Source organism: Psychromonas sp. MB-3u-54 (genome assembly GCF_002836415.1).
GTDB lineage: Bacteria > Pseudomonadota > Gammaproteobacteria > Enterobacterales > Psychromonadaceae > Psychromonas.
On the sequence record NZ_PJBP01000104.1, the window covers coordinates 1 to 41,108 of the forward strand.

At 40.2% G+C, this 41,108-nt stretch carries 42 protein-coding genes, 3 tRNA genes, 1 other RNA gene and 1 pseudogene; 30 read left to right on the forward strand and 17 right to left on the reverse strand.

Going from position 1 to position 41,108, the window contains the following annotated elements; all coding sequences use genetic code 11:
• Nucleotides 1-126: 126 nt before the first annotated feature.
• Nucleotides 127-897, forward strand: a complete 771-nt coding sequence (locus CXF72_RS04235) for a DUF2971 domain-containing protein (RefSeq protein ID WP_101037035.1) — start codon at nucleotides 127-129, stop codon at nucleotides 895-897.
• A gap of 666 nt (nucleotides 898-1,563) precedes the next feature.
• Nucleotides 1,564-2,022, forward strand: a complete 459-nt coding sequence (locus tag CXF72_RS04240) for a hypothetical protein (protein ID WP_101037038.1) — start codon at nucleotides 1,564-1,566, stop codon at nucleotides 2,020-2,022.
• A gap of 120 nt (nucleotides 2,023-2,142) precedes the next feature.
• On the opposite strand, the gene CXF72_RS19260 is transcribed toward CXF72_RS04240, so the two are convergent.
• Entirely contained in the window at nucleotides 2,143-2,280 is a 138-nt protein-coding gene (locus CXF72_RS19260; RefSeq protein WP_157823184.1) for a hypothetical protein, read from the reverse strand.
• Nucleotides 2,281-2,453: 173 nt separating this feature from the next.
• Nucleotides 2,454-2,771: a hypothetical protein gene (locus tag CXF72_RS04245; protein ID WP_101037040.1), complete on the reverse strand. Its 318-nt coding sequence runs from the start codon at nucleotides 2,769-2,771 to the stop codon at nucleotides 2,454-2,456.
• 265 nt (nucleotides 2,772-3,036) lie between these two features.
• Here CXF72_RS04245 and CXF72_RS04250 point away from each other — a divergent pair, with 265 nt between their 5' ends.
• From CXF72_RS04250 to CXF72_RS04290, 9 genes and pseudogenes are all read left to right on the forward strand, one after another.
• Nucleotides 3,037-3,918, forward strand: coding sequence for an NAD(P)-dependent oxidoreductase (locus CXF72_RS04250; protein WP_101037042.1), 882 nt, complete (start codon nucleotides 3,037-3,039; stop codon nucleotides 3,916-3,918).
• 68 nt (nucleotides 3,919-3,986) lie between these two features.
• Entirely contained in the window at nucleotides 3,987-5,525 is a 1,539-nt protein-coding gene (locus CXF72_RS04255; protein WP_101037044.1) for an aldehyde dehydrogenase family protein, read from the forward strand.
• A 62-nt stretch (nucleotides 5,526-5,587) separates the two neighbouring features.
• Nucleotides 5,588-6,382: a serine O-acetyltransferase gene (locus CXF72_RS04260; RefSeq protein WP_101037046.1), complete on the forward strand. Its 795-nt coding sequence runs from the start codon at nucleotides 5,588-5,590 to the stop codon at nucleotides 6,380-6,382.
• Between the two features lie 26 nt (nucleotides 6,383-6,408).
• Nucleotides 6,409-7,296, forward strand: a complete 888-nt coding sequence (locus CXF72_RS04265; RefSeq protein ID WP_101037107.1) for a VOC family protein — start codon at nucleotides 6,409-6,411, stop codon at nucleotides 7,294-7,296.
• Nucleotides 7,297-7,312: 16 nt separating this feature from the next.
• Nucleotides 7,313-8,479 carry a M20 aminoacylase family protein gene (locus tag CXF72_RS04270; RefSeq protein WP_101037048.1) on the forward strand — a complete coding sequence of 389 codons (1,167 nt, stop codon included), beginning with the start codon at nucleotides 7,313-7,315 and terminating at the stop codon, nucleotides 8,477-8,479.
• 112 nt (nucleotides 8,480-8,591) lie between these two features.
• A complete protein-coding gene (locus CXF72_RS04275) occupies nucleotides 8,592-9,503 on the forward strand; it encodes a LysR family transcriptional regulator (protein ID WP_101037050.1) in 912 nt (303 codons plus the stop codon).
• Between the two features lie 338 nt (nucleotides 9,504-9,841).
• Nucleotides 9,842-10,039 (forward strand): annotated as a pseudogene (locus CXF72_RS04280) (transposase); the annotation flags it as partial.
• A gap of 566 nt (nucleotides 10,040-10,605) precedes the next feature.
• Nucleotides 10,606-11,427 carry a DUF6602 domain-containing protein gene (locus CXF72_RS04285; RefSeq protein WP_101037052.1) on the forward strand — a complete coding sequence of 274 codons (822 nt, stop codon included), beginning with the start codon at nucleotides 10,606-10,608 and terminating at the stop codon, nucleotides 11,425-11,427.
• A 149-nt stretch (nucleotides 11,428-11,576) separates the two neighbouring features.
• Nucleotides 11,577-12,464, forward strand: a complete 888-nt coding sequence (locus CXF72_RS04290; RefSeq protein WP_157823185.1) for a transposase — start codon at nucleotides 11,577-11,579, stop codon at nucleotides 12,462-12,464.
• A gap of 120 nt (nucleotides 12,465-12,584) precedes the next feature.
• On the opposite strand, the gene CXF72_RS04295 is transcribed toward CXF72_RS04290, so the two are convergent.
• The 4 genes from CXF72_RS04295 to smpB all read right to left on the reverse strand — a co-directional run bounded on the left by CXF72_RS04295 (nucleotide 12,585) and on the right by smpB (nucleotide 14,784).
• Nucleotides 12,585-12,866, reverse strand: coding sequence for a hypothetical protein (locus CXF72_RS04295; RefSeq protein WP_101037056.1), 282 nt, complete (start codon nucleotides 12,864-12,866; stop codon nucleotides 12,585-12,587).
• A 132-nt stretch (nucleotides 12,867-12,998) separates the two neighbouring features.
• Nucleotides 12,999-13,340, reverse strand: a complete 342-nt coding sequence (locus CXF72_RS04300) for a hypothetical protein (RefSeq protein WP_101037058.1) — start codon at nucleotides 13,338-13,340, stop codon at nucleotides 12,999-13,001.
• Nucleotides 13,341-13,824: 484 nt separating this feature from the next.
• Nucleotides 13,825-14,178: a transfer-messenger RNA gene (gene ssrA, locus CXF72_RS04305) on the reverse strand.
• A gap of 120 nt (nucleotides 14,179-14,298) precedes the next feature.
• Nucleotides 14,299-14,784 carry an SsrA-binding protein SmpB gene (gene smpB, locus CXF72_RS04310; RefSeq protein ID WP_101037061.1) on the reverse strand — a complete coding sequence of 162 codons (486 nt, stop codon included), beginning with the start codon at nucleotides 14,782-14,784 and terminating at the stop codon, nucleotides 14,299-14,301.
• A 162-nt stretch (nucleotides 14,785-14,946) separates the two neighbouring features.
• Here smpB and CXF72_RS04315 point away from each other — a divergent pair, with 162 nt between their 5' ends.
• Both CXF72_RS04315 and CXF72_RS04320 read left to right on the forward strand, forming a co-directional pair.
• Entirely contained in the window at nucleotides 14,947-15,384 is a 438-nt protein-coding gene (locus CXF72_RS04315; RefSeq protein ID WP_011769960.1) for an SRPBCC family protein, read from the forward strand.
• 8 nt (nucleotides 15,385-15,392) lie between these two features.
• Nucleotides 15,393-15,683 carry an RnfH family protein gene (locus CXF72_RS04320; protein WP_101037064.1) on the forward strand — a complete coding sequence of 97 codons (291 nt, stop codon included), beginning with the start codon at nucleotides 15,393-15,395 and terminating at the stop codon, nucleotides 15,681-15,683.
• Nucleotides 15,684-15,788: 105 nt separating this feature from the next.
• Here the strand turns inward: CXF72_RS04320 and CXF72_RS04325 are convergent, their stop codons facing one another.
• A complete protein-coding gene (locus CXF72_RS04325) occupies nucleotides 15,789-16,235 on the reverse strand; it encodes an outer membrane protein assembly factor BamE (RefSeq protein ID WP_101037066.1) in 447 nt (148 codons plus the stop codon).
• Between the two features lie 253 nt (nucleotides 16,236-16,488).
• Between CXF72_RS04325 and hemA the strand changes: the two genes are divergently transcribed.
• The 8 genes from hemA (at nucleotide 16,489) to rlmM (ending at nucleotide 23,484) form a co-directional block, all read left to right on the forward strand.
• Complete coding sequence (gene hemA, locus CXF72_RS04330; protein ID WP_101037068.1) at nucleotides 16,489-17,748, forward strand: glutamyl-tRNA reductase; 1,260 nt, start codon at nucleotides 16,489-16,491, stop codon at nucleotides 17,746-17,748.
• A gap of 48 nt (nucleotides 17,749-17,796) precedes the next feature.
• A complete protein-coding gene (prfA, locus tag CXF72_RS04335; protein ID WP_101037070.1) occupies nucleotides 17,797-18,888 on the forward strand; it encodes a peptide chain release factor 1 in 1,092 nt (363 codons plus the stop codon).
• Entirely contained in the window at nucleotides 18,889-19,728 is an 840-nt protein-coding gene (prmC, locus tag CXF72_RS04340) for a peptide chain release factor N(5)-glutamine methyltransferase (protein WP_101037072.1), read from the forward strand. It begins immediately after the preceding gene.
• 27 nt (nucleotides 19,729-19,755) lie between these two features.
• Nucleotides 19,756-20,142 (forward strand): SirB2 family protein, encoded by a 387-nt coding sequence (locus CXF72_RS04345; protein WP_101037075.1) that lies wholly within the window; start codon nucleotides 19,756-19,758, stop codon nucleotides 20,140-20,142.
• A gap of 3 nt (nucleotides 20,143-20,145) precedes the next feature.
• Nucleotides 20,146-20,991 carry a SirB1 family protein gene (locus CXF72_RS04350; protein WP_101037077.1) on the forward strand — a complete coding sequence of 282 codons (846 nt, stop codon included), beginning with the start codon at nucleotides 20,146-20,148 and terminating at the stop codon, nucleotides 20,989-20,991.
• Between the two features lie 17 nt (nucleotides 20,992-21,008).
• A complete protein-coding gene (kdsA, locus tag CXF72_RS04355) occupies nucleotides 21,009-21,854 on the forward strand; it encodes a 3-deoxy-8-phosphooctulonate synthase (RefSeq protein WP_101037079.1) in 846 nt (281 codons plus the stop codon).
• Nucleotides 21,854-22,258 carry a DUF423 domain-containing protein gene (locus CXF72_RS04360; RefSeq protein WP_101037081.1) on the forward strand — a complete coding sequence of 135 codons (405 nt, stop codon included), beginning with the start codon at nucleotides 21,854-21,856 and terminating at the stop codon, nucleotides 22,256-22,258. The genes kdsA and CXF72_RS04360 overlap by 1 nt, the downstream gene beginning before the upstream one ends.
• Nucleotides 22,259-22,386: 128 nt before the next feature.
• Complete coding sequence (rlmM, locus tag CXF72_RS04365) at nucleotides 22,387-23,484, forward strand: 23S rRNA (cytidine(2498)-2'-O)-methyltransferase RlmM (protein ID WP_101037083.1); 1,098 nt, start codon at nucleotides 22,387-22,389, stop codon at nucleotides 23,482-23,484.
• Between the two features lie 81 nt (nucleotides 23,485-23,565).
• Here the strand turns inward: rlmM and CXF72_RS04370 are convergent, their stop codons facing one another.
• The 4 genes from CXF72_RS04370 to pspB form a co-directional block, all read right to left on the reverse strand.
• Nucleotides 23,566-24,117: a YcbK family protein gene (locus CXF72_RS04370; RefSeq protein ID WP_101037085.1), complete on the reverse strand. Its 552-nt coding sequence runs from the start codon at nucleotides 24,115-24,117 to the stop codon at nucleotides 23,566-23,568.
• A 188-nt stretch (nucleotides 24,118-24,305) separates the two neighbouring features.
• Nucleotides 24,306-25,835, reverse strand: a complete 1,530-nt coding sequence (locus CXF72_RS04375; RefSeq protein ID WP_101037086.1) for a L,D-transpeptidase family protein — start codon at nucleotides 25,833-25,835, stop codon at nucleotides 24,306-24,308.
• Between the two features lie 616 nt (nucleotides 25,836-26,451).
• Nucleotides 26,452-26,847, reverse strand: coding sequence for an envelope stress response membrane protein PspC (gene pspC / locus CXF72_RS04380; protein WP_101037088.1), 396 nt, complete (start codon nucleotides 26,845-26,847; stop codon nucleotides 26,452-26,454).
• Nucleotides 26,844-27,065 carry an envelope stress response membrane protein PspB gene (pspB, locus tag CXF72_RS04385; protein ID WP_101037091.1) on the reverse strand — a complete coding sequence of 74 codons (222 nt, stop codon included), beginning with the start codon at nucleotides 27,063-27,065 and terminating at the stop codon, nucleotides 26,844-26,846. The genes pspC and pspB overlap by 4 nt, the downstream gene beginning before the upstream one ends.
• Before the next feature lie 966 nt (nucleotides 27,066-28,031).
• On the opposite strand from pspB, the gene ppiC reads away from it, so the two are divergent.
• Nucleotides 28,032-28,310 carry a peptidylprolyl isomerase PpiC gene (ppiC, locus tag CXF72_RS04390; protein WP_101037109.1) on the forward strand — a complete coding sequence of 93 codons (279 nt, stop codon included), beginning with the start codon at nucleotides 28,032-28,034 and terminating at the stop codon, nucleotides 28,308-28,310.
• A gap of 29 nt (nucleotides 28,311-28,339) precedes the next feature.
• Here ppiC and CXF72_RS04395 read toward each other — a convergent pair whose 3' ends face one another.
• The 3 genes from CXF72_RS04395 to zntR all read right to left on the reverse strand — a co-directional run bounded on the left by CXF72_RS04395 (nucleotide 28,340) and on the right by zntR (nucleotide 31,118).
• Entirely contained in the window at nucleotides 28,340-29,107 is a 768-nt protein-coding gene (locus CXF72_RS04395) for a TIGR01458 family HAD-type hydrolase (RefSeq protein ID WP_101037093.1), read from the reverse strand.
• 226 nt (nucleotides 29,108-29,333) lie between these two features.
• A complete protein-coding gene (locus CXF72_RS04400) occupies nucleotides 29,334-30,647 on the reverse strand; it encodes an SO_0444 family Cu/Zn efflux transporter (RefSeq protein WP_101037095.1) in 1,314 nt (437 codons plus the stop codon).
• 9 nt (nucleotides 30,648-30,656) lie between these two features.
• Nucleotides 30,657-31,118 (reverse strand): Zn(2+)-responsive transcriptional regulator, encoded by a 462-nt coding sequence (gene zntR / locus CXF72_RS04405; RefSeq protein WP_101037097.1) that lies wholly within the window; start codon nucleotides 31,116-31,118, stop codon nucleotides 30,657-30,659.
• Nucleotides 31,119-31,722: 604 nt separating this feature from the next.
• Between zntR and CXF72_RS04410 the strand changes: the two genes are divergently transcribed.
• Both CXF72_RS04410 and CXF72_RS04415 read left to right on the forward strand, forming a co-directional pair.
• The gene (locus CXF72_RS04410; protein ID WP_232784874.1) at nucleotides 31,723-33,015 is read left to right on the forward strand and encodes a serine hydrolase domain-containing protein; all 1,293 of its coding nucleotides are present in this window, start codon (nucleotides 31,723-31,725) and stop codon (nucleotides 33,013-33,015) included.
• A gap of 110 nt (nucleotides 33,016-33,125) precedes the next feature.
• Nucleotides 33,126-33,710, forward strand: a complete 585-nt coding sequence (locus CXF72_RS04415; RefSeq protein ID WP_101037099.1) for a DUF502 domain-containing protein — start codon at nucleotides 33,126-33,128, stop codon at nucleotides 33,708-33,710.
• Between the two features lie 170 nt (nucleotides 33,711-33,880).
• Here the strand turns inward: CXF72_RS04415 and metG are convergent, their stop codons facing one another.
• Nucleotides 33,881-35,941, reverse strand: a complete 2,061-nt coding sequence (gene metG / locus CXF72_RS04420) for a methionine--tRNA ligase (RefSeq protein WP_101037101.1) — start codon at nucleotides 35,939-35,941, stop codon at nucleotides 33,881-33,883.
• A gap of 186 nt (nucleotides 35,942-36,127) precedes the next feature.
• On the opposite strand from metG, the gene apbC reads away from it, so the two are divergent.
• The 4 genes from apbC to CXF72_RS20200 all read left to right on the forward strand — a co-directional run bounded on the left by apbC (nucleotide 36,128) and on the right by CXF72_RS20200 (nucleotide 38,490).
• Complete coding sequence (gene apbC, locus CXF72_RS04425; RefSeq protein WP_101037102.1) at nucleotides 36,128-37,213, forward strand: iron-sulfur cluster carrier protein ApbC; 1,086 nt, start codon at nucleotides 36,128-36,130, stop codon at nucleotides 37,211-37,213.
• Nucleotides 37,214-37,472: 259 nt separating this feature from the next.
• Nucleotides 37,473-37,892 carry an oxidoreductase gene (locus tag CXF72_RS19520; RefSeq protein ID WP_198552496.1) on the forward strand — a complete coding sequence of 140 codons (420 nt, stop codon included), beginning with the start codon at nucleotides 37,473-37,475 and terminating at the stop codon, nucleotides 37,890-37,892.
• Entirely contained in the window at nucleotides 37,889-38,356 is a 468-nt protein-coding gene (locus tag CXF72_RS19525) for an oxidoreductase (RefSeq protein ID WP_232784875.1), read from the forward strand. The genes CXF72_RS19520 and CXF72_RS19525 overlap by 4 nt, the downstream gene beginning before the upstream one ends.
• Nucleotides 38,357-38,358: 2 nt before the next feature.
• Entirely contained in the window at nucleotides 38,359-38,490 is a 132-nt protein-coding gene (locus tag CXF72_RS20200) for a hypothetical protein (RefSeq protein WP_442966026.1), read from the forward strand.
• A 324-nt stretch (nucleotides 38,491-38,814) separates the two neighbouring features.
• Here the strand turns inward: CXF72_RS20200 and CXF72_RS04435 are convergent.
• Both CXF72_RS04435 and gltX read right to left on the reverse strand, forming a co-directional pair.
• A tRNA-Ala gene (locus tag CXF72_RS04435) sits at nucleotides 38,815-38,890 on the reverse strand.
• Between the two features lie 118 nt (nucleotides 38,891-39,008).
• Complete coding sequence (gene gltX, locus CXF72_RS04440; RefSeq protein WP_101037104.1) at nucleotides 39,009-40,421, reverse strand: glutamate--tRNA ligase; 1,413 nt, start codon at nucleotides 40,419-40,421, stop codon at nucleotides 39,009-39,011.
• 381 nt (nucleotides 40,422-40,802) lie between these two features.
• Between gltX and CXF72_RS04445 the strand changes: the two genes are divergently transcribed.
• Both CXF72_RS04445 and CXF72_RS04450 read left to right on the forward strand, forming a co-directional pair.
• Nucleotides 40,803-40,878, forward strand: a tRNA-Val gene (locus tag CXF72_RS04445).
• Between the two features lie 105 nt (nucleotides 40,879-40,983).
• Nucleotides 40,984-41,059, forward strand: a tRNA-Val gene (locus CXF72_RS04450).
• The last annotated feature ends 49 nt before the right edge of the window (nucleotides 41,060-41,108 follow it).

Consider the following 41,108-nt stretch of genomic DNA (forward strand, 5'->3'; position numbering starts at 1 on the left):
CTCGCTCAAACGGAACTAAAATAGTCGGCTCAGTTTTGCTTCGCTCCACATATAGCCAATAATTTCAGCCCGCTTAAGCGGGCGTTGGATCGGTTTTTAAATCACACTTGAGTTAAGCTAATAGTCATGAAAGTATATAAATACACTCCGCATATAAATCAATTTATAGAATCTTCAGCGATGAAGTTAACACCAATTTTACAACTAAATGATCCATTTGAAGCAAAATTAACAGATGGATTTATTAATAATTTAGGCATTGAATGTAAAAAAATATTTAAAGAAAAATACGATAGTATCTTTCCTGGCTTTAAAGATAGTATTCAAGAAAGTAGTCGTTATAAAGGTATAGTCTCATTATCTAGAAAATCATCTGATATTATAATGTTATCGCATTACGCTTCGAATCATGAAGGTGGAATATTAGAATTTGAAGTTTCTAGTTTGTCTGACGGTTCTAATAATACAACAAGCCTTTTTGATAGACTAAATAAGGGGAGTTATAATTTTGGTGATGTTCAATATGAGAAAAAAAGACGCCTAGAGCTAAGTGATGATTTTGATAAGTACTTATCAAGAGATATTTTTTTTGAAAAATATATTGAATGGGAATATGAAGAAGAAGTGAGGTATGCGTCAGACTTTCGAAATGCTGACTCTATTATCATTTCCAAAAAAAGTTTAGTGAAAAATCACTTTGACGAGCTAAATGAAAATGGCGACTTAAATATAGTGTCATGGCATATTGAAGATGATTGTTTCTATCATATTTTTGAATCATCTGATTTTGATGAAAATGAGGATCGCTTGTATCGTAGCAAAAAGAAAAAGATAAGGAGTATTGTCGGTCGTATTTTTAGAGAGAACATTCTTATGACGAAACAAGTGAAAATGTAATCTTAAAGCTAAAATGTAATACTCATAGCTACTTTGGGTTTGACCAAGCGGTGTCATGGCGTAAATTCTTGAGTGGAAACCACGACTTTCATCCTATGGTCAAAGTAAATAGAGAGGCATTAACAGGGATTTACCTAGGTTGTAATTTTAATACATCTGAAATCAATGAGTCTTCAATAAATAAGTTCCCAAACTTGTCTGGAAATGTAACGAAAGCAAAACTTTGTGGTAATGACTTCAAACTTAATCCTGTTAAAATATTCGAAATATGCAACTAACAAGTTCGTGAACCTGAAGCCATACCTCCACTTCGGTACTGAGTGAATTTTTGGCGCTACACTACACTACGCTCACGGCATGGCTCAGGTTAACAAGGCAAAGCGTTATACCCAAATAGCCAAAGCACCGCTTCATCCCACAGAAACACTAATGGATAATGGGATGTTTGGAAGTTGTTTCTCAAAGTGGTGTTGACGGTAGTGTCAGGTAGGTTTATAATTTTAGCGTAATATTTTATTAAGGTAATTATCATGCTTAGCACTATGAGCGTATATCAAGAAGAAACTTCCAAACTTATTGCTGTAGCTAATAACTCAGCGCGTATAAGTTTACACGGGTCTTTAACAGAGAAAAAAGCACAATTACTGAAAGGACTTAGCTCCGTCGATGCAAGATATAAAAATAGAAAGAAAGAATGTTGAAGAAGTAACTATTAATACCCTTTTTGGTGTATTAAGCGATCACTATGGGTACGATTATGAAGAGTGGTTAGATGAGATTATCGAACTACAAACAAAATGGGAAAACCAAGGTTACATCGAAATATACCAAACCTATGAAGATAAAGAGTGGGGTAGAGTAAAAGACTCTTCTTTAGCTCAAGGAGCTTCTCCTTATTATATCGGACTATTCCACGCTAGACTTTTAAATGACAGAGCTAATGATCCTCTTGTCATTATAAAATTTCATGAAACAAAAACAGGTCAATTAGCTGATATGAAGTTAATGGTTGACCACGATGATATATTTGGTTTGAAAAACCAAAAGAAATCGCCAGAACAATTAAGATCGATAAGAGTGCAATTAGATAAATTCATACAAGATGCAGACTTAACCCTGACCTAAACTCCAACCATCCAAACCACGGGATAAAAAGCCATTCAACAGGGCGATACAGCTGTCGCGGTTTGCTAAAACCCAAAGCGGCAAAAACAGCGCTAACCTACGCACCAGTTTTACGCGGTGTTATTGAGCCGTTTCCAGCACCTCATACTCTTTCATTTTAAGCACTTCAAATCCTGCAAAATCATTTAACTCCAGTAAGATTTCTCCGATCGGTTTAATTTCGTTTTTATTAAGAGGGTCGAGGGTCAAGTCTTTCATTTTGCAGTTTGTTAAGGGTCGAGGGTCAAGTCTTTCATTTTGCAGTTTGTTAATAATTAGTGTCTATTCTAGGTCGCTATGAGGGCGTTTGCTACTTAAAAATAATAAATATTATTCGTTCATTATTGTTGTTTATTAGTAAATCGACCCTTTTTACTTTCCGAACATTGTTTTTAACTGCCCGTTTCCAGCACCTCATATTCCTTCATTTTAAGCACTTCAAATCCTGCAAAATCATTTAACTCCAGTAAGATTTCTCCGATCGGTTTAATTTCGTTTTTATGAAACATTTTATCCACTTTATTCAGATCACCGACCGGGCTAAAACCTTCTCGCACGATACTCATTAAATCCAGAGGAATGCGATGCGCTGAAAGAATATCGCCGGTGGTGACATTTTTCATTTTGCTGAATTCGTCCTTTGCATCGAGCTGGCCAACGGGGATTAATTCCGGTTTTTCTTTGTCTTTCCCTTTGCCGTTAACGAACATTTTTTTAAAATTACCCAGGCCTTTGGCGCTGTTGAGATTGATTTTAAGAATGACCCATATAGATGCGATTCACCAAAACTAAGATGTCGTAATCTAGCTATTCAGAGAACCTTACGACGCGACCAATATCAGTAGGTGTTGCGTTTTTTAGAACAATAAAAGAAAACTGCTTCATATATATTTGTTGTATTAAGTTTTATTCTTTATCTACTTGAACGTTTAAAAACTACTTTAAGCGCTATTTCCCAAATTAGAGAGAATAAATATGACTCAGAACGCAGCGGACAAAAAAATCGGCATTATTGGTCTTGGTAATATGGGCAACGGTATGGCGCAAACACTTATTCGCGAAGGCTTTAGCGTAGTAGGCACTGATTTAGGTGAATCACAACGCACAGCAGCGGCAGCGATGGGTGTTGAAGTAGTCGATAGCATTCAATCACTGTGCGCACAATGCGAAAATATTATCTTATCCCTGCCTATGGCAAAGCACGTGCAAGCAGTTATTAATGGCCCAGAAGGTTTGTTAAAACACGCTACAAAAAACACCCTAATTGTTGATACTACGACGTCAGAGCCGAATGTAACACGCGAACTTGCGACTACTTTAAGTAAGCAGGGGCATCACTTGTTAGATTGCCCTGTGAGCGGTGGGCCTGCAGGTGCTTCTGCTGGAACCATGGTAATAGTCGCTGGTGGTGAGAAAAAAGCACTTGAGCGAGCGATGCCATTTCTCAATGCATTGAGCAGTAAAGTGGTGCATTTAGGTGAATCCGGGAGTGGACATGCGGCAAAACTGATTAATAATTTACTTTGCGCAGCCCATCTAATAACCACCGCGGAAGCTGTTGCCTTAGGTAAAAAGGCGGGACTTGACCCGCAGGCGTTGATTGAAGGATTAAATGCAGGATCAGGCGGCAGTGCGATTAGTCAAGTTAACTTTCCGCGTTGGATTTTGAATGAAGGCTTTGATTCGGGGTTCTCTATGAAATTAATGCGTAAAGATGTGCGCTTAGCTCAGCAATTAATTTCAGATATGGGTATGAATCTCTCTCTCAGTGAAAAAGCTGCCGAGATATGGGCCGAAAGTGAAAACACCATTGCTGATGAAGATGACTTTAATTGCATTGTAAAAAACCATCTTTAAGCATAGCCCTTATAAATATGAATCAATAAATATTAGCGCCCCCTAAACTATTAACAGAGAATATAAATATGACATTTAGCGTCGAAAAAAACGGTGAAAACCAAGTATCTTCACTATTAACTACTATGTTAGGCACTGATCAATTTGGTAGTTGGATCAATGGTCAGTTAGTCAGCGGTACAGGAGATAACATTGATTTAGTCAATGCAGCCACTGGCAACGTTTTTATGCAATATCAAGATGCTGGCTCCGTCAATGTTGAGCATGCGGCACAAGCGGCTGTTCTCGCTCAGCGTGAGTGGTTTTCAATGACCGCGACAGCCCGCGGTCGCACTATGTACAATTGTGGTGCAAAAGTGCGTGAAGCTGCGGAAGATCTGGCTAAGCTTGAGTGTATTTCTGCCGGTAAACCTTTACGCGATTGTCGTGTCGAAGTGGCTAAAGTAGCAGAAATGTTCGAATACTACGCGGGTTGGTGCGATAAAATGACTGGCCAAGTTATCCCAGTCCCTACTAGCCATTTAAATTACACTCGTCATGAGCCTTTCGGTGTCGTTGTGCAAATCACACCTTGGAATGCGCCTGTATTTACAGGTGGCTGGCAAATTGCACCTGCCATTTGTGCAGGTAATGCGGTGCTTTTAAAGCCATCTGAATTAACACCATTAAGTACTACAGTACTTGCTAAGTTGCTGGAAGAAGCGGGTATTCCTAAAGGATTAGTGAATGTTATTAATGGGTTAGGCCATACCACAGGCGCAGCTGCTATCGCCAATAAGCTTTGTAAAAAAGTCATTTTTGTCGGTTCTCCTAAAACAGGCAGTTTAATCGCTGGAGCAGCGGCACAACGTGTTATCCCCTGCGTATTAGAACTAGGTGGAAAGTCAGCAAATATTATCTTTGACGATGCCAATTTAGATCGTGCAGTTGTTGGGGCGCAAGCTGCCATTTTCGCGGCCGCCGGGCAAAGTTGCGTATCAGGCTCTCGATTATTAGTGCACAAAAATGTTTACCAAGAAGTCGTAGAAAGACTGGCATCTGCAACTGATAAAATTGCAGTAAACTTACCTTGGTTAGAAGAGACTATGGTTGGTCCTGTTAATAACATTAATCAGTTTAACCATATCAAGGCGCTTGTTGCAGAGGCGGTAGCACAAGGCGCTAAAGTAGCAGCAGGTGGTGGTGAGTGTAATGTGCTTGGAGGTGAAGGTGGTTATTTTTATAAACCGACCGTATTAGCCGATGTTGCTAATAACATGAGTGTTGCACAAGAAGAAATTTTTGGTCCTGTCGTCTCTGTTATTCCTTTTGACGATGAAGATCACGCGATCGCCATCGCCAATGATAGCCGTTTTGGTTTAGCCGGTGCAGTGTGGACTGCTGATATTGGTCGAGCTCATCGCATGGCCGCTCAAGTTAATGCGGGTACTTTCTGGGTAAACAGTTACAAAGCTATCAATGTGATGTCACCTTTTGGTGGCTTTGGTGAAAGTGGTTATGGGCGTTCAAGCGGCTATGAAGGGCTGCTTGAATATACTCAAACTAAAAGTGTTTGGATTGAAACAGCAAAAGATGCAGCGATTCAATTTGGATATAGTGTCGAATAAATAATAAAAAGTGTGAGTAAAAAAGCGTTTTAAAATTTTTAGTAAACATAAGGTCATTAAGTATGTCAGATTATGTCAGAGAAATAGATGTTGCGAATTTGTGGCCAACGATACAACGAGAAATTCAGCAGGAGGCAAATAACACGCCTTTATTAAACACTTTTTTTCAGCGTAATATCTTAGACCATGCCAATTTTGAAGCGGCTTTATGCCATATTTTAGCCGAAAAACTAGCCGATCAGCAAAGCGCAGTTTTGTCGTGGAAAAACCACCTTTATTCTATCGTTTTATCGCAACAAAAGCCCTCTAGTGATATCGCTGGAATAAAGGGAAAGAGCATTAAAGAAGGCGCTTTAGCGGATTTGTTATGTCAATTAAGCGGCAATGCCAGCATCAAAGACCACTACTCACCATTGTTGTTTTTTGCTGGTTATCAAGCATTACAGTGTCATCGATTTGCTCATTATTGCTGGTTTAACCAACAGCGAGCATTAGCTGGCTATATACAGGCAAAGACAGTTTCATTATTTGGTATCGATATACACCCGGCTGCACAAATAGGTTCTGGTATATTTATGGATCACTCGGTGGCAGTTGTTATAGGCGAGACTGCTGTAGTGGAAGATGATGTTACTCTCTTTCAAAGTGTCACTTTGGGGGGCACCGGTAAAGGCAGTGGCGATCGTCATCCAAAAATTCGTCAAGGGGCTTTCATAGGTTCAGGGACAGTGATTTACGGAAATATCGAGATTGGTAAAAATGCCAAAGTGGCCGGTGGAACGGTGGTGGTTAAAGATGTTGCAGAAAATACCACTGTGTTTGGCCTGACAGCAAAGGAAAAACATAGTCAATGTTAAAATCAATTCATATAAATAGGTGTAAAATGGCGACTAAAAAAAATCATTTAGGTATTGATCATCCTCTAGTGGCGATTGCTGATATAGATAAGGCAGTGACTGACTTTGCTCGTTTAGGGTTTTTTATCAATCCGAGACATCATCACCCTTGGGGTACAGATAATCATTTATTAATGTTTCCAGAAAATTTTATCGAACTGATCAGCGTCTATGATCATAGTAAACTGGATATGGTTAATGAAAAAGGCTTTGCATTTGGTCGTTTTATTCAAAATTCAATAGAGCGTAAAGAGGGCATTTCTCTTGTTGCCTTGCATAGCGAAGATGCTAGAGCTGATCATCAATTGTTGGAAGACAATGGTGTTGAAAACCAAGGCATCGTCGATTTTAGGCGTATTGCTCATCGACCCGATGGCAGTGAAGAGGAAGCGGTTGTTTCACTGGTGATGTTAATTAACTCCCAGGAACCTGCTATTTCCAATTTCCTTTGTCATCAACACAAACCTGATTTAGTTTGGGTTGAGGATTGGATGACCCATGCCAATGGTGCTAATGCTATTACTATGGTCAGTTATATTGCTGCAAAACCCGCGGACTTTTATGAGCGTTTTGCAGGTCTTTACGGCGCAGAAGCCGTTACCGTTGAGGAGGGGGGCTTAATTGCAAAGACTGATAAGGGTGATTTTGAAATACTCAGCCCAGAACGAGCCAAATTACGTTTTGCGGGTGTAGCGATCCCCTGCAATGACGACCAGCTCCCTTGCGGTATTGCTATTCGCGTAAAGACACATTCAATAGAACAAGCTAAAGCCCATTTAAATGAAAATAATGTTGCCTATATCCTGACTGAAGAAAATGGCTTACGTATTGCGGCAAGCTATGCTGGCAATACCATCATTGAAATATATTCATAAAAAGAGAGAAATAATAATGGAAGCGATTGCACTAGGCAGTGAATTAGACTTGCTAATGCGGGAATGGCGTAGAGATATTCACGCCCATCCAGAAACCGCTTATGAAGAGCACCGCACCGCGGGTAAAATAGTACAACTGCTGGAAAGTTTTGGTTTAGATGTGTGCACCGGGTTAGGAGTCACAGGTGTCGTCGCCACTCTAAAAGGCGATAGACCTGGCTGTCGTTCTATTGGTTTACGCGCAGATATTGATGCACTTAATGTGCAAGAATTAAATGATTTTGAACACCGTTCTCATCATCAAGGAAAAATGCATGCCTGTGGCCACGATGGTCATACTGCAACGTTATTAGGTGCTGCTAAGTACTTATCTGAAAACAGAGATTTTGCCGGCACGGTGGTCTTTATTTTCCAACCTGCAGAAGAGGGAGAAGCCGGCGCGAAGGCAATGTGCGATGACGGTTTGTTCGATAAATTTAATGTCGATGCTGTCTATGGCATGCATAATTGGCCGGGTATTGAGCAAGGTAAATTTGCAGTACACAGCGGTGCTGTTATGGCCTCTTTGGATGTATTTGATATTACTATCAAGGGCCAAGGTTGTCATGCCGGGATGCCGCATCTGGGCACTGATCCTATTTTGGTAGCAAGTCAATTAATTGGTGCGCTACAAAGTGTTGTCAGCAGGAACCTAGATCCACTGTCCTCCGGGGTCATCAGCATCACAAAAATGCTCGGTGGTGAAGCTTATAATGTTATTCCGGATTCCGTTACCTTGTCAGGCACTTGTCGTGCTTTTTCCACTGAACAACAAGATCAAATAGAGTCGTTAATGCGTCAGCGAGTAAAAAGCATCTGTGAAGCTTTTTCTGCTGAAGGCGCACTTGACTATCGTCGGATAGCCCCTAGTACTGTAAATCACCTGCAACAGGCTAAAATATGCCGCGCAGTGACCACGGCCTTAGTCGGTGAAAGCAATGTATTATTAGATCCTGCGCCGAGTATGGGAGCGGAAGATTTTGCTTTCATGTTGTTAAAAAAACCCGGTGCTTATATTTGGATAGGTAACGGCGTAATAAAAGATGGTGAAGGATTGCATAACCCGCACTACGATTTTAACGATGATATACTCTCCTTAGGTGCTAACTATTGGATTGCGTTAACGCAACAACATTTAGCTTAGAAAGCCTTGATTAAGCCTGATATTCTTGACTGGCAAGCTGCGCAGTTGGAATGATTGGGACATTACATCTGTTTTAACGATAATTATTTTAACTTTTTAGAGAAAATTTGAAGTGATAGAAATCAAAGATAAAAGAGTGATCTATTTCTACGAGGCAGTAACAGTAGGCACTATCAGAGGTGCTGCAGATAAATTAAATATGTCACCATCTGGTATTAGTCGTCATATTGCACTGTTAGAAAAAGAGCTTTCTTGCGAGTTAATTGAACGGCATCGTACTGGCGTTGTCGTTACTCAAGCAGGTGAATTTTTACTGAACTATTACCGTGAAATTAAAAATAATGAAGAAAATTGCATTGCTCAATTATCAGCTTTACAAGGGTTTCAATTAGGGCATATAAAATTAGTCATCGGGGAGGGATTTGTCAACGATTTAATGATCGGTCCGCTTTCAGCGTTTTCTAGAAAATTCCCTAAATTAACCTTATCAATTACTTTAGCAAACTCTAATGAAGTGATGCGTCAAATTGAAGAAGATGAAGCACATATAGGTTTATTGTTTCACCCCACTCATCACCCTAAAGTACGCTCTCAGGTTATCAGCGAGCAACCAATATGTGCAGTGGTTAACCCAAATCATCCACTTGCTAACAGCACAGAACCTTTAACTTTAAATTTATTGTTAGACTACCCAGTCGCTTTGTCTGAGAGTAGTTTTGGCGTACGTCAATTGTTAGCGCTCGTCGAATTAAAACAACAATTACGATTTATCCCCTCCCTTACTACTAATTCCATTGAAGTGTTAAAACAATTTGTGTGTACCGGTATGGGGATTACTTTTTTACCCGAGTTTGTTATCACTAGAGAGATATTAGATAAAAAATTGGTCGCGCTTCCTTTAGAAGATGAAATATTTAATACCGGGGAAACGCATATGGTTACAAGATTAGGTCGGCAATTACCTAATGGAGCGCAGCAGCTATTAAATCATTTAATGCAGTGGATGAAAGCGTTTCAAAAATAGCATCAAGCTCAACTTAAATAAGATATCTAAGCAATTTGAATCAACAAAAGTCACTATTTACTGCGTTCAAACTAGTCTATTTTTTACAGAGAACATGCTAAGTCTCGATCAAAAACTGCATACCTTATATAGAAATACGCAGTATAAGGATGATTTTTTAGGTGATAGATGCGTTTGAAATTGATGTGCAGGCACGATTATTAATCGTGTTGCTGATTTTAAGTGGATAGACTTTCGCCAGTTTCCGATTATCTCTCTAGTCTATTCTTGCTCTGCGAGTATGGTTAATGATGGTTTCATCTACCTGTCCCGCAGCGGGGCACTGTAAGATAAGCGATGCCATTAGTTCAAGGAGCCAACACATTCTAAACCGACTTAATATTCCGGCAGAGAACTGGCTTAAAATCGTCACCGAATTTGGTTGTTTATTTAAAGGGGCGGTAGGTTCCTTACCCGCATTAACCGAATACTGTGAACATTTAGACCGAAAGCGACGCCACGGAGCAGCAAACTGCCAACGCTGGTTGTGTGCTTAAAGCTTAATTTTTAACTACCTGTAAGCCATTTCCCACTTATTGATATCAAGTTTCTGCTGTTGGTTCAAAACGGCCATATTCCTCAGATTTCACAATTTATGCGTTTGAATAACGATAAAAGACTATCGCAATGAATATTGAAAGAGGATATTTTATTGTTTATAAAAATGGGTGGCATAGTTCTTTGTTTTTAGAAAAATGGGTGGCATGGTTCTTGTTTTAGAAAAATGGGTGGCATGGTTCTTTTGGTTTTAGAAAAATGGGTGGCATGGTTCTTTTGTTATGATGTTCTTGTTCATCAGCTCGCAAATTTGCTAGCGGCTTCCTCCGGACCAATCCTCGCGGACAAGCCCTTGCCATTCGCTAGTAGTTGGCGTTTAATTACAGTGTGTTATTAAACGGTGATCTTCCTACAGAGGACTTTCACCTCATTAGTTCATGCCCATGCTGGGCGTACACAAGGCACTTAAACGGAACTAAAACAGTGGGTTACGTTTCGCTTCGCTCCACATTATAACCCACTATTTTAGTCCGCTTAGTGCGGCGTTATGGCTCAAGGGTAGAGTATGAGTAATCAGATATTTCAGTCACTAGTTAAAAGTAAAATAGATAACTTAAAAAGTGCTTATGAAACTTCCAAAGATATATTTTGGGACAAAGAAAAAAAGCAACTTATTCACCCTGGTGAATATGGAGAGTTCAGAGAAAAGGCAGTATCAGAGTTATTAAACTTTTTCATTCCTCAAAACTTGAAAATATCAGAAGGATTTATTATCAGTAGTGATGGAGGCGTAAGTACACAATGCGACATTATTATTTATGATCCTAATTCTTGCCCTAAGATTGCTGACTCTGCACATCAAAAGTTCTTTCCCATTGAGTGTGTAGTTGCGATTGGTGAAATAAAATCAGAAATAAAAACCAAATCAGACCTAACGAAAATATTAACGAAATTGGCTGAAATAAAAAAATTAAAAGAATTGGTTCCCGAAGCTACGCCGTATCGGAGTTATAAAGATGAACCTTTTATTCCTTTGCATAAACCATTCGATCAAATTTATTCATTCGTTTTAAGTAAATCATTGCCTAAATCATTAGAGAGTGACAGCTTTATAAATTTAGATATTGAACAGCGACATATGCACAATATATTAGTAGGTATTGATAGTGGACATCATTGTTATACATATGGAAAAATGACTAACTATTATTACCCTGAAACTTCTGGTGAGCAACATGAACAAGTATGGAGAACACTTAAAGAGAAAGAGTTACCGACTAATTTTGGCATCTTTCTGACTTCTTTATTTTACCATTGCCAAATAGCAACTTTATTAGAACTTGATATTGTTCGATATTGCACGAATGAATTTACAAATGAGCCATAACAAATAAGGATAGGTGTCGCGCAGCCGACACCTTATCTGGTTGTTGAACAAGCCCGTGCCTACTTATTTACGAGGGCCGAGGGTCAAGTCTGAATGGCACTGCATTAAGGAATATTTAGGTGATTATTGGGTAGGAATATTTTTAAAATTTGGAAAGAGCAGCCAGAAAAAATTGTATAATTGATTCACCACAAACCTATACAATAGATCCTGACTGCATGAGTTATTTTAACACCAAATGTTCTAAAACTGCATTAAAAGATATCCCCTGTATCCCCGACCAAGATTTTCTTAATATATTAAAATCTGAACATATTTTTTCAATCATTAATAAAGCGACTTCAAATTATAGGGACAGAATTTTTACTCCCACTCTTACCCTGGCAATGTTTATCAAGCAGGCACTTAGTTTTGATCGTTCATGCACGCGTGTTGTTAATGAATTTATCATTGATAATATTGATGATTTGCTTAAAAACATTAGTAAATCCACGGGCTCTTTTTGCCGTAGTCGGCAAAAATTACCTCTCGAACTCATTCAAGAATTAGTTCGTTATACAGGGCGTGCTGTCAACGAAAAAATCGATAATAAAAAGCGTATAAAAGGCAGTATCTATTTGATAGATGGAACAACATTTACACTGCCAGATTCAACTGATAATCAAGAAAAATATCCTCAACAATCAACACAAAAGAAAGGATTAGGTTTCCCAATTTGTCGAGCTTTAGGTATCTTTTGTCTAGAAAGTGGTGCTGCAATTAATGCTCAAATAGCCCCTTATAAAGGGAAAGGAGCAAATGAACACTCAATGCTCAGGGCAACCTTAGATACATTCAAAAAAGGTGACTTAATCATAGGTGATGCGCTCTACAGCAGTTACTGGTTGATTTCTCATCTGCAAAAAGAACGGGTAAATGGAGTCTTTCAGCAGAATGGCGGACGTGCTAAAAAGGCTGATTTTAGAATAGGTAAAAAAATCGGTAAGTACGATCACACATGGGTCGAGGGGCAAGTCTTTCATTTTGCAGTTTGTTAATAATTAGTGTCTATTCTAGGTCGCTATGAGGGCGTTTGCTACTTAAAAATAATAAATATTATTCGTTCATTATTGTTGTTTATTAGTAAATCGACCCTTTTTACTTTCCGAACATTGTTTTTAACTGCCCGTTTCCAGCACCTCATACTCCTTCATTTTAAGCACTTCAAATCCTGCAAAATCATTTAACTCCAGTAAGATTTCTCCGATCGGTTTTATCTCGTTTTTATGAAACATTTTATCCACTTTATTCAGATCACCGACCGGGCTAAACCCTTCACGCACTATGCTCATTAAATCCAGCGGAATACGGTGGGCTGAAAGAATATCGCCGGTGGTGACGTTTTTCATCTTGCTGGGAATAGGCCGAGGGTCAAATAGGCCGAGGGTCAAGTCTTTCATTTTGCAGTTTGTTAATAATTAGTGTCTATTCTAGGTCATGGGGGCGTTTGCTACTTAAAAATAATAAATATTATTCGTTCATTATTGTTGTTTATTAGTAAATCGACCCTTTTTACTTTCCGAACATTGTTTTTAACTGCCCGTTTCCAGCTCCTCATACTCCTTCATTTTAAGCACTTCAAAGCCTGCAAAATCATTCAGCTCCAGTAAGATTTCTCCGATCGGTTTAATTTCGTTTTTATGAAACATTTTGTCCACTTTATTCAGATCACCCACCGGGCTAAATCCTTCACGAACGATACTCATTAAATCCAGGGGAATACGGTGCGCTGAAAGAATATCGCCGGTGGTGACGTTTTTCATCTTGCTGAATTCGTCTTTTGCATCGAGCTGGCCAACGGGGATTAATTCCGGTTTTTCTTTGTCTTTGTCTTTGCCTTTGCCGTTGACGAACATATTTTTAAAATCACCCAAATTTTGGCGCTGTTGAGTTTGATTTTAATACCCTGCTCCTGGGCATCAGTCAGGTTCGGGTTGTTCATGTACAGTAAAAAACCGGAATGAGCGCCGTTTAAATAATATTTACGGCGGAAAAGGGTGGCGTCTTCATTTAGCCAGACACTCGAGAGTTTGGCTAAATATTGCGTAATGCGGAGAACCGCCTGGGTAAGGTCATATTACATCAGAGCAGATAAGCCGGTTGAAATAGTAAAAGCAGAGTCAGATAAACCAACTGAAATGAAGGTGGAGACGTTTGATTTGTTGGGAATGGGGTTTTAAAAGCGATTCAAACAGCACTGCAATAAATTAATTGAGGGCAATTTGTGGACACATCTCAAAAAAACTTGTAAATTTTAGACTGAAAAAACACAAATTATAGACATAAAAAAACCCGCTAGACCAGTTGGTGACTGGCTTTGCGGGTTTAGTCGGCTTTTAGTATTTTAAAGCCTATAGGTGGTGGAGATGGGGGGAGTCGAACCCCCGTCCGAAAAACCTACATCCTCGGCACTACATGCTTAGTCAGTTATTTGGTTAACTCGTTGATCTCCAACTGACAGGATATCAAAAAGCGAGTCCGATACTATTTCGCGGTTCACCCTCGAACAAGGTTCCCTCGCTATCCAATGTGAATGACCTTCCGAATCCCTGCCCATAGGAGAAACGTGGGTGGAAGGCTAGCTAGCCTAAGCTGCTAGAGAGTAGTTAGAGTCGTTTGCAACTATAACGTTGGCGGCTTTTTACGAGGCCAACCGCCACCTCGGCATGCACCTTGGGTTTCAAGAATCTCGTCGAGTCCTAAATCATCCCCACAGTGGTAAGCGCTTTATCTGCTTACGGATTAACAATAGCAAAAAAAATATGCTTTAGATAGTGTTATTGTTATCTATATCACATTATTTTGCTATATATTAAATTTTTACATTTATTGCTAGCGAACGCTGTGTTTCATCATACGTTCTTTATCAACTTTCCATTCTCTATCTTTCACATCGGCGCGTTTGTCGTGTTCTTGTTTACCTTTTGCCAGTGCAAATGATATTTTTACCCACGCGTGTTTCCAGTATAAAGAGATGGGAATAATTGAATAACCCTGACGTTCAACTTTACCGACTAAGTTGTCGAGTTCTCGCCTGTTAAGCAGTAATTTACGATAACGCATAGGATCACATACAACATGTGAAGATGCGACAAGAAGGGGAGGAAAAGAGGCACCCAATAGCCATGCTTCTCCATTTTTCAGGAAAATATAACTATCAGCGATGTTCGCTTTGCCTGCGCGTAACGATTTTACTTCCCAACCCTGTAATTCAAGACCTGCTTCAAAGCGTTCTTCTAGGTGGTAGTCGTGACTAGCACGTTTATTTCGTGCAATCGTATTGTCATTATTTTTAGTTTTTGAATTTTTTTTAGCCATAGCCTCGTATTATAGAGTGACTATTATAAATTGATAGAGTGACTATTATAAATTACTCGTTGATTTGTATAAAAATCGCCTAAATTTAGGAATAAATCCTTATTTGTTTTTTCTTGATGGCGCAGATCGTGTAATATGACTTTTTTTATGTAGGGAAAGCAGATGGCACAGGTATCTCGTAGTGCGTTACTTATGTACAGCGCCGAAGAAATGTATCAATTGGTTAATGATGTGAATGCTTATCCTGAATTTTTACCGGGCTGTGTTGATGCTAATATATTAACTAACAATAATAATGTGATGCGCGCTTCAGTTGAAGTATCAAAAGCCGGTATTAGCCAAACTTTCACCACAGAAAATATTTTAGTCAATGGGCAAAGCATTTTAATGAATTTAGTCGATGGTCCTTTTAAACATTTAAAAGGTGGCTGGACATTTTCTAAACTCGACGAACAGGCCTGTAAAATAAATTTAGATTTAGAGTTTGAATTTAATAGTTCACTGGCTGAACTTGCATTTGGGCGGATTTTTAATGAGTTAGTGGGTTCCATGGTAAAATCTTTTTCCAGCCGCGCAAAAGTAGTTTACGGAATACGATAGGGAACTGTATGAATGAGTTGATTGAAATTGAAGTTGTTTATGGCCGGCCGGATAAACAAGTTTTACTGTCGTTATCTGTGCCAGTCGGGAGCACGCTTGAAGAATGTATTACGTTATCCGGGATCACCACGCATTTTCCAGAAATTATACCCAGTGAAGCTGTAGTCGGTATTTTCAGCCGGCCGGATAAATTGTCCAGTATTGTAAAAGCGGGAGAGCGTATCGAGATTTATCGTCCGCTGATTGCAGACCCGAAAGAGATGCGCAAATTACGTGCCGCTAAAATGAGTAAAAAATAATTTATTAAGAATAAATCTCATCTTCATCTTTATTCTTAATAAGTTAGCCGTAACAAATTTACTACGGCTAACTCTGTCTAAGTCAATTCACAATATCCGTCTAAGTTAATTAACAATAACAGGTGTGTCATTATCTGTTTGCGGGTCATCGCTAGTGCTGGGGTCTTCAGCCGCGGCATTTGGCGCATTTCTTGCCTTAGGCGTTTTAATAAGCGGATTTATATCAATTTTACCCTCTCTTGCAATCTTGGTCAGCAACAGATTTTCAAAGGTAAAAACCACTTGATCCTGTTGAATCGCTTCCCCGCCCGGTTTGATGTAACGAATATAGTACCATTTTGATGAATCGAATTGATCTATCAGCATGGGAGAGCCAAGAATAAAAATAACTTGTTCTTGGGACATACCAAGGGCGATTTGATCTAGTTTTTCATCCTCAATATAATTTCCCTGTGTAACATCAATTTGATATACAAAAGTATCGTAAAGAGATGTACATCCCGAGAGTGAGAAAATAAGCAAGAAAAAGGTGGCGATATTTTTAATAGGCATGGTTTAAACAACATCTTAGTTGAAGTGAGTGGATATTAATTAAAGTAATAATACCCAAGGGTCACTGACTTGTAAAAATATTAAAGGAAAAATTTGTCATTTCTGCTCGGTTTCGTGCGCTGTTAACCGTTATATATAAAAATAAATTGCTTAAATGTCGCCGATATACATCGTTTTCTTTAAATCTTGCGTAAATGTCCGTAGAATTCCTCATTCTCCCCTAACCGTTTTAACTTGTTTTGTGAAATTATACATGCCTCTATTTGCTTTAGGAATTAACCATCAAACTGCTTCAGTCGCATTGCGTGAAAAAGTCGCGTTTTCAGCTGATCTGTTATTAGATGCCTATCAAGCATTATTAGCACAACCGACAGTATTGGAGGCGGTCATTGTTTCAACTTGTAACCGTACCGAAATTTATTGTCATTTAAAGCAAGGTAACTGCGACGAGGTCATTAAGTGGCTTTGTTCTTTTCATGATATCGAAGAGCATAAATTAAGACCCAGTTTGTATTGTTATCATGAAAATCAAGCTATCCAGCATCTTTTTCGCGTTTCCTGCGGGCTGGATTCGTTAGTGTTAGGTGAACCGCAAATTTTAGGGCAGATAAAACAAGCTTTTGCCACGGCTAAACAAGCTAAAGGCGTTGATAAAATTGTTCAGAAATGGTTTCAGCATACCTTTACCGTGGCAAAACGAGTACGCACTGAAACGCAAATCGGCGCTAATGCTATTTCTGTTGCCTTTGCGGCTGTTTGTTTAGCGAAACAAATATTCAGTGATTTATCCCAAAGCAGGGTCTTATTAATCGGTGCGGGTGAGACAATCGAGTTGGTTGGTAAGTATTTAATTGAGCACCAAGTCCCTAATATCACTATTGCGAATCGTACCTTATCTCGGGCGATGGCACTGGTTGAGCAGTTTGATGCGCAGGCTATCACTCTGGGGGAAATTCCCAATCACCTTGGACAAGCTGATATCATTATCTCATCGACGGCAAGTCCGCTGCCTATTATTGGTAAAGGCATGGTGGAAAGGGCGTTAAAAGCGCGTCGTAATCGACCTATGTTATTTATAGATATTGCTGTACCGCGTGATATTGAAGCGGAGGTTTCAGAGTTACGTGATATTTACCTTTATAGCGTTGATGATTTACAGGGCATCATAGAAGAAAATAAACAAGCCCGTCAGGTCGCAGCGCTTGAAGCTGAAAAAATTATCGATGGCTGTATTGTTGACTTTATTTCATGGATAGAATCGCTAAAGGCGGTTGAGTCTATTCGTACTTATCGTCAAAACAGTGAACAGTTACGAGATGATTTATTAAATCGAGCCTCTTCTGCGTTGCAAAACGGAGAGCAAGCCGACAAAGTTTTAAAAGAATTAGCCTTTAAATTAACCAATAAATTGATTCATCATCCCAGTCTGGCTTTGAACGAGACTGCTCGGTCGGGTAATGATAATGAACTGATGTTGTTGCGTAATGCTTTGGGTCTGAGCAAAAAAGATTAACATTCGCTGTACACTCAGCAAATGAATAAAAGAACATAAGAGAAAAATATGAAAGCATCAATAGTGGCAAAGCTCGAGGTACTGGTTGAACGTTACGAAGAGGTTCAAGCATTATTAGGTGATCCGGGTACGATTAGTGATCAAAATAAATACAGAGAGTTAACCAAAGAGTATGCACAACTGGAAGTTGTTGTACTTTCCTTTAAAAAATATCAAAGTGCCCAAAATGATCTTGCCGTTGCTGAAATGATGTCCGATGATGATGATCCCGATATGCGTGAAATGGCCAAAGAGGAAATTAAAGAAGCCAAAAAAACCGTGGAAAAATTGGCTGCCGATTTGCAGATATTACTGCTGCCAAAGGATCCTAATGATGATCGTAACTGTTATTTAGAAATTAGAGCGGGTGCCGGCGGGGATGAAGCTGCTATTTTTGCGGGCAACCTGTTCCGTATGTACAGCAAATATGCTGAAAGCAAAGGTTGGCGGGTTGAGGTGATGAACAGTAATGCCAGCGAGCAGGGTGGTTACAAAGAATTGATTGCTAAGATTGATGGTGAGGGCGCATACGGTATTATGAAATTTGAGTCCGGCGGTCATCGTGTCCAGCGTGTACCGGAAACTGAATCTCAAGGTCGTATTCATACCTCTGCTTGTACCGTTGTTGTTATGCCGGAAGTACCTGAAGCCGAGGCCATCTCCATTAATCCTGCGGATCTTAAAGTTGATACCTTTCGTGCGTCTGGCGCGGGTGGACAGCACGTTAATAAAACCGATTCAGCGGTTCGATTAACTCACTTGCCAACAGGTACAGTGGTTGAATGTCAGGATCAGCGTTCACAGCATAAAAACAGAGCACAGGCTATGTCTGTGTTACAGTCGCGCCTGCAGCAGGCTGAGGATGAAAAGATGCATGCTGAAGAGCAAACTATTCGTCGCAGCTTAGTGGCAAGTGGTGATCGCAGTGAACGCATTCGTACCTACAACTATCCGCAGGGGCGTGTTAGTGACCACCGTATTAATTTAACAGTTTACCGTTTGAATGAGGTGTTAGAAGGTGATTTAAATGCCTTACACGAGCCTATTTTGCTGGAAGATCAAGCCGATAAACTCGCCGCACTTTCTCAGGCGGAATTCTAATTGCGTATAGACGATGCACTTAGCTGGGCAAAGTTTACTCTGGTTGATAGTGAAAGTGCGTTATTAGATGCGCAGATACTGTTAGCCTTTGTTTTAGAAAAAGAAACCATTTACCTGATGACTTGGCCTGAGCGTGAACTTAGCAAAGAACAAAAAAGCGCTTTTGAAGTGTTTATTAGCCAGCGAGTAAAAGGGGTTCCTGTTGCTCATTTAACGGGTACCAGAGAATTTTGGTCATTGCCTTTAAAGGTGAATAACTCAACACTTATACCGCGCCCTGACACTGAACTGTTGGTTGAAACTGCGCTTGACTATTGCGCAGCCGATGCCCGTATTTTAGATCTCGGCACGGGCACAGGGGCTATTATTTTAGCCCTCGCCAGTGAATTACCTGAGGCATATTGTCTGGGTGTTGATGTTAATGAAAGAGCAGTGCAGCTGGCGATTGAAAATGGAAAAGATTTAAAGCTTAACAATGTTCATTTTCAACGCAGTAATTGGTTTGATAGTGTTAACGGTTTGTTTGATGTGATTGTGTCTAATCCTCCTTACATTGAAAAGGGCAATCGTCACCTTAAGCAGGGAGATGTTCGTTTTGAGCCCTTGTCGGCTTTAGTGGCGGATGAAAATGGTCTGGCAGACATTCGAAAAATTGCACAGAAAACACCGGAATATCTTAAACAAGGGGGGTGTTTATTAGTTGAACATGGTTTTAACCAAGGTTCAGCTGTTCGAGAATTACTCACTCACTTAGGTTATTCAAAGGTTATTACCATTAAAGATTATGGGGATAATGATCGCGTTACGATGGGATCATTTAACCAACCTAATTCATTATAAAAATAAACGTAATATTTGGAGAAATAGATGTACAGCTTTTTAAAACATACTCACTTAACCTTGATATTAATAGCGATTGTGCTTTTTGTCTTATGTTTTTACTGGAGAGTAACGGATCATAAAAATGCCCAAAAAGTTATTTTCAAAAAAATGTTACTGCACACTCATTTAACCATTGCGTTGCTCGGCTTAGGCTTGATGGGCGTTTTGCAGATCAATCCGTTCGACAGCCAAAATTATTGGCTAATTGAAAAAATAGGTGCATTTATTGGTTACTTAATCCTTGTAAATGTGGCCTTGAATGAAAAAACCCGCAAAGGGATGCGATTTTTCGCCTTTGTTGGTGCGTGTGGTTGGATTGTTTATATCGGGCAACTCGTCTTCAGTAAACAAGCCATGATATTGCTAGGATAAAAAATGACAACAGTTTCTAAAAATGTAAGAACAGAATTTATTATAAATGAACAGTTTGATTTCGCAGAGCATTCGCTCACGGATGCGGCCATTTCTGTCGAGTCTGAGTTGACTGGACTGAACGTGGCAGAGTTTCATAAGACTTTACGCTTACAGCATCTTGTTTTGCAGTCGCAGTTATCCGATTTTGATCTTGTTGATAAAGCGAAGTTGTTGAAATTAATTGATTGTTTATATCAACAACAAGATTTCAAGGGTGATTGGAAGGCTTTTTTTAAAGTAGAAAATGCCCTTATTTCAAATGTATTATCACGCCGTAAAGGTATTCCAATTAGTTTAGGTGTGTTATTACTGGATTTCTTAAAAGAGAGTCAGTTTGACGCGCAGGGGATCTGTTTCCCGAGTGGTTTTATTGTCCGCGTCAATATTGATGATGAAACGATCTATATTGATCCCTTTACCGGTGAATTAGCGTCAAGGAATCTACTCGAGCTTAAACTGCGCGGTCAATTAGGTAACCATGCCAGATTAAGTGCTGAGATGTTGGAGCCCGATGATAATAAAACCATTATTATGCGCTTAATCAATGTTATCAAGGCCGCTTATGTTCAAGAGGAGTCATTAGAGCAGGCGCTACTTTGTTGCGATATGTTACTGCGTATTGATCCTAATGATGCCTATGAGGTGCGCGACCGCGGGTTTTTATTTCAGCAACTCGACTGTTTGAATTTAGCGCGCACCGACTTTGAGTTTTTTATTGAGCACTATCCGCAAGATCCTATTGTTGGTTTGTTAAAACGACAAATCAGACAAATAAATATTGATACTCCTACGCAAGTTGTCCATTAAATCCAAGTGAGCAGGTAATGAAACAAAAAATAATAAAAGTAGGCAATATTGACGTTGCTAATGATCGTCCCTTTGTCTTGTTTGGCGGCATGAATGTACTTGAATCCCGTGATATGGCGATGCGAGTGGTAGAAACCTACGTTGAAGCGACCACAGCCTTAAATATTCCTTATGTATTTAAAGCCTCATTTGATAAAGCGAACCGTTCATCTATTCACAGTTACCGTGGTCCCGGCCTTGAAGAGGGGCTGCGTATTTTTGAAGAGATCAAAAATACTTTTAATGTGCCCATTATTACCGACGTGCACGAACCCTCTCAAGCGGCGCCCGTTGCCGAGGTCGTTGATGTTATTCAGTTACCCGCATTTTTAAGTCGGCAAACTGATCTGGTTAAAGCAATGGCAGAAACCAATGCGGTTATCAATGTTAAAAAAGCACAGTTTTTAGCACCGCATGAAATGAAACACATTATTACCAAGTTTAATGAAGCGGGTAATGACAACATTATTCTTTGTGAGCGGGGCAGCTGTTTCGGTTATAACAACCTGGTTGTTGATATGCTTGGTTTTAGTACCATGAAAGAAACCGGTTATCCGGTGATCTTTGACGTAACGCATTCTCTGCAAAAACCAGGCGCACGCAGCGACAGTGCCGATGGTCGTCGCAGTCAAGTTGTACAACTTGGTTTGGCGGGCATGTCGCAGGGTATTGCCGGTCTTTTTCTGGAATCTCATCCTGATCCGGCCAATGCAAAATGTGATGGTCCTTGTGCATTGCCATTGAGTCAGTTAAAGCCCTTCCTTTCTCAAATGAAGCAGATGGACGATTTAGCCAAAAGTTTTGATATTATTGATACCCAATAATGCCAATAAAGCTCACCGGGACAACCCGCCTGTTTTTAATAATAGCTTCTTTATTAGGGGCTTCGGGCGTGGCCTTAGGGGCTTATGCCAGTCATGGCCTGGCGGCTTGGGCGACGCTAAAAGAGATTGAATATTTTCAATTAGCTGTTACTTATCAGCTGTTTCATGCGGTAACTTTATTAGGGGTTTGTCTGTTATCCCTTTTTATCACTAACGCTTTTTTACTGGCGAGTAAAATCGCTTTTGTACTCGGGGTGGTTTTATTCAGTGGTAGTTTGTATCTGTATGTTTTGACTGGAACAAAAATATTAGGGGCGATTACACCAATAGGTGGTTTGTGCTTAATTGTTGCATGGCTTTTAATTACCTTAAGTTTGTTAAGTCATAGAAATAACGCTAAGTAACCTCAGCTTGATATTAAAGAGTCTTGCGCTTTTATTATCCCGAATTGAAGTTAAGTAAATTGTGAGTGAACGTTTTAACAGAATGAAAGTTTCCACGTCGATGACGGGAACGCATTCTAGAGGTAAGTATGTTAGGAATTTTATTATATTGTCGTCCTGGGTTCGAAAACGACTGTGCTAATGAGCTGCAGGACAAAGCAAGCGCGTTAGAAGTATTTGGTTTTGTAAAAACAAAACGTAATAGCGGTTACGTTTTCTACCAGTGTTATGATCCGCAACAGGTGGAATATTTATTACAACAGCTTGATTATAAACAGCTGATATTTTCACGGCAGTTGATTGCAGTTAAAGCATTTATTAATGATTTGCCACTGGATGACCGTATTAGCCCTATTTTGGAAATTACGCGTAATCTGCCATTAGGTGGCGATCTTTATGTTGAAACACCTGAGGGTGATGAAACCAAGCCACTACTCACTTTTTGCCGTAAATTTACAGTGCCTTTACGTCAGGCATTAAGAAAACATAATAGTCTCACTGCAAAAGAGAATCACAATAAGATTTTTTATCATTTATGTTTTTTAGATAATAAATCCGCTTATATCGGTTTTTCTGTGCCGCATAACCGCAGTGAATTTTACATGGGTATCGCGCGTTTACGTTCACCAAGTGAAGCGCCCAGTCGTTCTACATTGAAGCTTGATGAAGCTATTCAGGTTTTTCTCACGGCGGAAGAACAGGCCGAGCGTCTACATTCAGGGATGCGCGCGGTCGATTTAGGTGCCTGTCCCGGTGGCTGGACATACCAGCTTGTTCGCCGCGGTTTGTTTGTCACCGCTATTGATAATGGTGCTATGGCTCAAAGCCTAATGGATAGCGGCCAGGTCACTCATTATATGGTCGACGGGTTTAAATATGAACCCGAGCGCAAGAACATAGACTGGCTGGTCTGTGACATGATTGAGAAACCCAAGCGTGTGGCTAAACTGATGGCGCAATGGTTAATTGACGGTTGGTGTAAAGAAGCTATTTTCAACCTTAAATTACCCATGAAAAAACGTTATCAGGAAGCGTCCGAAGATATTAAAATATTAACCGATATGTTCGAAAAGGAAGGTCTTCAGTATGAACTGCAGGCGAAGCAGCTTTATCATGATCGTGAAGAGATAACTCTGCATGTGCGTTTAATCGGCAACCATTGGGGTAAACAACTGGGTAAAGAATAAGTTTTAATTTTTTATTAGCCATTGCATAATGTTATTTGCAATGGCTAATGTCATTCCCGGTTTTTAACTCTGTTGACCGATTTATCCCCAAGAACGAACATTACCCGTATCAATGTGAACAAAATTACTTTTAGGATAATAACCTACACCGCCCGCTTTAAGGGATAATGCCGCTTTTTTGACTTCTATTAACGGTACGCCTTCCAAACGAAAATCAATTGCCCGGCCGAGCATATGCAGACTTTTTTTCGCCACGCCCCCTGATCGAGCGCTAAGCATTTTATTGGTCTCGGGAGAACGATAACCCGAAATTAATTGAACTTGGCTATTACAGCCAATGGTTTTTTGAATTGCCATTAAATGATCGAATAATCTTTTGTCCATATTGATGGCTTCGTTACGGCGAAAATCACGACAGAAATGATTGATTTTTTTCATTTCACTGCGCTGATAGTGCTTACCATTAAAATACTCAGTCAGTAATTCCTCACCCGTATGGAGATTGTTCAGGTTTAACTCTCTCGGAGTGTCTTTAAATAAAGAGGCGAATGAAACAGAAGGGGCGCATATTGCACCCAATGTAACGATACCCGTTAATATGGCATTGCGACGACTAAGATCAGTTTTTGGCATAGGACTCAACAGTAGAAAAGGAACAAATAGACAAGTGAACGGGTGAAACTACTGATTATTTGTACTGCAGTCAAATTTAAAAAACGGCATAAATGTGGATAAATATGTTTTTAATGGTTAGTTATTGAACAGTAAACAGTTTTTTATTTTCAAAAAAAAATAATTTTTAGTCAAATTTAAAGCGTTACTTATTTGTCGTACCGATAGATATCATTTCTAAACTGTGTTGAGCCAAATTGATCCACCCATACCGTCTTATAAATGCTATAAACCGTGATTTTTTTCTTTAAAGTGACTGTGCTGGTTTCCGGCACGTTATGATGATTTTTATAATACTCAAGCGAATAACCTGATTTATCCATTAATAGTTGTGCAAATTTTTCTGCTTTTTGGATGCGTATGCAGCCGGAACTGAATGCCCGGTGTTGTTTTTCAAATAAATATTTTGCGGGTGTATCGTGTAAGTAAATAGCATTTTTGTTAGGGGTATTAAATTTATATAGACCAAGCGCATTATTTTCACCTGATTTTTGGCGTAATCGATAGGGAAAATTATTGGCAGTCATCGGTTTCCAGTTAATTGTATTCGCCTCTATCGCCTTTTTACTTTGATAATTTTCAATGATTTCATAACCGTGTTGGTTTAGGTAATTTATGTTTAATAACACCGAGGGCAGGATATCTGCACGCATTATGCTCACCGGCACATTCCAACTCGGGTTGAATATGATGGCATCAAGTCGGGCTGAAAAAAGTGGGGTTTTGCGCCTTGTTTGACCCACTATGACCTTACTTTCAAATATTTTTTGATCGCCTTCCCAGTACTCCATTTTGTAGTCCGGAATATTAACCACTATTTTTCTGCTATTATCCATTGTCCATAACTGCTGCCTAAGAATGTTTAAGGCCATTAAGCGGAGTCGTTCCTGACGGCTGATATTAAGCCAATATCGAGTGTTTTTTCCTATAATACCGTCGGGTTTCAAACCATGGCGAATTTGAAATAAACGGATTATTCTCCCAAGTTCCGGGCTGTACCATTCATGATTTTCCAACTCAATCTGCTGTTTTTCTTGCAGAGACAGTTCGCCCGACATTTCTAATCGGGACAAAAGAACTTGTTTTTGTGTAAGCGGATCCCCTATTTTGGCAAATTCAGTCAGTTTTACGGTCTCTAAATTTTGCTCAGGTGTATTTTTTAGTTTTAATAGACTTTGATAGAGCTGAGATTGTTGTGCCGATATAGGTGATAATCTCTGTAAATAGTGCAATCTTATTTGCGCGGAATCGGCATTAAAAAATGCGTCGATAGATTCTTTTGAAGGCGCTTTTAACCTGTTTTTAATTCTCCCTGCAAATAACCAGGAAGTCACTTTGTCGGGTAGTTGTTGATGGTAGGACAGATAAAATAGCAATAAATCCGATGCCAGTAGTTCATACTGCTGCCAATCTTTTTGCTCGCTCGCCTTTTTTAATGCTCGATAGGGGGAAAACAAATCATCACTAATATCAGCAAGCACAATTAATGATATTTGTTTTTCAAATTCGTCCCGTAGGGCAGGGGCAGCCCAAAAGTTTTTGTCCGGGTGCTGTTGATAGAGTGCGGTGATTAAGGTCGGATATTTCAGGTTAACAAGTTCAGCACGTGCAGGGACACTCACTATTTGCCATAGTAGAGAAAGTAGGAGAGCCGTTTTCCACCAATGCCTTATGTTCATCAATTTCTCCGCAAGATACCCTGTGCTTTAGCGCAGAGTGAGTGACAATCACTCTTTACAGCGCTTAAAAGTAAGAGTGGGCTAGCCGTTTTTTACCGCCACTGCTTGCCAGTCGGACTGCGTAAATTAACGCCTAAAACCCGACGGGAAAAAAACCGTCGCCAGAGTATTACGTAGGATTCGCTTTGAGTAGTCCCATTGTTGTGATTTCCTCTCGACCAGTTGTGATTTCCTCTCGACCCGTTGTGATTTTCTCTCGACCAGTTGCGACTTCCTCTCGACCAGATAATGACAGGCTTGGCATTATACTTTAAGCAATATAGCCCCTAATAGCTTAAAGTATAATCCTATGAGGAGGCATTTCAACGTGCCTATTTCTGTCTATCGCTTGCATACCACTAACATCTCCAGCATGACGCTAGTCAACCAAGTCGGCCGCTTTAGCGGAATAGTTGACATTATTCTTACCATGAAAAACTAAATTAAAGTATGAAAATAAGTGAATTTTGTGATTTAGATTATTATAATATAAAGATATCGAGGGAGCGAAGCTTTATAGTACAGTATAATAGATTTATTATTTTATGCTCAGGACCCTAAGAGAAGTAGAGTATAACTACTTGTTTTTATTTGAAAATTCACGTTTTATTTTGTATTTTAATGAAGTTACATAGCCTTCCATCTGCTCAATTTTTTTCTGCATTTTATCGAATTCAATGCTTATGTTTTCTAATATTTTCTGTGCAGAATCACCTGTCTGCCAAGCTTTATTTTTTATCTTATGCTTCTTATAGGCATTTTGTTGCCACTGCTGCTTTTCCGGGATTTCATCTAAGGTAAAATAAGCCACAAGATAGGCGAGAGACACAAAAAATCCTGCGGTAAATAAAAAGGCTGATACCACTAATAACCGGACAAGCCATACTTCAATGTCAAAATACTCTGCTATTCCGGCGCACACGCCCGCTAATTTGGCATTTTCAGGATTACGATAGAGTCTTTTTTTATTCATTTTTCTCTCCATTGTGGTGCTTCTTTATCAAGAATTTCTTCCAATGACGCTATTCGCTGCTGCATTTCTTCGCTACGTTTTACAAGGGATTGTAAATTTTCTTGATCGGCGGCGGATAAACCTTTGCCTGTCTGTTTTTTACTGCGGTAATACAGGAATAACCACAGCGGTGCGACGAAGATAAAAAAGACGCTTAAGGGGAGTGCAATATAATTCATAGAAATTCCTTAATAAATTTCAATCAAATAACGATTTATTTTTAAGCTGTTAATGCCGTTATTTTTAATGCGGAAAATAATGCTAATCTAGCTTGATTTTAGTTCAGTAATGCCTTTTTTTGTCTTCAGCAGAGCATTATACCTAGCGCATCAAATAAGTGATCAGCCTTGCTGATTAAAATCAACCCCATCTGGGTTATGAGTCTTATTCAGAAGGTCCTGTTCTCACCACTTCGTGGCCAGCTAAAGCTGTTCAAAATTGTTCCATACAATTTTGTGAAAGGAGAATAACTACTTACTGCAACTCATGCCTTGCTAGTGTTAATTTTTCCTACGCAATACAAGATCACCTCTTTAATACATTTGGTATTATTTAAAGCAAGTCTTAGTTCGTTTTCATAAACATATTTCTGCTGTAAAGCGCTTAGCTGATCTAATATGAATACTCTTTTAAAGCGAATCTGAGAAGCCGCATTTTAGTGCCTGGCTTGATAAATATGGCTTACCTTCCATCCGCTCCAATAAAGGTAATGCTTTGTATTGTACCTGTTTTGCAGATTAGGTGCTCTATCAAGATTCAGAATAAACGCATGAAAGCAATCTGTTTATTACAGTAACTATTTGTTCTAAAGGCATAAAATAGTAAGGAACTATTTTGAATCACGTTAGCTGTCCAGAAAGTGAAGGATAACAGAATCAAAGCAATCATAAAGACTAAAACTCGATTCCGCAGTTTTTTATTGGGGCTTAAAAAAACAGCCTTTTTATTCACCGTTTGATCCAATAGATTTATTTTCTTGTGATAAAAAACGGGGAATTTTCCTATCTTCTTTAAAATTAAAACGGTGGAATAGACTAAAATCGCGTTTTATGTCTGGCTCGCATTGACTTTAACCCGCATAAATCAATAGAAAATGAGAGGGTTTGGTATTACAATCCATGTTGTTTTTAATAATTGAGGTCAGTATGGCGGGAACAGCAGCTGCTTTGCACATTTTAGTAAAGCATAAAGAAAAAGCGGATGAGATCCTTTTACAGCTAAAGAAAGGCGCGAAATTCCAAACATTAGCGAAGAAATACTCAACTTGTCCATCGGGTAAAAAAGGTGGCGATCTCGGTGAATTTAGAAAAGGTCAAATGGTGCCGGCCTTTGACAAGGTTGCATTTACGGGTGAAATATTAACCCCGCATGTAGTTAAAACCAAGTTTGGCTGGCATGTGATCAAAGTACTATATCGTACTTAGTCATAATTAGATTTTAACACCGTTAAAATCTAATGATGACTTTGATCTGATAAGGCATAGTCCACCGCGTCGACAATTGAGTTAAATGTCAAATGGGCTGCGCTGATTTTATGCTCATCGCCTGTTTGGTATTTTCCAGTACGAACCAATCCGGCAAGCAGCCCTGCATTTATTGCACCTTCAATATCACCATAGATATCATCACCAATCATCAAAACTTGATCAACACTCAAATCCGTTGATCCAAGTGCTTGTAGAAAAAAATCTTTACTGGGTTTTCCGATGATAATAGCTGGTGCCGATGCCGCAAACTCAATGGCCTTTATAAAGGGGCCGGCATCCAATAGGAGTTGCCCCTCTAATTTAAAATAACGATTGTACCCAATGCCGACTAGCACCGCGCCTTGCTGGCATAATTGAAAGGCGCGATTTAACTTATCATAACAAAAATTCTGCTCAGCATCGCCAATCACAACCGCATTAGGCATTGTCTGCAGCAGATCAGCGAATTCACTTTTGATATTGCGGTGAATAAGACAATAGGGGCGAAGTTTTTTTTCCTGCAGCCAAGCATGAACAGCGACAGGTGCAGTAAAAAGCTCTTTTTCCTGCACCTCAAAGCCTAAACGTTGAAGATCATTTAACAACTGAGCGCGGGTTTTGCGGGAAGTATTAGTAACAAAACGTAATTGTAACTGGCTTGCTCTTGCTTTCTCAATGGCAGCGACAGCGCCGGGAATCACTTTGTCGCCTTCGTACAATACACCGCTTAAATCAATAAAAAGGGCTTTTAACATAACCATTCACTCCGCATTGAGATACTTTATAGAGTATAGAATAAAGCCCTGTTTTGACTAGGATCTGTTGACCTTTGGAGTATAAAAAACGCTTAAAGGTAGCACTATTCAGTGTTGTTGCCGGCTGCTTAATGGTTATGTTCTGAACGCTGAATCTGCCGGTTTATTTTGGGATAGAGCTGTTTTTCCAACGGGGGAAAGGGTGCCTAAATAACACCCCGAATAATCAAGAACAGCAGTTTTTTTGTTTGAGTTTTTTAGGAAGCATATTATAAAGAACTTTAGCCATTAGTATTGCCAGAATAATGGCCGAGAGGTTAACGACAATTTCTGGTAATAGCTGATGTTGTTCACCGATTTGAGGTGTTACTAAAATACCAAAAGTGCTGACCAAATAGTTAACTAATATTCCCGATATCAATGCAACGCTTAACACGCCCCCTAAATACCCCCATAGTGCGCGTTTTCCGAGCTCCTTAGCGACCACTCCCAGAGTTGCTATGTTAGTGGCAGGCCCGGCTAACATAAAGACTAATACCGCGCCCGGTGATACGCCTGCTAATAATAATCCTGCCGCTATCGGTGTTGAAGCGGTTGCGCAGATATACATAGGCACGGAAATAATCACCATGACCAACATGGCTAAAATGCCATCACCCCATCGCACTAAAAAGTCAGCGGGTACATAGGTCTGTACCAGAGCCGCAAAAAATAAGCCGATTAGCAACCAAACCGTTATATCCTTTACTAAATCAGTTGCGGCAAAATGAACGCCTTTAAGGACCCGCCCGATAATAGAGGTTCCCTGCAATTGTGTGGCAATATCTTGAGTTGATTGGCAACACTCTGCGGTATCAGTTTGCTTGGGTGTAGTGTCTTGAGTTGATTGGCAACACTCTGCAGTATCAGGCGCAGTGTCTTGTGTTGATTCGCAGCACGGTTTTGTATCAGTTCCCCCGGGCGTAATATCTTGAGTTGATTCGCAATATTGCGCTGTCTTAGTTTGCAAAGGTGCAGTGCCTGTACAGCAGGATGCATGCACCGCTTTAATCACAGGTGTTTTACCAGTGCAGCAAGTGGTTTTATTCACCTCTTTGGAACGCTTTTTAGGGGCGCTATTATCTGTTTTTTCAGTTTCTTTTTGAGGGTCATCTTTGCCGACCAATAAACCTGCAACGATTGCACTGGTAATTGCTGCGATCGGTCTCACTATCGCCATAAAAGGACCCAGTAAGACATAAGAAACCGTGATTGAATCGATCCCAGTTTCTGGTGTTGAGACTAAAAAAGAGGTGGTTGCCGCTTTAGATGCGCCCGACCGCCGAAGGCCCACTGCGGCTGGAATAACACCGCATGAGCATAAGGGCAAAGGTGCACCAATTAAAGCCGCTTTAATGGTACTTTTAAAACCGTGTCCCCCTAACTGATTATGGATCCATTTCATCGGGACAAACATCTTAAGCATACCTGCAAATATTAACCCTAATAATAACCAGGGCGCTGAGTCTAAAAAGAGATCGATGAAATGAATTAGTAACATAATTAAACCCTATTTTGTGGCATGAGAATGTGCTTGATGATGCCCATTATTAGTGCGATTTTTTGCTGATGACGTTGATTCTAGCGCTTCGAGAATAGAGCAATGTTGAGCACTTTCCGGTCCGCCACAACAGTCGCTTGAGAGTTGTTGTAAAGCGTTTTTAAAATAATGGAGTTGTTCTATTTTTTGACTGATATCTGCTAATTTGAGATCAACCAGGCTTTTTACATCTGCACAGGCTTTATTTGATTTATCCAGCTCAATGGAAAGCAGTTCTGAAATTTCCACCAGTGTAAAACCGATGGTTTTGGCCCTTAATATAAAACGTAATCGCTGAGCATCTTTTTTTGTGTAGAGTCTGTAACCCGATTCAGTTCTTGATGACGGCACAAAAAGTCCCTGCTTATCGTAAAACCTTAAGGTGTCAGTTTTTATTTTACAGAGCGTTGCAAGCTCACCTATTCGGTACATTTTTTATCCTTAAATGAGGTAACCTGTGATTATACCAAATGCATTAAAGATGTGATCTTGTATTGCGCAGGAAAAATCAAAACTAACAAGGCATAAGTTGTAGGAAGTAGTTATTCTCCTTTCACAAAATTGTATGGAACAATTTTGAACAGCTTTAGCTGGCCACGAAGTGGTGAAGAACAGGACCTTCTGAATAAGACTTATAACGAAGATAGGGTTGATTTTAACCAGCAAGGCTGATCACTTATTTGATGCGTTTGGTATTAGTATAAACCTTAGACTTAAATCAAAGGTAAAGGGATTTTGGGTGTTATTTGTATTTAATGAAGGTTATTAAACGATCATCATTTAGCGGATGTTTATCTTTTAAGCTGTTTATTGATTTTTTTATGAAAATTATGACTGATAATTTTCAGTTGAGGATCGCGAATAAAGTTTCCTGTGATAATTTTTTTATAATTAATACAATAAGTTGTGTGATTTAAGCTCTTTTGTAGATAGATTCTGGCGCGACTCGATAGTGTCTTTATTGGCTAATAGGGTGATGGCAGGCTTATCTTTTGATAAACTGTGTTTTTTGCATAACTGCCATTAGGGATGTTTTTTGAAGCATATTATAGTCTTTTTTTTCACACTGGTTGCTTTAGGTACAACAGCACCTGTCTTCGCTAAATCAACCGCTCCTTCAAAAATAGAAACTGAGTTCAGCAAGCAGTTTAAGCAGGCTATGCGGGTTAATCAAATCCCCGGTGCCGCTTATGCCATTGTCCGGGGTGGCCGAGTGTCGACCATTAAAGCCTATGGGGTACGTGGACAAAAAAATAACAAAGCGATCGATAAAGACACTTCTTTCAGATTGGCCTCGGTATCAAAAACATTTTCCGCTGAGTTAGCCGCGCTGATGATCGAAAAAAAATCATTTTCCTGGGACGATTCTATTGTTGATTATATACCTGAATTTAAGCTTAAACAGCCAGGTCAAGCCGAAGCTATTACCATCAAGCATGTGCTAAGCCACAGCAGCGGATTAATGCCCAATGCCTTTGATGGTTATTTAAAAGGCCGGTTTCGATTTAGCCATATTATATCAAAATTTGAAGCGCTAGAGCCTTTTTGTTCACCCGGGGCATGTTACGGTTATCAGAATGTACTGTTCAGCTTTATATCCGAAGTGTTTAAACGCAGTACCGGTAAAGCATATGCTGACTTGATGCAGCAGATGATTTTCACCCCCTTAGCGATGAACAATGCCAGTGTTGGTTTTGATGCTTATAAAAACACCATTAATAAAGCCTACCCTCATGTTAAAGTCAGCCGTAACGGGCCTTGGCATCAAGTGAGAATAAAACCAGATTTTTACAAAGTCGAGGCCGCAGCAGGTATCAATGCCAGCATTACGGACATGAGTAAATGGTTGCTTGCGCAGTTGGGGCATACTCCCGAGGTGATTTCGGGAGATTTATTGAAGACGGTAAGGGAGCCTGTCGTTAGCACCGATAAAGATATAAAAAGTCGCACCTGGAAGGGCACTATCGATGATGCTCATTATGGTATCGGCTGGCGTGTTTACCAATATAAGGAGGATATATTATATTTTCACAGTGGCTGGGTTGAAGGTTTTCGCGCGGTGATTGCCTATTCAAAAGATAAGCAGATAGGGGTAGTGATATTGGCTAATGCCGAATCACGCAGTATTGATAAATTAACGGTGAATTTCTGGCGGTTATTACTGAAGGAGCCTTCGGTTAAGGCAACGCTATTAGTGAAAGATATCAAACCGGCTAAGGTAACTTCATTAGTGAAGGATATTAAACCAGTTAAGGCAACTCAATTAATGAAGAAGATTAAACCGGTTAAGACAACTCGATTAGTGATGAATATTAGATCGTCTTTCTAATAAAACCCTGATCGCAGTCAACGCCTTAAGCGCCTATTCCAGCAACTTGTAATTTATTATATTTTCTAACTGTTTTTTAGTTTTACTTTTTTTATTGAATAAGGTTTGTCATGCAAAAAACATTATTACGCGGCATATTAAACCTATTACCCTTGGCGGTGTCGGTGTGGTTATGCTGGTCTATTACCGTGGCGCTCGATGATATGGGGCATGCTGTTTTGACCTTAATTGGGCTGGGTAATCAGTGGACGGGCAGCGGTTTTATCCTTATTTTTTGTTTGTTACTGGTGGCCGGCGTGGCCTTTAGTGTGAGCCCAATAATTTGGTTGTATCAAAATCTTGAGAAACAGATATTACGTTTCCCCTTTTTTAGAACTATTTATACCTCGATCAAGGATTTAGCATCGCTTGCAGGCAGTAACGATTCAAAAGCCAAAAAACGTCAGACGGTTTTGTTTAAACAAAGCAATGGCACTTTTATTATCGGCTTTGTGACCTCTGAAAGTATTCCTGAGGTTGTGAGTGATGCTTTACCTAACGATCAATGGGTGCCTGTTTTGATTCAAATGAGTTATCAGGTGGCAGGAATCACTTCGCTGGTGAAGCGCAGCGATCTTATTTATGTTGACTGGCCTTTTGAAGACGCCATGCGCTTTATGTTAACCGCAGGCATTTCGCCCGCAAAGCAAAAATAACGTTGTAATACTTGAGAAGAGAATAACAGTTTTCAAGTATTCCTCCTTGTTCCCACTCCTTTAAAAACAAAACATTGAAAATAAAAAAGCCCTAAACAATTAATCTGTTTAGGGCTTTTATATTTTGTTCGGCTTTAACCGGCCATCATTATTTTGTTAAAGACTAGGGATCACATTATACGTTGGCCCGGTTTTGCACCATCATCCGGATTTAGAATGTGGATCTCTTTACCACCAGGACCCGTTGCTAATACCATGCCTTCGGATAAACCGAACTTCATTTGACGTGGCGCTAGGTTAGCCACCATTACCGTTAACCTGCCCTCTAATTCTTCGGGTGTATAAGCGGACTTAATACCGGCAAATACCGTGCGTGTTTCGCCGCCTAAATCTAAGGTCAGTTTAAGTAATTTGTTAGCCTTAGGCACCGCTTCCGCTTTGGCTATTAGGGCAACGCGTAAGTCTGTTTTAGCAAAGGTATCAAAGTCAATTTCCGGCGCCAGCGGCTCTTTATCCAGTTCTGATTTTTCAGCTTCAAGTTGTGCTGCCGCTTGTTTCTGTTTGGCCGCTTTATCGGCTTCCAGACTGTCCTTCGATGCGTCAACCATGGCTTCTACATGTTTAGGATCAATACGTTGGAATAGCGCTTTAAATTTATTGATTTGATGACCGGCAAGGGGGGTTTTAATTATTTCCCAATCCAGCGTTTCCGCCAGGAAGTCCTCACTGCGCGCCGCCAGTTTGGGTATAATAGGTTTTAGATAAGTCATTAAAATACGGAATAAGTTGATTCCCATGGAGCAGATTTCCTGCACTTCAACTTCGCTGCCTTCCTGTTTCGCTAATGCCCAGGGTGCTTTCTCATCAATGTATTTGTTAGCGATGTCAGCTAATGCCATTATTTCACGAATCGCACGGGCAAAATCACGTTGTTCAAATAATGCAGCAATGCTTTCCCCTGCATCAATAAAAGATTGATATAACTGCGGTTCAGAAACATTATTTGATAATTTACCGTCGTATTTTTTAGTAATAAAACCTGCTGTACGAGAGGCAAGATTAACCAGTTTATTAACCACATCGGAGTTTACCCTTTGGGTAAAATCTTCAAGGTTTAAATCTAAATCATCAATACGACTGGTTAATTTAGCGGCATAATAATAACGTAAACACTCAGGATCCAAATTATCTAAGTAGGTGCTGGCTTTAATGAAAGTACCTTTAGATTTGGACATTTTCGCGCCGTTTACCGTGACATAACCGTGTACGTTAATCGCGGTTGGTTTACGGTATCCGGCACCTTCTAAAACAGCCGGCCAAAATAGACTGTGGAAGTTAACAATATCTTTACCGATGAAATGGTATAACTCGGCAGCGCTGTCTTTTTTCCAGTATTCATCAAAGTTAAGTCCCTCGGTTTTATCACAGAGGTTTTTAAAGCTGCCCATGTAACCTATCGGTGCGTCTAACCAAACATAGAAATATTTACCCGGCGCATCGGGTATTTCAAAACCGAAGTAAGGCGCATCACGGGTGATATCCCACTGCTTTAAGCCGGTTTCAAACCATTCACCAACTTTGTTTGCCATCTCTGTCTGTAGCGCGCCTGATTTAGTCCAGACTTTTAACATATCTTCAAATTGCGGCAGGTCGAAAAAGAAATGCTCAGTGTCTTTCATAATAGGCGTGCTGCCGGAAACCGCTGATTTGGGGTTAATCATCTCGGTTGGGCTGTAGGTTGCGCCACAAGCGTCACAGTTATCCCCGTATTGATCGTCAGCTTTACACTCAGGACAGGTTCCTTTTACAAAACGATCCGGTAAAAACATCTGTTTTTCAGGATCAAATAATTGTGAGATGGTTCTATTGGTAATGTAACCATTTTCACGCAGTAAGATATAGATTTGTGAAGACAGCGCCTGATTCTCTTCGCTGTGGGTACTGTGATAGTTGTCAAAGCTGATATTAAACCCGGAAAAATCACTTTCGTGAGAAGCGCGAATGTCCGCTATCATCTCGGTCGGCTTAATACCCATCTCTTGTGCTTTAAGCATAATAGGCGTGCCGTGCGCATCATCTGCACAAATAAAATGGATATTGTGACCACGTAAACGCTGAAAACGAACCCAGATATCAGCTTGAACATGTTCAAGCATGTGGCCGAGATGAATCGGACCGTTTGCATAGGGCAGGGCGCAGGTAACAAGGATTTTACGTTGTTGAATTTCCATTTTATTTATTATTCCTGTTGTGTTAAATCTCAATTTTAAGGTTGCGATTCTACCCAAAAAAGGCCTGAAATCCCACTCTTAAATGGGCTTGAAAAATCCTTATTTAATTGTGGATGAAATAATAACAGGTTTTGCTACACTGTTTTATCGCAACAGGAGATTTCGTTGCTTAAATAAGGAGCATTTGTGTTTTTTAATAAAAAAAGTTTGTCAGATAAAGTTACCGCCTGTTTGCAGGAAAATGATCCCACTAAGGTGGTCGCTAAATTAATGGCCAACAAGGCAATTTTAATCGATGAAAAGAGCGCGACTATAAAAATTGTAATGCCTTTTTATGCCCCTGCTTGGTTGCATAATCTGCAACTTGATTGCACCGCTAAACTTGAAAAGTTGTTTGGCAAATCGGTTAGCTGGAAGGTTAATCATCAAGTCGCTTCATTACAAAATGACACGACTAAATCGGCTTTGCCAAACATCAAAAATATTATTGTCGTTGCATCGGGTAAAGGGGGCGTAGGTAAATCGACTGTGAGTGTAAATTTAGCCCTTGCTCTCGCTGAAAATGGTGCTCAGGTGGGTATTTTAGATGCTGATATTTACGGGCCTTCTATTCCGACTATGCTGGGTGTTAAAGGCGCAGAGCCCGTAAGTGTTGATGGTAAATTAATGTCACCCATTAAGGCGCATGGTATTGTTTGTAATAGCATCGGTTTTTTAGTGGCTGAAGAGGATGCCATGATCTGGCGTGGTCCGATGGCCAGCAAAGCGTTGTCGCAAGTGCTCAATGAAACGGATTGGCAAGGTCTTGATTATTTAGTGGTCGATATGCCACCGGGCACGGGCGATATTCAGTTGACTATGTCGCAAAATGTGCCGGTGACAGCTGCTGTGGTGGTGACAACACCGCAGGATGTGGCATTAATTGATGCAAAAAAAGGCATTTCCATGTTCAATAAAGTCGCCGTCAATGTCGCAGGTATTATTGAAAATATGAGTCTTTATTCATGCAGTCAATGCGGTCATGAAGAAGCTATTTTTGGTACCGGTGGTGGTAAAAAATTGGCTAAGCAATTCAATTTACCTTTTTTAGGGGCATTACCCTTACATATAAAATACCGGGAAGACACGGATCAGGGCATGCCAACGGTTATAAAAGGAGACAGTGAGGTATTAAGCGCGCCATTTTTATCTTTAGCTGAAACTTTGTCGATTAATCTTTATCGCGATTTAACCATTGCCTTACCGGAAATAACGATCACTAATCTAGGTTAAATCCTTGTCTTGAAATTCTTCTGGGTTATGGCAGTTTCTACAACTGCCAACAACTAAAAAAATCAAAACAGGCATCACTTTCTCACTCTCTTTAATGGGATGCGTGCAAATATTTTCATCTGCAGGGTAGTTATTTAGCACATTCAAAGATATTAAAGGCTTAAATTTAGGTTTTGCTTTGATTAATAGCCGCTACTTTTTTATTTGAATCTATTCTTTGTTATTAGAATTTAAATTCGAATCAACAAGGAGTTTTAAAATGTCAAATTCTACCGCCCGTAAGCAATTATTTAGTCCCTACAAACTTGGTTCGTACCCGTTACAAAATCATCTTGTTATGTCACCTATGACCCGTAATCGGGCGATTGGTAATGTGCCAAATGATCTTATGGTTAAGTATTATGCACAACGTGCAACGGCCGGGCTCATTGTGACCGAAGGTACCTCACCTTCAGAAAATGGTCTTGGCTATTCGCGTATTCCAGGTGTTTTTTCAGCTGCACAGGTGGCAGGTGGCAGGTTTTGGGCGCGTGTCACGAAGGCTGTACATGCCAAAGGCGCTACAATATTTATTCAGTTAATGCACACCAGACGTATCGCACATCCCCTTAATCTGCCGCAAGGTGCTCATATGCTTGCCCCTCAGCCATTGCTGCATATACCGATGCACAGGGGATGAAAGCGCACCCCGTACCAATGGCGATGACTCATGATGATATTATCAGTACTCAGAAAGAGTTTGTCACGGCGGCTAAAAACGCAATGGCAGCGGGCTTTGATGGTGTTGAATTACATGCAGCAAATGGGTATTTACTGGAACAGTTTATTCGCCCTAATGCCAATATTCGTACTGACCAATATGGCGGCACAATTGAAAATAGAGCCCGTTTTGTGCTGGAAGTCGCCGCGGCAACGGTTGCTGCGATCGGCAAGGATAAGGTGGGTATTCGCTTATCGCCCTTTGGCGTATTTAATGACATGCCACTTTATGATGCAATGGAGCCCGATTACACTTATTTAACTGAAAAATTAAATGCATTGGGACTGCTGTATTTACATATAGTAGATCACTCCTCAATGGGGGCGCCGATAGTGCCGGATTCGATGAAAAAAAACTGCGCCGTTTATTTAAACAAACCCTGATTCTGTCGGGAGGTTATGATGCAGCGCGCGCGGAAAGTGATCTTGCGGCCGGCGAAGGGGATTTGATTGCCGTCGGGCGGCCCTTTCTTGCAAACCCGGATCTGCCTGCCGCTGGCAGGCTAATGCGCCTTTGAACAGCGCTGATATGGATACGTTTTATTCAGCAGATGCAAAAGGTTATAACGATTATCCGCTGCAGGATAAATGATCCGATTAAAGCCGGTATTCGGCAAACTAATAAAGTCAATAATAAGTGCCGGTGAGGGTGCGTATTCGACTAAAATAATAAGTGGCGATTTGCAAAGGGTATAAAAAATTGGCGCAGCGTTAGAATACGAAAGCATGATCGTTATCTTATGCTAAGACAGTTAATAGGTATTTGGATTTAATCAAATGGGAGGATAAAACGGATACTGACATACTATTATTGAGGGTTTTGAAAGGTAAATAAATTAAAGTGGTGGAGCCATGCGGGTTCGAACCGCAGACCTCAACGCTGCCAGCGTTGCGCTCTCCCAGCTGAGCTATGGCCCCACTTTAATCTTTAACTAACCGTTTGAATTGGTTAGGTATAACAAGAACAGGGCGCATATTATGCACCTTGCTCTTAACTGTCAACTAAAACTTGCAAAATAAGTTATATTTAGTTTTTTTATGAAGCAGCAACGCGCGCAGCGATGAATTCAAGTGCGCGATCGATACGTTTAATACTACGCTCTTTACCAATTAAGCGCAGGGTGACATCTAAAGAAGGTGATTGCCCGCCGCCTGTGATAGCAACTCGCAGAGGCATACCGACTTTACCCATACCAACCCCTAATTCATCGGCTGTATCATTGATTATTTGATGCAGAGCTGGATCTGTCCAGTCATCATTTGCCTGCAGTTTTTGCTGAACTAAAACAAGCGCATCTTTAGCCACCGGGCGAAGATGTTTCTTGGCGGCAGTGGCATCAAAGGCTTCGTACTCTTCAAAGAAGTAACGGCTGGTGGTCGCTAATTCAACTAATGTTTTAGCGCGTTCAGAAAGTGCGCTGACAATATCGGCAAGGGCAGGGCCATTGGTCATATCGATTTTTTGATTATCCATATGCCATGCAAGGTGCTGTGCAACGTAAGCCGGATCCAGTGATTTAATGTAATGTTGATTTAACCAAAGTAACTTTTCAGTATTAAATGCAGAAGGGGCTTTATTAATTGCATCTAGGGAGAACAGCTCAATCATCTCTTTTTCTGAGAAAATTTCCTGATCACCGTGCGACCAGCCTAAACGTACCAGATAGTTTTTAAGTGCTTCAGGTAAATAGCCTTCATCACGGAACTGCATGACAGAGACTGCACCATGACGTTTAGAAAGTTTTGCACCGTCATCCCCTAAAATCATAGCAACATGGGCATATTCTGGTAAAGGGGCACCTAATGCTTTTAATATATTAATTTGCCGCGGTGTATTGTTGATATGATCTTCGCCGCGAACAACATAAGTAATACCCATGTCCCAATCGTCAACGACCACACAAAAATTATAAGTCGGTGTGCCATCGGTACGCTGAATAATTAAATCGTCAAGCTCGGTATTTGAAAATTCAATCGGACCACGGACATGATCGTCAAATTTAACACTGCCTTCTTTAGGGTTTTTGAAACGTATAACATAAGGGGCATCGGTATTCTGCGGTGCTAACTCCCGACACTTGCTATCATAACGTGGTGATAGGCCTGCTTTTTCCTGCGCTTCACGCAGTTCATTAACGCGTTCTTTTGTGCAGTAACATTTGTAAGCTGTCCCATCGACAAGCATCTTGGCGATTATCTCTTTATAACGATCAAAACGTTTGGTCTGGTAATAAGGACCTTCATCCCAAGTCAAACCCATCCAGGTCATACCTTCTAAGATCGCCTCAACTGCTTCTTGAGTTGAACGCGCAATATCCGTATCTTCTATGCGCAGTACAAACTCACCCCCTTTACTTTTCGCATGTAACCAGGAATAAAGCGCAGTACGCGCGCCACCAACATGTAAAAAACCAGTGGGGCTAGGGGCAAAACGTGTTTTAACTTTCATTGAAAAATGTCCTTATGTATAGGCGCTAAAATAATAGGCGTATTTTAACGGATACCATTGTAATTACATTAACTATTTCTGTTTTCTCGAAAACAAAGTAAGAAAAAAAAACGTATTAGCCAGAAAATAAGCAAGCATTGTTTACCCTTTGAGCGATCGACCATAAATCATGGTTTTTATTATAAAAATGGCTTGACTGAAAAAAGGTGTTCCCTATAATACGCCCCACAAACGACATGCCTTATTAAGGTCGTTAAGCACCGAGCATAGCCCGATGTGTTGTGCTTCTTTTTAGTCAGAAGGAAAACAGACTAAATAAATAACATGGGTGATTAGTGCCATTTTGCGGAGAGCAATGCTCAATGCGGTTAAATTAAAGATGGGCGATTAGCTCAGTTGGGAGAGCACCGCCCTTACAAGGCGGGGGTCACTGGTTCAAGCCCAGTATCGCCCACCATGTTATTTTGCTTCGAATTTATTCGGTGCATTTGAAAACTTTAAAGATTGGCGGTTAGTGCCGTTATGCGGAGAGCAATGCTTGATGCGCTTTAGAATTAAAGATGGGCGATTAGCTCAGTTGGGAGAGCACCGCCCTTACAAGGCGGGGGTCACTGGTTCAAGCCCAGTATCGCCCACCATCTTTAATCTTCTTTATTCGGAAGCAAAACGGATTAAGCTTCTTTTATA

Bases quoted from the DNA above. Each gene is read 5' to 3' on its own strand.
- CXF72_RS04235 (WP_101037035.1), top strand. From the start codon at position 127: ATGAAAGTATATAAATACACTCCGCATATAAATCAATTTATAGAATCT.
- CXF72_RS04240 (WP_101037038.1), top strand. From the start codon at position 1,564: ATGCAAGATATAAAAATAGAAAGAAAGAATGTTGAAGAAGTAACTATT.
- CXF72_RS19260 (WP_157823184.1), bottom strand. From the start codon at position 2,280: ATGAAAGACTTGACCCTCGACCCTCTTAATAAAAACGAAATTAAACCG.
- CXF72_RS04245 (WP_101037040.1), bottom strand. From the start codon at position 2,771: ATGTTCGTTAACGGCAAAGGGAAAGACAAAGAAAAACCGGAATTAATC.
- CXF72_RS04250 (WP_101037042.1), top strand. From the start codon at position 3,037: ATGACTCAGAACGCAGCGGACAAAAAAATCGGCATTATTGGTCTTGGT.
- CXF72_RS04255 (WP_101037044.1), top strand. From the start codon at position 3,987: ATGACATTTAGCGTCGAAAAAAACGGTGAAAACCAAGTATCTTCACTA.
- CXF72_RS04260 (WP_101037046.1), top strand. From the start codon at position 5,588: ATGTCAGATTATGTCAGAGAAATAGATGTTGCGAATTTGTGGCCAACG.
- CXF72_RS04265 (WP_101037107.1), top strand. From the start codon at position 6,409: ATGGCGACTAAAAAAAATCATTTAGGTATTGATCATCCTCTAGTGGCG.
- CXF72_RS04270 (WP_101037048.1), top strand. From the start codon at position 7,313: ATGGAAGCGATTGCACTAGGCAGTGAATTAGACTTGCTAATGCGGGAA.
- CXF72_RS04285 (WP_101037052.1), top strand. From the start codon at position 10,606: ATGAGTAATCAGATATTTCAGTCACTAGTTAAAAGTAAAATAGATAAC.
- CXF72_RS04295 (WP_101037056.1), bottom strand. From the start codon at position 12,866: ATGAAAGACTTGACCCTCGGCCTATTTGACCCTCGGCCTATTCCCAGC.
- smpB (WP_101037061.1), bottom strand. From the start codon at position 14,784: ATGGCTAAAAAAAATTCAAAAACTAAAAATAATGACAATACGATTGCA.
- CXF72_RS04315 (WP_011769960.1), top strand. From the start codon at position 14,947: ATGGCACAGGTATCTCGTAGTGCGTTACTTATGTACAGCGCCGAAGAA.
- CXF72_RS04320 (WP_101037064.1), top strand. From the start codon at position 15,393: ATGAATGAGTTGATTGAAATTGAAGTTGTTTATGGCCGGCCGGATAAA.
- CXF72_RS04325 (WP_101037066.1), bottom strand. From the start codon at position 16,235: ATGCCTATTAAAAATATCGCCACCTTTTTCTTGCTTATTTTCTCACTC.
- hemA (WP_101037068.1), top strand. From the start codon at position 16,489: ATGCCTCTATTTGCTTTAGGAATTAACCATCAAACTGCTTCAGTCGCA.
- prfA (WP_101037070.1), top strand. From the start codon at position 17,797: ATGAAAGCATCAATAGTGGCAAAGCTCGAGGTACTGGTTGAACGTTAC.
- CXF72_RS04345 (WP_101037075.1), top strand. From the start codon at position 19,756: ATGTACAGCTTTTTAAAACATACTCACTTAACCTTGATATTAATAGCG.
- CXF72_RS04350 (WP_101037077.1), top strand. From the start codon at position 20,146: ATGACAACAGTTTCTAAAAATGTAAGAACAGAATTTATTATAAATGAA.
- kdsA (WP_101037079.1), top strand. From the start codon at position 21,009: ATGAAACAAAAAATAATAAAAGTAGGCAATATTGACGTTGCTAATGAT.
- CXF72_RS04360 (WP_101037081.1), top strand. From the start codon at position 21,854: ATGCCAATAAAGCTCACCGGGACAACCCGCCTGTTTTTAATAATAGCT.
- rlmM (WP_101037083.1), top strand. From the start codon at position 22,387: ATGTTAGGAATTTTATTATATTGTCGTCCTGGGTTCGAAAACGACTGT.
- CXF72_RS04370 (WP_101037085.1), bottom strand. From the start codon at position 24,117: ATGCCAAAAACTGATCTTAGTCGTCGCAATGCCATATTAACGGGTATC.
- CXF72_RS04375 (WP_101037086.1), bottom strand. From the start codon at position 25,835: ATGAACATAAGGCATTGGTGGAAAACGGCTCTCCTACTTTCTCTACTA.
- pspC (WP_101037088.1), bottom strand. From the start codon at position 26,847: ATGAATAAAAAAAGACTCTATCGTAATCCTGAAAATGCCAAATTAGCG.
- pspB (WP_101037091.1), bottom strand. From the start codon at position 27,065: ATGAATTATATTGCACTCCCCTTAAGCGTCTTTTTTATCTTCGTCGCA.
- ppiC (WP_101037109.1), top strand. From the start codon at position 28,032: ATGGCGGGAACAGCAGCTGCTTTGCACATTTTAGTAAAGCATAAAGAA.
- CXF72_RS04395 (WP_101037093.1), bottom strand. From the start codon at position 29,107: ATGTTAAAAGCCCTTTTTATTGATTTAAGCGGTGTATTGTACGAAGGC.
- CXF72_RS04400 (WP_101037095.1), bottom strand. From the start codon at position 30,647: ATGTTACTAATTCATTTCATCGATCTCTTTTTAGACTCAGCGCCCTGG.
- zntR (WP_101037097.1), bottom strand. From the start codon at position 31,118: ATGTACCGAATAGGTGAGCTTGCAACGCTCTGTAAAATAAAAACTGAC.
- CXF72_RS04415 (WP_101037099.1), top strand. From the start codon at position 33,126: ATGCAAAAAACATTATTACGCGGCATATTAAACCTATTACCCTTGGCG.
- metG (WP_101037101.1), bottom strand. From the start codon at position 35,941: ATGGAAATTCAACAACGTAAAATCCTTGTTACCTGCGCCCTGCCCTAT.
- CXF72_RS19520 (WP_198552496.1), top strand. From the start codon at position 37,473: ATGTCAAATTCTACCGCCCGTAAGCAATTATTTAGTCCCTACAAACTT.
- CXF72_RS19525 (WP_232784875.1), top strand. From the start codon at position 37,889: ATGAAAGCGCACCCCGTACCAATGGCGATGACTCATGATGATATTATC.
- gltX (WP_101037104.1), bottom strand. From the start codon at position 40,421: ATGAAAGTTAAAACACGTTTTGCCCCTAGCCCCACTGGTTTTTTACAT.